Origin of the sequence: Vibrio sp. MarTm2, from assembly GCF_027587055.1 — a bacterium.
Lineage (GTDB): Bacteria > Pseudomonadota > Gammaproteobacteria > Enterobacterales > Vibrionaceae > Vibrio > Vibrio sinaloensis_D.
The window spans coordinates 1-57,671 of record NZ_JAPPTK010000007.1; the positions used below are offsets into that span (position 1 = coordinate 1).

Genomic DNA, 57,671 nt, shown 5'->3' on the forward strand with positions numbered 1-57,671 from the left:
TGATCAATACTGTGCCATCGGTGAGTCTATCTGAATCTCAACTAGCCGATGGCTCAGCGCCAAACGGTAGTGCGGTGCAAGCGACGGGCACAATCCGTTATATCGAAGGCAGCGACAACCTAAGTCACTCCCGCCTTGAGCCAAATGAGTTCAATACTGACGGCTCGCTCAAGTCGAATGGGCTAGTGGTTGAGTTGCGAGAAGAGCCTGCAGATTCTGGGCAATATATCGGCTTTACCACGGCAGCGAACGGCGTTGAGACAACCGTCTTTACGCTCAACTTCGATGGTACTAACAAAGGCGATTATACTTTTACGCTGATTGAAGCGATCGACCATGCCAATGCCGAGGGCAACAATGACTTCAGCTTTGCGCTGCCCGTGTATATGGTCGACAGCGATGGTGATAACTCCGCCAAAGCAAACTTGGATATCACCATCACCGACGATGTCCAGTTAATGCAAAACGGCAGTTGGACCATCACTGAACCGAATCAAGGCGAAAACCCAACCACCGCGACCATCGATGTGATGCCTACACACAGTGCCGATGGTGCCACCATCACCGAATTTAAATTTGGTGATAACCCAGCGCAGCAGCTTGATCAAAGCATCACTGGTGAGCAGAAATTTGATTACCCAGAAGGCTTGCTCTATATCACCCTCGATGGTGAGATGCGCTTTGAGCCTAATCGCGATTTAGACCACTCTGCAGGCGATATTGTGAAAAGCATCGTCGTGACGTTGGGCGATTTCGACAAAGACAGTGTCAGCGCAACGGTCACTTTAACCATTCAAGATGGCGACGATCCGGTGATCAATACAGTGCCAGCGGTGAGTCTATCAGAGTCTCAATTAGCCGATGGCTCCGCGCCAAGCGGCAGTGCGGTACAAGCCTCGGGCACCATTAGCTATACCGAAGGCAGCGACAACCTAAGCCACTTCCGCCTTGAACCAAGTGAGTTCAATACTGACGGCTCGCTCAAATCGAATGGGCTAGTGGTTGAGCTGCGAGAAGAGCCTACAGATTCAGGGCAATATATCGGCTTTACCACGGCGGCGAATGGCGCGGAGACCACCGTCTTTACAGTCAACTTCGATGGCACCAACAAAGGCGATTACACCTTTACGCTAATAGAAGCGCTCGATCATGCTCAATCTGGAGCGAAAGATGATGCTTTAAGCTTTAACTTGCCGGTTTATGCGGTTGATAGTGACAATGACGACTCAGTGATGAAACCTATGGTGGTAACGATTACGGATGATCTCCCTACCATAGACAGTACTGACGCTGGAAGCCGTTTCAGTGTCGATGAAAATGATCTCTCCGCTAGCTCGGTCGCGACCGGACAGTTTGAAGTCACGGCAGGTGCCGACGATATTGTCCACTTCGAGCTTGGGAATATCGACAACGCACTGTCAGGTCTTCATTCCGGCGGCGTCGAGTTAACACTCGAAAAATATGACGGTGCGGCGAATGCCACAAGTTATCAAGCGGTTGCAGGTAATACGGTCGTGTTTACCCTTGAACTAGGCGACGATGGTTCGTATCGCTTTGAGTTGTTACAACCGTTAGATCATGCGTCTGATTCCGACTCTCTGACTATTCCCTTTGATGTTGTTGCGATAGATGGAGATGGGGATGCGTCACCTGCGTACCCGTTGCCTATTTCAGTAGCAGACGACAAGCCGATCATTACAGGTACTCAAGGCGAAACGCGAGTTGATGAGGATGATCTGATTGGTATTGGGTCCGATCAAACAGAGGATACCCAAATCCACGGTCAGTTTGTAATTGACGAAGGCGCCGATGGTGTTACCGAGTACCAGCTAATTGCGCCTGCCGATAGCCTGGTTGGTTTGCAAAGTGGGGGCGAGAGCCTCGAGTGGAGAGCCGTTGTCGAGTCCGGGACGACGTTTACTTATATTGCGCAGACGTCTGGCAGTCAGCAAGCGGTGTTCTCCTTGACTTTTGATACCTCTGACAACAGTTACACCTTTAATTTATTGCAGTCGGTCGAGCATCCGGATGCCAATGAGCAGAATCAAGTACAAATCGATTTCAACATTCAGGCGCTGGATTTTGATGGTGACAAATCCAACCCAATTAGCCTACCTATTACTATTGTGGATGACGTCCCGACATTAACCCAGCAGGAGACCAGTCGTGTTGAGGGGCAAGGCTTCAATCGCTCGATGGTCAACATGTTTGACAGTGCGACCGACAAAGGCGCAGATGGCGCAGAGCTAACCCGTATTGAAGGGACAACGTCCAGTGGTTCGGACATTCTGTTCAAGCAGGGTGGCAGCTATGTGGATGGTGTCGACCTGAGTTCTGGAAGCCAACGCATTGTTGTGGCGCAGGAGTATCAAGACAGCAATGGCAATACGGCTGTGCGTGATTTGGGCGAATTAAGAATAAACTCTAACGGAGAAGTTGAGTTTAGAGCGTTCGATAACCTCGAACATGACGGTGATAACTTTGTGTTTACCGTAAATCTGACCGCCACCGACGGAGATAAAGATACCTCTGTGGCACCGCTTGAAATCACCATTGAAGATCGAAGAGCCTCTGCGATCCCTCTTAAAGTGGTCTCGTTTGAAGACTCAGGTAGGGCGCCGTCAATTGATTATAGCGCCTCGAACCCTACACCTTTGGATACAGCCAACTCACAAGACAATCAAGCAGGCATTCCGGGTGTTGGCGTTCCTACACAGGTTAAGTTGCAAGCCAACCTATACGATGCCGACAATAACGAATCGATTGGCGGCATGACAATCAAAGCGGGGCAACATCATGGTAAATTCTTCTATTTTGATGGGTCAGAGTATGTAGAGCTCACGGCTGATAATTCAGGCAAAATTTACTTTGCAGGCTCATTGATAGACCAGAGTTCGATTGTGAATGGTAATGGCGATCAGATAACCACAATCAACAACTTGTATTTTGTGCCAGACAGAAACTACTCCACGACTGACCGCGGTTTTCAAATTAAATATCAACTTGAGATCCACAATGATGGTGCGTTAGATCATCGACTCAACTCGCAGTTCACCATGGAAGTGGAAAGCGTGGCGGATATTGCGACATGGGACGATAGCAATAGCACGTATCATTACGTGTTAGATGAAGATTCATCCAATGCAACCCTGAATCTACAGGCGCTGACTCAAGACACGCTCAACCCAGAAACGATAACTTATCAATTAACCGTTTCGCAGGGTGATGGCCACTTCGAGTTACTTGACAAAAGCGGCTCACCATTAGTGCCAAACGCAGACGGGAATTTCATTGTTTCATCTGCTGATATCAATACGATTCAAGTCAACCCGAATGAGAACTTCTCCGGCACGATACAGATTGATGCGGTTGCCATTACAACCGAGTCAACCAATGCGGTGACCGACAAGGGGAGTGCCCAGTCTGATGTAAAAGCGCTCATTTTCGATGTTCGACCGGATGCGGATCTTGGCAGTTTTAGTGTCAATCGGATTGCTATTTTCGAAGACAATGCGGCGACCCAAAATACGGTTGACCCCGCGACAGACAAAGATCCGTTTACTTTGGACGAAGTGATTCAAATGTCGCCTTCAGGAGACACCGATGGCTCTGAAGTGCTGTTCGTTAGAATCTCAAACATTACAGAGGGCGCTACGCTTTCTTGGCAAGGCGCTGCGCCTAGTCAACTGACAACGGTAACGATCAATGGCGCCGTCTACCAAGAAGTCCCTTATGATCAGTTACATAACGTAGAAGTGATACCAGAGTTACACAGCAATGCGGACTTCAAGTTTGATGTGACAGGAGTAGTGAAAGATAGCGCAAGTCTGTCGACGACGACGTTGGTTGACGAAGCGATCATGGGCACGAAAACAGTCAATGTCAGTGTCAAAGGGGTGGCGGATGTACCTCAGGGCGTTGTTGCCGGAAGCCAGTGGAGCGAGTTTACGGATGGCGCAGTTTCAGGCGTAGAGACAACCATCAATGAGAGTCAAAATGGTGATAGCTTCGCGGTACTTGATTTCTCGATCATCTCTGGTGAGCGCGAAGACAAACCGCTGGACGGTTCAGAGTCGTTAACCGTACTGCTCTCAAATATTCCGCAAGGTGTTGTCATTGAGGACAGTGATGGAACGCAGATAGATCTCAACTTTGTCGGCTATGATGGCAGCGGTCAGCCGATCTATGAAGCCAATATAACGGGTTTAAATACCACGTCAGGCATTATTGTTCGACCTGTTGACTCATCAACGGAGAATATTCACATCAAAGGTACCGTCATCGTGACGGAAAATGATGGACACAGTCGCGAGTTTGAACAAGAGATTCGCATTAAGGTTGCACCCGTTATTGACGCCTCCGCAACCTATACCAATCGGTCTGTCGGCGATGAAGACACCCCCATCAACATCAATTGGCACCCTGAAGGGACAGATTACATTGATGATGACGAACACTTTACTTCCATTACCATTACTGGGATTCCAAATGGTGCCGCGGTCAATGTAAACAGCAGCGACGTTGTCGCGGTGTATGACGCGGCATCGGGGACGTTAACCATTACTCCAGGGGCAACCCAATCCGCACAGGCATTCACCCAAGATGCTTTGGTAAATAACTTTATTCAAATTACTCCGCCCAAAGACTCCAGTACGGATTTCAAATTGAATACCGTTGTGGAAGTGGAAGAGCGAGATCATGAATACACGAGCGACTCAATTGTCGGGGAAGGTGGTCGTGTAACCGCCACCATCACAGGCGAACTGACCGTTGTGGTGCGCCCAATCGTTGAGCCACAAGACAGCAACAATACCTTGATAGTGACGGATGAGTCTGGTGCCAGCGTTGTCAATGCAATTACGGCTAACGCGCAAGGGGTGATTCGTTTTACCACTAATGCTGATAACACCGCGACCGACGGAACAGGTGCCGAAGTGTGGGATGGCGAATATGTGGTGAAATATCAAGAAACCGATTTGTCGTCACAAGAAGTGGTCAGCGACGTTATTGTTACCCTCAGTCACCTTGATGGAAGTGCGCTAAGTGAGGATATTCTCGATCAACTGCTCGTGACAGGTGCCGCTTATGAGGGCAATGGGCGCTGGGTCATTACCAATGAGGATTCGTTCAGTATTCATGCGCCTCATGGTTTGGATCTGACGCCGAATAGCAGTTCTGATGACGATCCTCTGGCGTTCAACAGTATCAAGATGAACATTCAAACCTTAGTCATTGACCAAGGTGAAGATAGCAATGAAAACTCCAAATCTACGCTTCGCGAAACGACGTTAGATCTCTCCTTCCCTGAAGAGGTAGTCGCAGGCAATGAGGTCGCTGCTGTGGCCAGCATTACGCCAGATAGTGTGATTATCGCTACCGAAGACAATCAAGTCGACCTAGGTAAACAGCTGGATTCGGTGATCAGCTTTACCAACCAAGACGGCAGCGCCGACGAAGTGACCATCATCATAGGCAATACGGTAACCGTTGGCGGCGTGATTTATCCGATTTCGATATCCGGTGGCGAGGTCGATTTTGTCAACGGCCAGTTCGTGTTCCAAACGGGTATTTCAGCCTCTGGACAAGTGGAAAGTTTTGATGGTCTGATGCTTAACTTACCTGATGATTATTCAGGGGATTTCAGGTTGCCAATTACCGTCATTACCAAAGATACGACATCCGGTGATGAGAAAGTGGAAAACGGCAATGTGATCGTCAAAGTTGACCCGATTGCGGACGTGACCGGCAGTGAACCGGACATTAGCTTAACGGTGAAAGGCTCGTTAGATGATAATCAAGTGCCAATTGATCAGGACGGCAGCGCTGGGCAAGATCCGGTGGGCTATGAAGATAGCTACATTCAACTTGGGTTTGGCTACCAAATCGCAGACCAAGTGACGGGAATTGAAGGTGGCAATGAAGTGCTTTCCTCCATCACCCTAAGTTTGGCGGATCCTTCGGTCGGGGAGTTCTACCAGCTTGTTGATAATGGTGATGGGACGTTCTCGTATCAGACGCTTGGTTCTACAGTCACCTTCAGCCAAGCTGAGATTGCAGCGGGAGCACTCGATAACGTGCTCTTCAAGCCGCAAGCAAACTACCCAACAGGGAACGACGACAATACTGTCCAAGTCAATGTGACTGGCTCTGTAACGGATACCGCAACGTTTAACGAGCTTGCTCCAACGCAAACCGCGACAGGCAGTGGAAGCTTCACAACGAGTGTGAGCTTTGATGTTGTACCTGTGGTTGATCCGGTGCTTGTTACAGGTCCAGGTGTGGACCCTAGCCAAACGCTTGAAGTGACGGGGTTGGAAGACACAGAAATCTCATTGGCAAGTTCCGGAGACGTATCGATTTCGCTGACTGATCTCGATGGCTCTGAGCAATTTGTTTCCATCAAGTTCACTGATGTGCCGCAAGGTTTTCTTTTAACAGCCGATCCGTCAAGCGGTTACACAGTGAAAAACAATGGTGGGGGAGAATGGAGTGTTCAACTGCCTTCTGGCGCGGGAGACTCTCTCAACTTAGGAGCTCTATCTGTTCTTCCTCCTAAGCATTTTAGTGGCAGCGCGGAATTTGGTTTGACGGTATTTACCCAAGAATCGCTGCTGGGTGTGCCGACGCAAGCGGCGAATCTACCCAACTTTAAAATCAACGTGACGCCACAGGGAGACGTGATTGATGTTGATGCAACGAATGCCGTCAGTGGCGTTGAGGGAGAAAACATAGATATTGCGATCAATGCGTCTGTCGTGGATAAAGTGCTTTCGGCAACAGGCAATGGAGTCTACAGCGAAAACGCTCCAGAGACTGTCCGTGTTGAAATTCGCGATGTTCCAAGCGATGCAACTATCTATGATGCTGATGGCAATCTAGGTCAATATGATGCGGTGAACAATGTCTGGATTGTTAACGTTGCAGCGCAACAACTCGATAAAATTGTGTTTAATTCTGGTCAGCACAATAGTGATGTGGGCAACGCTTTTGGCATTGATGCGCCTCTCACAATCAGCGTTCAGTCAGTCGATAAAGATGCCTCTGGCAATGAATATCTTGGACCTGCGGTGAGCTTTGAGGTGGCATTGAGCATCGACCCAATTAATGACCGTCCTACCTTTGTCAATGTCACTGATTTAGAGACACAAGAAGACACGGCGATTGCGATTGATAATTTCCAAATCGCGGACATTGATGCTCAATATGATGACCCCAACGCGGTTTATACACTCACATTGAGTCTCGATAAAGGGGAGCTTGTTTTCGATCCGAATACCGCCACTCTCTTTGATTTAAGTTTGAACTATGACGCCAATCAGAATTTGGTCATTTCAGGTACTGTCGCCAACATCAATGCGGCGTTGTCTGCAGGCAACATATCGTTTAATCCTGCTCTCGACAGCAACGATCTTAATTCAGGTGGGGCGGTAACCGTGACAGCAAGTGTGGATGATGGCGGCAACAATGGCGCAATCATCTCGGGAGATGCGTCGACGTCATCAACCAATCAAACAACCTTCGAAATTCAGGTGACGGAGGTCAATGATGCGCCAAATGCTGCGGATGTTAATTTGGGTCCGATGTTGGAAGAAGGTCAGATTATCATCACCGCTCAGCAGTTGATCGACGCGTCAAGCGATCCAGAAAATCACACACTCACGGTGACGGACCTAACGGTGGCCGAGGGGCAAGGCAGCTTGACGCTCAATCCAGATGGTGTGTCTTGGACGTTTACCGCGGCGCAAGACTTCAATGGCGAGGTGAAACTTGACTACACCATCGAAGACAATGGCACGACGAATGGTGCGAATGACTTTAAGCAAGATGCTGCCAGCGTGCGCTTTGAGGTACAAGGAGTTAATGACAAACCCGAGTTGGACTTGAGCAGTGCCACGGCATTGATTGATGAAGCGGCAGGGCAGTTGATTAGTGGTATTTCCGTGTCGGATGTGGATTACGTGGGTACCAATAGCAACGATCTTATGTCGGTCGAGCTCCGTGTTGACTACGGTGCGCTCAGCGTTGTTTTGCCAACGGGGTCGGGGATTGTCGTCAACCCACCTACAGGCGCATCCATCACGCTAACGGGCACTATCACAGAACTAAATGCTCTGCTTGATAGCCCTGCAAGTGGCAGCGGTGTGTTACTTGATTCAAGTTTTTCCCCAACGGATACCATCAGTTTAACCGTCGTTGCGACTGATTCAGGTAACCCGTCTGGAATGGTGATGCAGGAGACGACTCAACATACGATCACCGTCTCGCCTGTCGCCAACTCGCCGACGTTAACCATCGACCCTCAGTACAATTATGTGAAAAACATCAGCGCGACCCAGACAGCAAGCTCCAATGGTATCGCATTAGTTGGGATCGTAGCCGCGTTGGTTGATAGCAACGAAACTCTGTTCTTGCAGGTATCTGGCGTACCAGCAGAGGCGACGCTAACCAGTGATGTTGGCACTGCGACGCTATCGTCTGGTGTTTGGACGGTGTCTGCCGACGCGATCAGCAGCCTGAAGTTAGAGGGCGCAGATGTGGGGAACCACACGCTCACCGTAACGGCGATATCGCAAGAGTCCAACGGGGATACCGCGAGCTCAACCTCGTTAGATTTAAACTTGGATGTGGTGATTGACGGCTCGACGATAGACCAGTCCACGCAAGCCCAAGATGTGCAACTTATTGGAGACGGTGGAAACACAGAGCTCCATTCCGGCAGCGGTGATGATTTGCTGCAAGGTGGCTCGGGTAATGACCATCTGATTGGAGGGTCTGGAGACGATCACCTTCAAGGAGGAAAAGGCGATGATATTCTCGAAGGTGGGCTTGGCTCAGACATCCTCACTGGCGGAGGGGGTATGGATACCTTCGTCTGGTTGGATATTGATGACGGCGCGACGGACACCATCACAGATTTTAGTATCGCAGAAGGGGATAAAATCGATCTTCGAGAAGTGCTTCCTGAGCTTAAACAAGCGTCGATAGACATGGATGTTTTGCTCGATCATATTGACGCCAAAGTGATAGATGGTGCAGATATCGAGCTGACACTTCATCCAGGAGGAGGGCAAGGGCAACAGACCATTTTAGTTCAGGATCTGGCACCGCAGTTGTCGCTTGATGGTATGAGCTCATTGGACATTGTCTCTTCGTTGCTTGATCACGATGTCATTATTCATCATCAATAATCGAAGGTAATGAATATCGGCCCGAACTAGGGCCGAATCAATAAAAACGAGTGAATGTCTTGATTGAGTAGACCAAGGTAACTAGACTGCATGCCATTAAATGGATGCACAACGACGTAATTGTCATTAATTATTTGTAAAATTAGTCAGATAGCACCCTTCATAGTCCAATAAAAATGAAGTTGAGCTTACTCTTATGCGGTTTCGTTTGGTCTCAAGACGTCGACTGATAAAAATAGAAAGAGAATTCAAATGTTTAATAGAGTTTATAGTCAGCTAAAACTCCTGTTCACAGAGTTTAGAGATGATCAGCGTGGAGTGACTGCGATCGAATACGTCCTCATCTTGAGTGTGGTCGCAATCATGATTATAAGCATCTTCGTTACAGACACTGAACTACAATCTTCGCTGATTAACCTGTTCAAACGCCTGACCGATACTATCGATTCAGCCTAAGAGCCGGACTTGATCTCCAAATCTATGGGCCAGTGAGGTTAACTCTTTGTTTGATAGGTCGATACAAACATCTGCGCAGCCGTGTCGACAGCAACTATGAGCTGATCTTGGGTGGCAGGCGGTTGATGAGCCAGCAACTGAGGCCAGAATACAATCGCCTTAATGCTACCAATGTACTGCTCCACCGCTAGTGGAATGTTGTCTACTTCGATGGCTTCAGCGGCGACCGCTTGTTTAATCCACTCATGCAAACCGTACGAATCGCCAATCGCCTCAAATTTATTCATTAAGAGCTTTGACGTCTCCGGACAACGAATGCATTCCGCCATCACTAGCCTTGCGGTTACTTGAAAATCTTCCGTGTTGATATAGCACATTTGCTTAAGTGTCATCGCCTTCAATTGTTCAAACACTGAAACAGACGGCTCATATCTGAGCTCACAACGGTCATCAAAGCGACATATCAATTTGTCTACGATGACTTCGAACAGCGCGTCTTTGTTCGGGTAGTACTTATACAAAGTGCGTTTAGACACGCCTGCATGCTTGGAAATGCCTTCCATACTCGCTTGCTCAAGCCCTTTTTGAGAAAAAACCTCTATCGCAGATTTGATGATATCTTCTTGTTTTATATCACTTCTTTTGAGCATGAATAGAACCTGTACCGATTTAAAGTTAACGGGCGAGTTAACGTTCAAGAATTTCTATGTCCAAAGTATACATCATCGTTTACTTTCTTGGGTAGTTGCAAATGGCTCTGCGAACATAAGGGAAATGAAGAGTACTGTTGATCACGTTTGCGTAGTGTGGAGAGTAGGCGCTCAAAAACGAGATATACGCAACTTTTTAGTGGGGAATTCAAGATAAAATGCTAGATAGCGTACAAGTAAAATTTCAAAACCCACTTATTAAGCAATTAATATAATTGATAATTTTAACTTGTTACTTGTGTTTTCTAGATGTTTGTTTGCTAGGGTAAATAACGCTTTTGTTTTTATAAAACCTCCTTATACTCGATCACAATAGTGCAACAATATTGAGTTCAAAGGAGTGCGTATGGAACAAGAACAAAGCCTGTTTCAGTGGGAGCGAGTAAAACGATTTAATCTTCCTGTCTGGACTGTACTAGTGGGCGTTCTTATCGCACGCACAAGCTACTTTATGGCCTGGCCGTTCTTGATTGTTTTTCTCTATCAAGATTACGGAGCATCGGCGGTGGAAGTGGGAGGAATGCTTGCACTCTCTGCGGTAACGGGGTCGCTCACCGGATTATATTCTGGCTACCTGTCAGACAAGTTCGGGCGCAAATGGATCATGGTCGCAGGGTGTTTGATTGCGTTCATCGCCTACACGGGGATTGGTTTAGCGACTCAAGTTTGGCACTTTTATGCCTTAATCCTATTGGCTGGATTTATGCGCCCTTTGATCGATGGTCCTGCCAAGGCGGTGATCGGCGATGCATTGAGTGATCTTAAAGATCGGGAACTAGCGCTCAACATTCGTTACTTTTTGTTAAATATTGGCGCTGCCGTCGGTCCACTTATTGGCGTGACACTCGCTTTGGCCCAGCCTCAGTTGCTGTTTATTGCTACCGGTGTCACTCACTTGCTCTACAGCGGTTGGATCTTGTTTGGCATTGAACGCAAAGGCAGTTTTACCAAGCCAGACCTCTCTTTACTGCCTAACTTTCGTCAAACGGTCAAAGTGATCAGCAGGGATCGCGTCTTTGTATTGCTTTTACTTGCTAACGTACTCTTGATGTTTGTCTACGCTCAATTGGAGTCTTCGGTTCCGCAAGTCATTGTCCGCAGTGGTATTGAAGATGCGGCAAAACTGATCGCGCTCTTGATGATGGTCAATGCTGTGACGATTGTATTGTTGCAGTTTCCGGTGCTCAAGGTTATGGAAAAACTGCCACTGTTTACTCGGACTCGAATCGGGATGAGTGCCATCGCGCTTGGTCAACTGGCATTCATTTTTACCCCTGAGCAATCGGCGATTGGATGGGCTGTTGCCTGTTTTATCGTTAGTTTGGGAGAAGTGATCACTTTCCCGACGCTTAACGTGCAAATCGACCGTTTGGCTCCCGCGCATTTACGCGGCTCCTATTTTGGTGCGACAGCTCTGTACTCACTGGGTTTTGCCATTGGACCAGCGTTGGGCGGCGCAATGGTCGAGTGGTTGGGGGCACAATGGCTATTTGGACTCTGCTTTGTTGTCAGCGTGACCATGATTTGGCTTTACTGGATTGCTCAGCACACTGACGATCAAGTGGAGCGCGAGGTCGCCGTCTCAAATAGTTGATCTCAAGATTGGGGGGTTGAAAAGGCTAGCGTTTTGCTAGCCTTTGTTTTATTTGCTAAACGGGTTCGCCTTGCATCTCGTTGCTTTGTGCGTCCAACTTAATGGTTTGAGTTGGGTAGGCGATATCCGCGCCATTTTGATGGACGATTGCCAATATCTTCAGTAATACGTCTTGCTTTACTTTGTGAAATCTCACCCAGTTGACGGTTTTAGTAAAGGTGTAGACCATAATATCCAGTGATGATGGTCCAAAGCCGTTGAAGTTGACGATCAACGTCTGTTTAGCGTCGATATCCGGATGGGTTTTCAGCATCTCTTTTATCTCTTCAACGATGGTTTCAACCTGAGTGCTGTCGTCATATCGGACACCAATCGTCTCATTGATGCGTCTGTTTTGCATGCGTGAAGGGTTTTCTACCACAATACTACTGAAGACGGAGTTAGGGACATATAGCGGCCGTTTGTCAAAGGTGCGGATGATGGTCATGCGCCAGCCGATACGTTCTACGGTACCCTCTATTTGTCTATCTGGGGAGCGAATCCAGTCGCCGACCTTGAACGGACGATCAAAGTAAATCATCATTCCGCCAAAGAAGTTGGACAGCAAGTCCTTAGCAGCCAGACCGACAATTAAACCACCGACACCACCGAAGGTGAGCAGACCGGAAAGGCTCAAACCGAAGGCTTGCATGACCGTCATCCCACCAATGACAATGAAGAACAAACGCGAAACTTTGGCTACCGCTTGTACGGTGGTCTCGTCTCGGTTCGTTTGGTCAAGTACATACTCTTCGATGTTGTTAATTAAGCGTATGGTAATCCAGACGAAGATAGCAATAACGAGCAGGAGCTTGACGGTGCTTAGCCAGTTGAGCTTATCACCCATATGATCTTGGAGTAGAAAGCCAAGTGAAACGGTCGCTGGCCAACACCAAATCAAAGTGCTGACGGGCGTTTTCAACGCAGCAAGCGTGAGATCATCCCAGTGAAAGCGAGTTTTTTCCGCTAGGATCTCCAATCGTCCATAAACGATTCTCCAGATAACCCAAGCAAAAAAGCTGGCAACAGTGATGAGTATGACGTTGGTATCCCATTGCTCTAACAAGCCGGCTATTGAAGGCGGTAAGTAGGAAAGTAGCTGATCCATATAAACGATTCTTATTATGGTGGAGGAGCGATTATAAGCAATCCTTTGTAGTGATACTAGGTCGGGTGATGGAGTTACGGGTGGTTGTTTCTGGATTGAAACGTCAAGGTGAAGAAACGGTTGGCTTGAACAATAAGCCTAAATAGAGAGCGATCCTATTTGTTACTAAAATGCTCTGATAGTGCAGCGCGTCTTTTGCTTGCGCCACCACCACCCTCCATATCGACAGTGTCTTCATAACCTGCTTTGACGAAGCGTTGGATCGGTATGCTTGGCTGAAGACGACGCAACTGCGGGGAATTAAACGTTCCTGCAATCTGATAGATGGTGGTACCACTACCTGTTTCGATAAAGACTTGCTCTCCATCAAACTCAAAGCTGGTGGCTATAAGGCGATTATTACGGAATACGCCCTGTTCATTCAGAGTAAGCGTCTCGGTGCTGTAAGAAGGGGCTCCGACTTCTATCCAAGTACCGTATACGTGTTTGGGGTGAATATAGTCGTTGTAGCTAAAATAGAGTAGCGATGAAAAGCCAGCTGCCAAAGATAGGAATATGGCAACAAACAACAACTTGATAATTTTGGCTTGGATCATAACTACCTTTGAAGCAATGGATGTGAACTGCCATTCCTAGTGGAACTCGTCAACCAAAGTCAGCTTGAAAGAAATGAATATTTAAATCAATTACCTGACCAAGAAATTTGATATTTACCCCAAATCCATTGAGTGCTCAACGTCGCTAACTCAATGAGAAAACAGAGTAAACTGTCACTGGTTATTGTAAGACTAGCAGTCAACGGCAATGAGATCTTCTTCAACAGTATGAAATCTGTATAGGCACGCTTTGATTTAGACACATACGCTGTCGACATTGGTTAGATTTCAGCATTTTAGATTGCTGTGACCGACAATATCGATTACAACGTGACAACAATAATTTGATTAAACAGGTTCATGAGGGACATATGATTACAGTAAACAGCTATTTCGATGATGGTGTAAAGTCGTTGGGCTACACGCAGGGCGAAGAGAACTCGAGTGTTGGAGTCATGCTTGCTGGTGAATACACCTTTGGTACAGCAGCGCCAGAAAAAATGACGGTTGTAAAAGGTGAAATGGCGGTAAAGAGAAATGGTGAAAGCGAATGGGTTACCTACAAGTCGGGAGAGTCTTTCGATGTGCTTGGAGACTCTTCATTTGACGTCAAAATATTGGTAACGACTGCTTACCTATGTGAATACCTATAAACTCAATCATCCCAATATGTAAAACGTCGCGAGCTTTGCGACGTTCTACATTTTGGGTTTTCCTTTGCTTTATGCTCTAAATCATCTTCGTTTGTTCTGAGTAACGATTCGATTTTGCCGAACTAACTTTCAGTTATTATCAAAGTTATCAAGATAAACCTAAGCTACACTTGTACTACGAGGAGTTGCAACTAGGAGGTGAACATGGCTGTTGTCCCCAAGCATAAAGATTCTCACCAACGGTATGACCCGAGCCAAGATTTGACTCAGGACCAGTTGCATCGTTTCGGGAAAGTCGCGTCTTCAGCTCAAAAGAGACGAGAAAAGCTATCGACTCGACAATCTGTGTTGGCAGACGCTAAGGACGCTGCATTCAAGCCAATAATTCAACCTAAGAAGAACAAACCTAATACAGTAAGATATGCCGTTTGGATGATTGTGGTTATGGCAGTCAGCTTATGGTTAATGTATATGTCGGGCTAAACTCTTTTTTGAGTAATAGGTGTTACATTATCTTGCTTCTTTGGTTGTTCCCCCCGATCTTTTCGATAGTAGTGAAACTTATTCTTACCACTGTGTTTGGCGGAGTACATCGCTTTGTCTGCGCAGCGGGTGAGCTCGGCTAAGGTGTCAGCATCTTCAGGAAACAGCGCAACTCCGAGGCTCACGTTGACTTTGCCGATTTCTTCTTTTCCCTGATAGCAGTCCTCAAATAGGTTCAGGATGCGATTGAGTATGCCTTCAAGATCTGCACGACTTTTGACTCCGTAGAGCAGGAGAACAAATTCATCTCCGGCAAATCGAGCGATGGAATAATCATGCTTGTCGGTTTTCCTGTCTTTGTTTCGGATATTATTCTTCAGTCTGCGCGAAAAGTGCTGCAATACGCGATCGCCGACATCGTGGCCGTAGCAGTCATTAATCGCTTTGAAGTCATCAATATCTAAAAATATCATCGCGGTGAGCGTGTTGCTGTGCCGCTCTTCTTCCAGTTTCTCGATCGCCCAGCTTTCAAAGCTCCAACGATTGGCAAGTCCAGTCAGTTGATCAAAGTAGGCGAGATCTTCAATACCTTCGCGATATAAAGATTGAATATAGGCTACCGCTTTATCGTAAAAATAGGCCGAGGTATTGCAAAGTAAGCAGAGTGCAAACAAGCTGATCACAAATCGGTCGGCTGACAGTGATTCTAATGTGATGGCTCCACCGGACAGTGTAATAATGGCGACCAACAAGCAGAATGAGGTGCTCAATATTGAGCCGATTTTGAATTCATTGGCAAATATGACAGCTGCGAGAATTGGATACAGCCAAACAAGCGTTCCTGGTCCGTGTTCACCATAGAGCAATAAGGTGGTGCCTTGAAGAAGTAAGACCCCGCTGAGTATCAAGTCATTAAAGCGCGCTTGCTGATGTCGTCCAAACCATAGGTTAAGGAGCAGGATGAGCGTACACCCCAAGTTAAAAATGGCAAAGAGTAAGGACCCGTTAAGAAAATGTACCGTACTGTAGACTAGCAATATCGCGGTGGAGACGACCGAACATATCTGCACCACCTTATACTTTCTCGAAGAGCGCAAGTCCGCCATTTCTTCTAAATGCCGACCGACAAAATTACCCATTCACCGCAAGTCCTATTTTTGGTATTGCTTGCATAAATTCTAGAAGTAAAATGTGATTTTGCTTCAGTATTGATAGTTGTCTGATTAACGAATACTCTCAATTAATATGAGTGTAGTTTAGTATTTTTATTCAAGGGGCTCGGTGGAGGTAAAATTGGCGCTTAGGTAACACATTGTATATTAGTAGGATTTTTAGCTTGTGCTAATTTGTTGACGTTTATAAGTCGCTGAATTGAAATCGAAAAATACCGCTATTTACAACTCTATATAATAAAATGGTCTAACGGTACTCTTCGTTTTGTGCATTCCCTCAACAGTTCAGAGTGCGCTACTTCTTCTCTAAACCGTATGGAAGACGAGAAAAAAACCGTGGATGCTGTTCTATTGTCGGGGCTTTGTTAACGCTTTGCCAATCTAGTAGCATGATTGCTAAAACGTTTCTGTGTTCACCGTAAGCCAAATCAAAATCCCCTGAAACAGACGGAATCATCCCCTTGTCTTTATCAATCGACTTGCGTATTGCGTCGCGGGTCTTTGCCACAACAGGGTCGTCTTCTAGACCTGCCAGCAAAAAGCTGATGCCTACTTCGGCGATGATATCCTCTTTCGCTCTGAGCAGAATTGTATCGATATTGGCGCGAAAATAATCATAAATCCATTGGTAGTGTTTTTCGCTAACAAGACGTTGGTAATACTGCGAATCGGCGAAGATTATATGCGTCAAACCGTAAAGCTTGTTGCCATACTGCTGTTTGGACAACTTTTTGTCTTCGTTGTCTGGATAAGTGGCTTTAAAGGATTCAATAAAAGCTTGGGTGACATCTTGCTCGCCCAGTTGCTTTAGCCAAAAGACTTGGTTTGCGAGTTGAGCCGCCCACGCTCGGATCATTTCTGGATCTGTGGCGTATTTGTTGAAGTCGTAGCGGCGAATCACTTGGCGCAGCTTCGCGTCTTCTTTGTGCTTTAAGCCATATTCATTGGCTCGCGCCATCGAGCCTAGCAAGTCCACACCTAAGTAGAGGTATTCAGGCATGTGTTTTGTCACGGTGTAGCGACGCACGCTGCGTTCGTCTGTCTCGTCTTGATAGCCGGCAATGCGCTTCTCTGAGTAGAGCAAGATTTGCTCCGGTGTGCTCACCTCTGCCGCAAAACGATTAAGCCGACTCGCAACACGCGCCATGTCACTCCAAACCGCAGCGGCGTATTTGTCATCTAGCGTTTGTCGGTACATACGCAGCCCGTAATGTCCTTCTTTGAACGCTGGTAAAGTGTACAGCTGGCTTTCGTATGTCTGCTTGATGATGTCCGCTGACTCTTCGTTTAAGTCGGTAGCGTAAACTGTAGGCAGTAGAGCGAGCCCTAAGCAAAGGGCGAGTATTCGTTGGCGCATAAAAATACCATTACCTATCGAAGCCTATCTCGTTGAGTAGGCGAACCATTCCTTGGTGGGGAAGTGATTGAGTTTGAATTGGCGATAAAATATCAATTATTGCTTTGCTGGATGTAAAGGGCTTGTCAGATAGCTGCAAAATATTGACTGAATATGAGATGAAAAAATATCCAAATCAATGCGCCTTTTTGTATAATTGATAGAAATGACAAAAATACAGCACCGTAGAAGTGCTAGAAAATCAACTACGCTGTCGAAAAAGGCTTTGAGCGCTTTTTAGTTTTGGGGAAGAAATGCAGGATCGCATAAACAGGCGTTGGTCTGTCTACATATTTATTATCTTGATCAGTAGCTTCGCAATTGGATTGGTCGAAGTCATGGATCGCAGTCAGAAAAATTTTTTGCGAGATAGCTTGCTGGGGCGAGCTAAAGAAGAACTCTCGATTATTCGTTCCGAACTGGAAGCGGCGATTGTGTCTGATATTTTTGCTGCAAACAGTATATCGGTGTTGCTTGCTGCAAACCCTGAATTTGAATTTAATGGCTGGGGGCTTATCGCCTCAAGTATTATGCGCAAAAGTAGCCATATCAAAATCATCGGCCTTGCGCCTAACGATGTCATCAAATACATCTACCCCATTCAAGGAAATGAGGCTGCTTTGGGCTTAGACTATAAGACCGTTCCAAGCCAGTGGCGCACTGTTCGCAAAGCGAATGAGATCCAAGATATTTTCATTGCTGGTCCCGTCAATTTAGTTCAAGGCGGTAAAGGTTTGATTGCCCGTGTACCCATTTATGAAGATCCGCCATACAACAGCCGCTATTGGGGCGTGTGCAGTGTCGTGCTCGATTTAAACTCTCTGTTCCACGATGTGGGTATCGAAAAGTTTGAGCACAAATACAATATTGCGATGCGTGGGCTAGACAGTACAGGTGCAGAAGGTGAGCACTTTTATGGGGATGCTAATGTCTACAAGACAGCATTTGCCACGGAGAATGTCTATTTTCCTTATGGTAGCTGGCATATTGCCGCAAGCACAAAGCAAGACCTCTTAAGCAAGAGTGAATGGTATCGTGTCCATGCGGTCAGGCTTATCGGCTATCCGCTGTTAGTGCTACTGGCGTTGGCATTTGTGTTGGTTTATCGGTTGTATTCTGTTGCGAAAAAACGCTCCCTTCAAGACGCTCTTACTCGTTTGCCAAACCGACGTTATTTTTTGTACACCATAGAAAATCAGTTCGACGCTGCTAAAAAACGCGGGGCTGAAGAAGGCTTTGCCATTCTAAACATCGATCTTGATAAATTTAAGGCAATCAATGACAGTTACGGTCATGTTGCTGGCGATAAAGTACTCATTGCAACGGCAGAAAGAATTAAGGGAGTACTGCGATCCTCGGATGTTGTTGCCCGCATTGGCGGAGACGAGTTTTTAGTGCTGTTGCCACGAGTGACCAAGTCTGAAGACATTGAGCACATTAACCTCGAGCTTCAGCGAGCAATTTGTCACAGTCCAGTGATTTACGATCAGCAACTCATCAATATTCACGTCAGTGTTGGTTACGCATTGTACCATCCGGATTTTACGACCATAGAAGATATGCTGAAGCTGGCGGACGAGAGAATGTATTTAGAGAAGCGGCGCCAGTCACAAAGAAATGATGTTAACTCATTGAGCTAGTGGGCAAATACTCTCAAACCATGCTATAGACAATATAAAGAGTCGGTTGTGAGGTCAGTATGCGCAGTTTAGCTCAGTGGTTAGCGGATTACGGCGAGAGCCATCAGCATCCAATCAATCAGAAAATTCATCAAGTCGCGGTACCCGGTATTTTCCTTTCGGTCGTCGGTTTGGTTTGGTCTATTCCGCCAATTAACTTGCTTGGCACAACCGTTAACTGGGTCTGGGTCGCAGCGATGCCGATCTGGGTATTCTACTTTCGGCTTTCGTTGAGTGTCTTTCTTATGATGCTCGGATTCACGTTAGCCTGCATCTCATTGATTTGGTCCCTCGACTTGATGCAGCTTCCCGTCTTCCTTATCTCTTTGACTGGCTTTGCGAGTTTGTGGTTACTGCAGTTTATTGGGCACAAAATAGAAGGGAAAAGACCTTCATTTCTTGACGATCTGGTTTACCTATTGATTGGTCCTATTTGGGTATTTAGGAAGAAGTAACGCAAGTAGTTAACCAGGACTTTGCATTTTGCAAAGATTGTAATTTTTGCATTATGCGAAAGTTATCATTTCGAGACTACTTTATGAGCCTTGTTTTTAAGAAACAGTTTATTAAGTGAACAAAATCAACGATTTTTATTGATAGAAAAAGTTGGCACGTATCATGCTTTGAATGTAATGACCCTTATTAAGCCGAGGGTCACCTAGCCAACTGACGTTGTTAGTGAACCGAAATTTGTTCACAATCAAATACAGCCAATCACGATTATTGTGATTGGCTTTTTTTTTCTTTTTGGGCTAGGCGTCTTGGCATCCGCTATAGCAGCTTGGTTTTCTTGGGCAAACTGCACCACGGGAACAAATCACTCGCGCATCCGTTTCAATTCCACGTTCTATCCAATTGATGTTGAGAATCTTCGCGATGGTCGTGAACTCCTTTTGAATATGTCTTGGAATGGGCGCAGAACCACCTTGGCTGACACACAAGGATTTGAGCTCTTCCGCAATGTTTCTCGAGTCTCCGCCTTGTGCATCGATCGCCGGATTTAAATCAATGCCAGCACAGAGAACGCGATTGTTGCCTGCAGGGTCAGTCATGTTAATGGACTCGCAGCAGTAAATTCTTGGCTCGTCGCCCACATTCAAAATGGAGATCTGCGCTGAACTGCCACTGCGAGGCTCAGAAAGACGTCTAAACACCGCCCAGTGTTGGCATGGGTCGTTAACTTGTCGCATGTTGCCCCAAGGGAGCGGGATACCATTTCCCCGATAGACTGCTTTGAGTTTGTTCTGCCCATACGCATCAAAGTAGTGCCAGTGCGGATAAGGGGAGACAACGGTCATGCGCCTCATCGCAACCGATGGGGAGACGCCTGCCTTAGCATGAACATCGATCTCGTAGCCATTTCGATCAAGCAACTGACGAAATGGCACCTTAGGACAGAGCAATGCACCAGCAAAGAAGCTGGACTCAAAATCTCGCCAGGCTTGGAGTATGTCTTGTGAGTTCAACTCAGACGTTGGATTCACTTGCTGAGTATTGTCTTCCCAGCTATTGGCGTGACCGACAGAGAGAACGCTCTTCAACCCTTCTTTGTTGTGTAACACACAGTGACCTAGATAGACCGCCAGGTCATATTTAAGGCGCGTAGGGTACTGCTTGAGTATTTCATTCAAGTAGATAAAGCCGGGTGGCTCGAAAAAGGAGGTAACGACTTGTTTAGCACTAACGCCAAGTTCGTCGACAATGTCTTGTGGCGGGCGAGACGTCCAACGGATGGTAAGCCCCATGCTGCGTGCGATATCCATTAAGTCTTCTGCAGAGAGGTTAAGGCGCTTCAGCCCAATCTCTTCGGCTGCGCGTTCCAGATCAGGAAAGTGATTCTGGTTGTTTTCCTGATGCGCTCGAATAAGCAAATGCGCGAACTGGCGTCCGGTGATTCCCGTTTGCGAGAGCATCTCAGGGATTGCGATTTGAAGAATATCGTTAGAGAACAGGAAACTTGGCTCAAGCGCCATGCCACTGATCCCACCACGATTCCCCTTGTCGGGAGTGATGTCCGTTTGCTCAGGCTCATCATCTAAAAACCAAGCGGGATCTTTTTGGAACACTTCCGCAATGACTTCTAGCATATCGATACTAGGGACTCGTTTGCCCCGCTCAATCATTGACAGGTAAGAAACCGAAGGAGCGTATTCTGGATTTACTCGAATGCAACGTGCAGAGAGATCTTCCATGGTTAAGTGGTTGCGTTTTCTAAGATTTCTGATCTTCGTCCCTAAAAAATGGGACTGACGTATAAGACTTTTCGACAGCATAATTTTGTAAAATTCACATTGTAAAATTTTTGTTGTGAAATTGTAGTCAAAAAATCACTAGTATAGAAAGTAAGCAAAGTCACAAAACTTAAAACAACTGAACGCAAGTTTGAAATCTTTGCTCTAGGACATAAAAGTTGTGAAATATCCGCGAGGGAAACGCTATGAACATGCTTACAATCGATAAAACAGACATCCAAAAACAAGACAAGCCATTTATCGCTGAAGCAGTCTTCGCGGTAGAGAAAACAAACTCGAAGCAATCATCTGAGAAGCAAACAAAAGCAAAACAGCTACTGGATCGTATGTTTCCATTAGAGAACGGCTCTCACCAAGAAGTAACGGCATACATGGTTGATTACCGCCACCTTGTAGCGTATTTCAAGGATGGGTCTCACAGTGGTTTGAAAAGCAACAAGCACTTTGTCGCTTACAGCGGTGAAAAGGAGACGCCAACGTCGATTTTATTCCGCGATGGTAACGGCAGCCACGTTGAGCTGACATTTGGTCGCCATAAAGGGACTGGTTGCGTTGAGCTGATTGAAATTGATGATATCCAACTGGAAACATGCACCATGTTCCCTCAAGAAAGCTCTGAAATTTCCGCAATGCGTCACTGGATCAGCTTGGTTCGAGGCGATGAGAAGGGTAAACCTAAAGCGTGCACAGAATCAAAAGCCTACACAGCAAAAAGCGGTGAGGACTACGACTTGGAATGCTGTTACACCATGAATAAATAGCGCTAAACAGTAGAAACAAAAAAGGATACGCATGCGTATCCTTTTTTTTGATTTCTGTTATCGAGTTAGAAATGCAATTGAATGACCGATGTCACTACTGCGCCTGGGCGTCGAACACCGTCGATTTCAACTTTAATTTCGCGCTCAATCTCTAACCCTTTGCGAATAGGCGTTACCTTTGACAAAGTGCTCACTGCGCGAATGCGGTTGTCTGATTTTACTGGGTAAGGAAAACGAACTTGGTTGAGACCGATGTTGACCACCATCTTCGCGGTTGGAAATAGGTTTTGGTCAGGGTCGACGCTGTCCGTCAGTTTTGGCAATAGCGCCAAAGTCAAAAAACCGTGTGCAATCGTTGTCTTGAAAGGCGACTCAGCCGCCGCACGTTCAGGATCGGTATGGATCCACTGCATGTCTTCGGTAACGGCACCAAATTGATTAATTCGCTCTTGCGAGACATCTAGCCAATCACCCACATGAATGACTTCACCAATTTTTTCTTGAAGCTCTTGATACAAGGCTTGGGCTTCTGGCTTGAGTTCGATGGTTTTAGGCTGCTCAGTCGTAATTGGAGCAGGAGACTCAACTTCGTCATTAACAGCAGGTTGTTGAAGATCGCGTAGACGTGTAAAAAGGTGGCGATTGTTTGCCTTCGTCAAAAACTCTCCCCAGTACTCACGCACAGTTGGAGACATCCACTGCATGAATTCTGAATGATGTTTTGAGTGGGATTCACCACGATGTTTAAACAGGTCAGCGACTTTCATAAAAACCTCTGAAATATACAATTTGGTTCGATTAACTCAGTAAGTTTGAATTACTTCACAATATTGTGCAATGACTTTCGAGCGTACATCTGTTGCTTGAAAGTGCTTAAATTCAATAAATTCATTAAATTATAAATAAAACACTATTTTATTAGAATCTAAAGATTAGAGTTTTTGTACAACAAAAATCATACACAACAGCGTTATTCCATCTGACTAGAGTTTAGTCGGGTGTGTGAAAACTCACCACTTGAACACGTTGCCTCAAATTATTGCTTTACAAGAGTTGTGCCAAAACCTACTATACATTCCGCAACGGAGAGATGGCTGAGTGGTTGAAAGCACCGGTCTTGAAAACCGGCATACGTTAATAGCGTATCTAGGGTTCAAATCCCTATCTCTCCGCCACATTCAAGAGAAGCCCGCTAATTAGTTAGCGGGCTTTTTCGTTTCTATTTCACTTTCGTTTCTACTTCACTTTCTTTTCTCAATTTCTCTTCTCCTACATAATGTCATATTTCGATTAATATAGAATTTCGTACCATTTACACAAAGCCTCGCCTGTTTACAAGTAAGCAACTGTAAGCAGTTAAATTAATTGAAGTTTCATTCCTGATATTAAACGCATGCAATTACGCTTCATTTTTCCAATGTATAGTCATGAGGCTATCTATAACGGAGGGTAATAATGAAGCTAAAAATAATGGCTCTGCTGTTTCTATCGAGTGGTGCTTTGGCGGCTGAAAATCAGTTGTCCAATATTTCTATCGTCGCGGGCGAGTCGCTGTTGATATCGTCAGAATTCTACGGCTACACACTAAATCAAGGTGATTCTCGCTATGCCGATGTCGTTGATCTTGATGGTTTAGATTGGGCGTTTTGGTACGGTGAACATCGTTTTGCTGCCAAGCAAAGTGTCGATCTGATCAGTGATGTTCAGATGATGGGTGAATACGAATTAAAGAACGAAAAGCCAGCCCATGGTAACGAGTACTATTGGGAAGGCGGAAGCTCTAAAGACTACCTCGATGAGTCGAATCATGCCATTTATGCCAAGCCGGGTGGTGGTTTTTCTTTTCAGGTTAAGCCAGGTAAATCAGGTGACTTTAGGCTTGATTTGTATACTCACAACTGGTTGTCCGCCTCAGAGTTTACTGCTTGCCTAAACGAAGAGTGCATCACTATTGATAACTTCTATCCGACCAGCATCGCGACGACCCAAAATAGTGTGCAGTTCACTACCGAATCTGATGCAGACATTTTAACGATTCAACTTGCATTTAAGCCTGATCAATTTAGTTGGTCACAAAACGACGGCTATTTGAGCTTGGAAGCGATCAACCTAAGTGAGGGCAAATAAATGAACAAGTTACTTATTGCTACCGCAGTGTTGGCGTCATTTTCTGCCAAAGCAGGCTTAGGTCGTGCTGACCGCTCCGTTCAGCAGCATAAAGAGTTTGCTTTGCAGAGCAAGTTTGACTTCGCTTGTCACATGAACGCGGGCAGCGCGACTCTTATCGATCCATTCTGGGTTATTACAGCGGATCATGTGAGTGGCGCAAAATCTGAAAACTATCAAAACCGAGTTACGTGCTCATCGTTCGAAAAAGATGAGGATGGTGTGTTCCATCAGGTAAAAAGCGTCAGTGCGATTACCGATCCGAATGGGGAGTATGGGGAATACGAGTTTACGTCTCCTGATGGTAGAGACTTCGCGCTTGTTCGATTGGATACACCGATCACTGGGATTAAGCCTGCCAAGTTGCCCGTTGAAGGTATGTTTGATCCAAAAGAGCACTATAAAGTTAATCAGATTGGCTACGGAAACTATAACGGTCGAAATGGCGGGACAAAATACGTTTACCTTGATCGCCACAACCGTTGGGTGACGCCATTGGTTTTTGACGACGCCTATACCCCGCAAACCGATCTGCAGTGGCATTCGATTCTTGGGGATTCAGGGTCTGGTATCACGGTTGAAAAGGATGGAGAGTTTTACATTTTGGGCGAGATTGGGATACAGATAGGCGCACGCTACTGGTTTGATACGTTTGAAAACACGCTCACTCGCCTTGATTTCATCAAACAAACGATGCAGACGCATGGCTTCAGCTATGTAGAGGAAGTAAAACTTGATGAAGTGAAATGGACGCCAGCATCGCCAGAAAATAGCGAGGACTATCATGCGTACTTCAGCTACTGGAAAGCAGAGAGCTTTGATTTCAATGGAACTGGTTGGTATGACAATGGTGGAATCTATGCCACGGCTTATGCCACGCCGGGCGAACGTTATTCGATAGAGTTTGTGGTTCCCAAGCAAGCTGAGATTCCTGCCTTTGATTTGATTGTAGACGGCCGCATCGTCGCTGCGAATGTTGATGTGAACTCATTTGATAGTGATGCGATTAAGGTGACGGTTAACGAATTTGAGTTAAAGGGAGAGGCCATCAAAGTGGAGATGCAACCTATCGGTAACCTAGAAGGCAAAGGGCGCATAGCGCTGGACTACTTTGCGATTAAGTAAGCTACTGTAGGCCAATTAGATTAAGCTTAATAGCGTATTTCAAGTAGTTGGCCACATGGCTCACTCTTCTTTAAGGACGGTTTTTATAAACCGTCCTTTTTGGTTTTGGCAAATGGTGCTTTCAATAATGGTCGATTGTTGGCTACTTTAAAGGAGTACTCTCTTATTCATCCGTGTAAGCGGAAATCACAGTTAACTCATGACCTGGGAAAAGGGTTAGGCAAGCGTGCTTAATCAAGATTCATTAGGTCCACGAAATGGAATTTGTTGATGTCTTCAGAAACAATGGCGCTGACTCTGGCCAGTATTGGATTGTTGGGGTTGTGCTGTCAGTGGGTTGCTTGGCATTTTAAATTGCCAGCGATTCTATTCTTGTTAGTCACAGGGCTCATTGTTGGACCTATCTTAGGTGTGCTCCAACCTCAAGATACCTTGGGTGAGCTTTACTTCCCGTTTATCTCCCTTGCCGTCGCTGTGATCCTGTTTGAAGGCAGCCTGACACTGAACTTTAAGCAGATAAGAGGAATAAGCAAAAGCGTTTGGAGCATTGTGACCCTTGGGGCCATCATCTCTTGGGCAATGACATCAGCGGCTACCCACTATCTATTAGGGTTTGATTGGGCCCTCTCTTTACTGTTCGGTAGTTTGACCGTTGTGACGGGGCCTACGGTGATTGTGCCTTTGCTTCGCACCGTGCGACCCAGTAGCAAGTTGTCAAACATTCTGCGTTGGGAAGGGATACTGATTGATCCGTTGGGCGCTCTGTTTGTTGTTATGGTCTACGAGTTTATTGTCTCGCAAAGCCAAGTGAACAGTCTGATTGTGTTTGGACTCATACTGCTCATTGGTTTTGCGCTTGGTATTGCGGCAGGCGCTTTAGTCGCAGCAATCATAAGGCGGCATTGGCTACCTGAGTATCTGCAGCCTTTTGCCGTTCTTGTCATATTACTTGGGGTATTTACCGCCTCAAATTATTTAGAGCACGAATCAGGCTTATTGACGGTCACCGTGATGGGGGTGTGGTTGGCCAATGCCAAGGGCGTCAACATCAGTCATATTCTTCATTTTAAAGAGAACTTAACCATCCTGTTTATTTCTGGTTTGTTTATTTTGCTCGCAGCCAGTGTTGAGCTCAGTGATTTTGAACAGCTAGGTCTATCCGCGTTGGTGTTGTTTGCCTTTATCCAGCTTGTATCGCGTCCGGTATCCATCTTTCTCTCAACCCTCAAAAGTAGCCTAGAGCTTCAAGAGAAAGCCTTCCTCGCTTGGGTTGCTCCACGTGGTATTGTAGCCGCCGCGGTGTCCTCGTTGTTTGCCCTAAAATTAACGCACTTAGAAGTCTCACAGGCGAATCTGCTGGTGCCCCTTATCTTTATGGTGATCATTGGGACAGTCGTACTGCAAAGTGCGACAGCGCGTCCCGTTGCAAGGTTGCTTGGGGTTGCGGAACCGTCTCCGCGAGGCTTCCTCATTGTTGGCGCAAATGATGTGGCTCGAACAATTGGTACTGCAATAAAAAACTACGATTGCCGTGTACTGATGTCGGATACCAACTGGGATTACGTTAGTAAGGCGCGCATGGCGGGTTTTGAAAGTTACTATGGGAATCCAACTTCAAGCCATGCGGATGAGTATTTAGACTTGATCGGTATAGGGCAGGTGATATCCGTTACTCCCGACCAACACTTAAACTCTGTGGCGGGCGTGCACTTTTCTCATGAATTTGGCGCCAGAAAAGTGTTTAGCCTGCAAGATAAAAAGAGCCAAGATTCATTAGACAAGCTTTCTCATAATGGAGAGCATTCTTATTCGTTGCTGCTTGGAGGATCCATTGGCTATAAACAAATCGCCAGCTTGATCGCTCAGGGGGCGGAGGTTAAGCACACTCGAATAAGCGATAGTTTCACCTTCGAGGATTACCAATTGCAATACCAATCAGCGACGGTGGTGCCTCTATTTGTCGTCAGTACCGCTCAGCATATCAATCTGATCACCCAGCCAGAGAGCTTTAAGCCTGAAAGTGGCGAGATCATGGTCGCGCTAGTGAAAAACGCACCTGAGTAAAAAAAGCAAAAAAACACTTTACCTAAACCTAACTTGAGGTTTTAGCATGGTCTCCGTTGGCTAAGAAATCAAAGGAGAAAACCATGATTCAACTAGAGCATGTGAACTTAGTAGTAAAAGATATCCCAGAAATGTTGAAGTTCTATCAAGCTGCGTTCCCGCATTGGTATGTTCGCGATGAAGGTCAGGGCGAGTGGAGTGGAAAGCCGAGAAACTGGTTACATTTTGGTGATGAGTATCAATACATTGCGCTGAGTGACCACGGGGAAGGGGAGAACCGTGATTTACCCGGCCATCAGGTTGGATTAGCGCATTTTGCCTATGTCACCAACAATATTGATGCCGTGATCGGCCGCCTACAAGACGCAGGTTTTTCTATCGCCAAACCTGGCGCTGAAGAACCGTACCGTAAGAACATCTACTTCGTTGACCCTGCGGGTTTTGAGGTAGAGTTTGTCGAATATCTTACCGACGATCCAAAGCTGCGCAATCTATCGAGTTAGTTGCAGGCAAGCGCAGAGACTATCCGGACCTCTCTGCGCGAAATCGGCTCAGTCATAAATGCAACCTTTGGATTCAGATGGTTTAGTCTCGGCTAGGTTGCTACAATCTTGCACCGATGTAACGATAACGTCTCTTTGAGAAACTGTTGGATTGAGATTATGGCTCGCCCGAAAATACACCGTAAAGTCTGCACGCGTGCAGCTTATGCTTTTTACAAACCTAATGGCGTTACGATGGACGAACTGCAAGTTGTCGAACTGCTGCCAGATGAGTTAGAAGCGCTGAGGCTCGCCGATCAAGAAGGGCTCAATCAGATTGATGCTGCGGTGCAGATGCAGGTGTCACGTCAAACGTTTGGCAATATTATCAAACGAGCGAGGCAAAAGGTTGCGAGCAGCATCATCCAAGGTCACGCTCTAAAGCTTCAATAGCAGGCGCTTAATCAGGCTCTTTAATTTGATAAAGCGTGCGCTTTGTTCCTTCGCAAGTGTCTTTGCAATTACACTCCCGAGCAATACTTAGTTTAGATAGACCGCCACAGCTGCCTTGAATCGGTCGGCGAGAGAACATGACCCCTATCGCCATGAGGCTGATAAAACTCACGAATATAAGTACAGTAAGCAGTAATGTCATCGTTTAATCCTCCGGATTGAGTGCCAGCCTGACTGCGGCAGTGCCAAAGAGGATGTGGCGTTGTTCCCGTTGCCACAGGCTTTTTTCTTTGGTGATACACGGCCGTAGTCCAAACTCTCCACTGTCATAAGCTCGGAAAAATGGATGTTGCGTATATCTTGCCTCGCTTTTGCAGCTAGCACCTTAACATGAGACTGAAACAGTCCCTTGAGCATATTTTGGCCAATGTTCCTCACCACAACAACGTCTACTTTGTAACCAGCTATAACCTGTTGCCACTTTTTCTTTACGCTACAACAAGAAGTATCGGGCGCGATAGACAGGTATTGAGTCTGATGAGTGGTTGAATCGATGATGGCGATTTGCTCGCAACGAGAGAAGTGGTTACTGATCAATGTGCTATTGCACGGCACGGCGTAAATCATGCTGTCTCCTAGCTTTTTCTGATTTAAACAGCATGACTATACGCTTGTTAATGGCATATGCCATTAACAAATTTGAACTCTTAGATATCGAAGATCGAGGGTTGTTTCGTAGAGGCGTATTTATTTGTATGAAATTAAACCGTTTTATATCTAGATCACTTTATACATTGGTAATGGTTTTATAAAGCATAACTAGCTGATATTGTTCGCATCCTTATTGCTAACTAGCACTAATGAGTGATAGGTAGGGTAAGAAATAAAATTAATAAAACAATGTTAAAAGGTTAGATATATTACGTAATATGAAATGGCTTATTGTCGTATTCAGCAGTTTTTACTTAATGGGTTGTGTTAGCCCGCTATCAGTTGATGAATCGGCACCTCAGGTAACGATTCCTAGTACAACCAAGTCAGTTTCTTTTGCGGTACTTGATCAACGACCATACGTTTTGGACGAAGACAAGCAGGCTGATTTCGAAGGCATTATTCGCAGTAGTATCGGTATCCCCTACAGCCATTCAACTGTGACGCGTGAACCAATGGCGACTTATTTGGGTAAACGACTAGAGCACGGTATGAAACAAAAGGGTGTAGAAGTGACACAGTACCCAACAACGATCAATACCCCGCTTAACGAGATAGCTTCTACGTTGAAGAGTGATGGAAAGCCATCTATTTTGTTTGTACTCAATGAATGGAAATATGATTTCCATCCGTTTTCTGATTCATCTTGGTATGATCTAGATGTTGTTGCGTCAGACAAGACAGGAACAAAAGTAGTTACCAAGAAATTTTCAGGAGAAAATGACATCCCAGATAGTGGTGCCATCATGAATGAAATGATGCTTATTTATAAAGCTCGTTTTGAGAAAATCTTCGCTGACCCAGAGGTCGGAGATGTACTGAAATAGTAGAAAGGCGAACCTAGGTTCGCCTTTTTTGATTCCGTAGAGCAGGTACCAATACCTAGACACAAATCGCGATTGTACCGGCCACCATAAGTGCAATCATCGCATACCAAAAGTACTGAGAAGTGGTATCCGCGACATTGCCTTTAATATAGTTAATCTCTTCGTTTGCGGTAATTACAAACTCATTGTAATCGATGTTTAGCTCCGCCTTATTGTTAGACAGCTCTTGCTGTAACGTGCTAAATGCCTGATCAACAAATGTTTTAATGTCATTGACGGTATCACTCGTGAAGTTAAGGTTGTTCCAGATCGCCATACGAGATTGGTATTCGCTTTCACCGACGAGGTTAAGAACGCGCAGATCATATTCACGCTTGATACGCTCTTTTCCGATGCGATTCTGGCTGATGCCTTTAAGTTTGTTCACAACGAGTACTCCAATAAAGTCATGTAGATAGTTGAGAGCGTTTACATGCGCTCAAAAGGTTAATAGAACGAGTTCTTTAAAAGGGGGCTATCTAGGGGGCGCATTGTTGGATCAACCAGATAGTTTGGTTGCATCGAATAGTCATCAATATTAAAGAGCGTAATAGGCCCACAGCGCTAGGGACGGGCGCAGTGTAGTGACTAGGTGTGAGAGCAGCAACTGATGGATTTTATCTAGACGACAAACGATTTTGTTTGAGAGCAAGAGGCCAGAGCGTAGGCCTCTTGATGTGATGTCTATTCGCTATTGGGGAGCGGTGTAATGTCACTTTCAGCGGCAAGATGGCGAACGTGTTGAATAATAGCATCCAGCCCTTGCGTTCTTCCCGGAGTAAGATGAGATTTTAACTCTAGCGAATCAAACCAGGCGTGAACGTCAAAGCGCTTCGCGTGCTCGACACTTTGCTGATCGTAGGCAATCGAAATCAACGACAATAACCCCTTAACGATGGAAGAGTCGCTGGTGGCGCGTAAAGTGAGAATTCCTTGCTTCGAGCAATGAATATCGACCCAAACCTGACTTTGGCAGCCTGCTACCAGGTAGTCATCTCGCTGCTTGTCTAACGGGTAGGCGGGTAAGCGTTCACCGAGTTCGATGAGATAAAGATATCGCTCTTCCCAATCGGCGCAGCGGCTAAAGTTTTTGAGTACTTTTTCTGGTGTCATAATAATCACCTTAACAACTGGCTGATTCGTTGCAGCGCCTGACACAAGTTGTCGATATCGTTTGGGCTGGTGTACAGTCCTATGGACGCGCGACAGACAGAACTTTGGCCGAGCTTTTTCACCAGCGGCATGGCGCAGTGGTGGCCAGTACGAATTGCGATACCGTATCTGTCTAGAAATGCACCCACGTCAAACGAGTGATGGCCTTTGAGGTTAAATGAGATCAAGCCGCTGCGATTTTTGCTCTCTCCATAGATTTCGATTCCAGCCACGTTGGCTAACGAGTTCTCCATATAGCGCATAAGCTTGGCTTCGTGTGCCGCGATTGCGTTCAGGCCGATGTTTTCAACATACTCAATCGCAGCCCCTAAACCTAATATACCCGCGATGTTGGGCGTTCCTGCTTCAAACTTCCAGGGCGCTTGCCCATAAGATGTGCCGATAGGAAGCGTCACTTGATCGATCATCGCGCCGCCCCCTTCCCATGGCACCATGCTAGTCAAGTGCTCGGTTTTGGCGTAGAGCACCCCAGTACCTGTTGGGCCGTAGAGTTTGTGGGCAGAGAAAGCATAAAAGTCGCAGTCTAACTCGCTGACATCCACTTGCTGATGCATAACCGCTTGAGCGCCATCTATCAGTACAGGCACGTTTGCTTGATGTGCCAGTTTGACTATATTCTTCACCGGATTTACCTGCCCCAGCACATTGGAAACATGGGTCAATGCGACTAAGCGCGTTTTGTTGTTGAGCAGTTTTTTAAGCTCTGCCACATCGAGTTGGCCTTGGTTGTTCACTTCCCAGACGCGAATCTTTACACCGCAAAGATCGGATAACAGTTGCCACGGGACAAGGTTGGCATGGTGCTCCATTTCAGTGACGATGATTTCGTCTTCTGGTTTTACTTTTGGTCGAAGGTAACTATTGGCCACTAAGTTGATGGCTTCAGTGGTGCCTTTAGTAAACACAATGTTGCTGGCTTCGGCGGCGTTGATGAAATCAACAACTTGAGTTCGCACCAGCTCCATATCTTCGGTCGCCTTGGCGCTGAGATAGTGAGCGCCACGATGAACGCTAGCGTAGTCGCGCTGATAAAATTGCGTCATTCTTTCAATTACTGAAGCAGGTGTCTGCGCGGTGGCGGCCGTATCAAGATAAACCAGCGGCTTACCATAGACTTGCGTACCTAGCGCTGGAAAGTCCTTTGCCCACGGGCTTGCAATGGGAGGTAAATCAGCAATGGTTAACCTCTTTGTGTAACGAGTCTGCGAGTTTGGTATTCACGTAACTTCGCAGGCTTGGATGGCGGATTTTGTCGGCAACCTCGCAAACGAACGCGGACAACAGCATCTGTTCGGCTTGTTGTCGGTTTATTCCTCTTGCACGCATATAGTCAATTTGATTGTTATCCAACTGCCCCGTGGTTGCGCCGTGGCTACATTTCACATCATCGGCGTAAATTTCTAACTGAGGTTTGCAGTTTACTTGTGCATGGTCACTGAGCAACAAGCTATGGGTGTCCATTTGGCCATCAGTTTTCAGGGCGACCGGATCAACGTAAATCATGCCATCGAAGACCGCGTTGCCTTTGTCTCGACCGATAATCTTATGCATTTGCTCGCTGCGGCAGTGTGGAGCATTGTGCTTAAGATACGTTCGGCTATCAAACGTCTGATCATCTCTCGGCATGGCGACGCTGTTCATCGCCAACTCGCCATTATCGCCGCTCAGTTCTGAACTGGTTTGATGACGAACCAACAGGCCTGATAACAGCACGGCCGTCGAATTCGCTTTGGCATTTCTTTGCAAGCGAATATCGTTGTGGCCAAAGTGATGTTGCTGGTTTGATTCTTCGATCAACTTGGTGTGCTGGTAGTTAGCACCTTCACCAATATAGCTTGTTAATCGTGACAACGTCACTCCGCCTCCTTGCTCAAATGAGATGTGATGCTCGATAACTTCGAGTTCCGATAGGGGAGCCATCTCAATATGATGGCGATAGCTACACACTTCGCCTTTTTGACCAGAGCTGATATGCAGTAGATAAATCGGCTTGGTGACTCGCGTATTGGGCTCGACTTCAATCAGCACGCCGCCTGATGCTGTCGCATCATTCAAGTAGGTAAACGCATCGGCTCGCACTGAGCGCGAGAGCTCATTGGTTTCGATTGCGGTTAGCACGTTGAGCGGAGTGACGCGCACTTTAGGAATCCAATCGGAACATCTTGCTGAAAAGTGACCATCAAAGAAAACGAGTCGATAGGCATCGATACCTAGGCTGAGCCCTTCATAAGAGATATTTTCCGCTGACTGCAAGGCCGCAGGTTGCAGTGGCAGCGAATAGAACTGTTCGAGAGGTGTGTACTTCCATCCTTCTGCTTTAGCGCTAGGTAAACCCACAGATTTGGCTTTAACAAATTGATTTTGTTGCCAGTCTTGGCCCTGTACTAGGTGCTGTAAGGCATCCACTGAAGGACAGTTACTCTTCACCAGTAATCCACCCATAGCCTTTCTCCTCTAGCTCGTGTGCCAGTGTGTGATCGCCTGATCGCACGATTTTTCCTTTGTACAAGACATGCACATAATCTGGTTTGATGTAATTCAGAATACGTTGGTAGTGAGTGACAAGGATGAAGGCTCGCTGACCATCTTGCAGAGCGTTAACGCCAGAAGAAACGGCTTTTAACGCATCTATGTCTAGACCAGAGTCCGTCTCATCAAGAATGCATAGATCGGGTGACAACACCGCCATCTGCAAAATGTCGTTGCGCTTTTTCTCGCCGCCGGAGAAACCTTCATTCACTGAACGATTGAGCAGGGCGGTTGGCATCTTGAGTAGATTTGCTTTCTCTTCCAATAGATCTTCAAAATCAAAGCGATCTAATGGCTCTTGGCCACGATAATTACGAATTTCATTTAATGCGGTATTGAGAAAAAGCCTGTTGCTGACGCCCGGAATTTCAACTGGGTATTGGAATGCAAGGAAGACACCTTCACCCGCCCGTTTTTCTGGATCCAGTTCGGTCAGGTCTTTGCCTTTAAATAGTATCTCGCCTGCATCAACTTCATAGTCATCTTTGCCCGCGAGTGTCGCAGAAAGGGTACTTTTACCCGAGCCATTCGGCCCCATGATCGCGTGAACTTCGCCTGGTTTTACCGTCAGGCTGATGCCTTTAAGTATTGTATTGTCTTCTACACTCACGTGTAGATCTTTAATTTCTAGCATTGATTTATCCCACGCTATGCTCAAGGCTGATTGAAAGCAGTTTTTGGGCTTCTACAGCAAACTCAAGTGGTAATTCTGAAAATACGTCTTTGCAAAACCCGTTTACAATCATAGAAATAGCATCATCTTCACTGATGCCGCGTTGTACGCAGTAAAACAGCTGGTCTTCACCAATCCGCGAGGTGGTTGCCTCATGCTCCACTTGTGCCGTTGGGTTTTTCACTTCGATGTAAGGGAAGGTATGTGCGCCACATTGAGTGCCGATCAACATGGAGTCGCATTGGGTGAAATTACGCGCCTCTTCGGCGTGGGGCAGTATCTTGACGAGGCCACGGTAACTGTTTTCACTCTTACCCGCGGAGATACCTTTGGAGATGATGGTAGAGCGCGTGTGCTTGCCGATATGAATCATCTTTGTTCCTGTATCGGCTTGTTGAACGCCATTAGTCAGCGCCACCGAGAAGAATTCTCCAACAGAATAGTCACCCTTGAGAATGACACTTGGGTATTTCCAGGTAATCGCAGAACCCGTTTCAGATTGAGTCCATGACATCTTGCTGTGGTCGCCTTCGCACACAGCTCTTTTGGTGACAAAGTTTAAGATGCCGCCTTGGCTATCCTCTTCGCCAGAGAACCAGTTTTGAACGGTCGAGTATTTTACTTCTGCACGATCATGAATAATGACTTCCACAACCGCGGCGTGCAGTTGGTAGCTATCGCGCATGGGGGCTGAGCAACCTTCGATGTAGCTGACATAAGACTCTTCGTCAGCGATCAATATGGTGCGTTCAAACTGGCCCGTCTTCGCTTGATTGATGCGGAAATAGGTCGACAACTCCCTAGGGCATCGAACACCTTTAGGGATGTAAACAAAGGTGCCGTCGGAGGCGACAGCTGCATTCAACGCGGCAAAAAAATTGTCTTCAGGCGGAACGACGGTACCTAGATACTGCTGTACCAGTTCGGGATGCTCTTGGATCGCTTCACTAAACGAACAAAAGATGATTCCCAACTCTTTCAGTTCATTCTTGTAGGTTGTGGTAACAGAAACGGAATCAAAAATGGCATCAACGGCCACCTCCGCACCTTCACGAACTGGCACACCGAGTTGCTCAAAAGCGGTTTCAACTTCTCTGGTCAAATATTCATTGGAACCATCAGCTGAGCAGCCTGTGTTACAACTTGCGCAGCTTGGTGCTGAGTAGTAGCTGTAGTCCTGATAATCCAGCTCGGGATATTCGGCTTTGAGCCAGTGCGGCTCCGCCATTTGCTGCCATTTTCTGAAGGCGTCTAACCTAAATTGCAACATCCATTCTGGCTCGCCACGTTTTGCTGAGATGGCACGAACAACGTCTTCGTTGATGCCTTTGGAGAGTGTGTCAGACGAAAGTTGGGTGTAAAAACCCTCTTTGTAATGACTGGTTTGGAATAGTTCTTCGACTTCGGGCTGTGTTTCAACTGCACACATGATCAAACTCCAAAGCTTTCGCCGCAACCGCAAAGGTTTTTCACATTGGGATTGTTGTAGACGAAATGACTGTTAAGGCCTTGGCGGACGAAATCCAACTCAGTACCGTCAAGCATTGGCATGGCGCTCAACGAGACATAGAAAGGGGTGTTGTGTGACTCAAATCGCAAATCATCCTCTGCGATAGTGTCGACTAGCGTGACTTCATAGGCAAACCCAGTGCAGCCAGAGGGGCGGACACTAAGGTGAAAATACTGTCCTTGTTTGGTTAGCCCCGCGACGCGTTTTGCCGCGCTCTCAGAGAGACGGACTCCTTGCCACTCCATATCGTGAATAGAGATTTGAGTTGAATCTGAACTTGGAATACTCATTTAAAATTCCTGTTGTTCGAAAGTGCATGAGAATGATATTGATTATCATTTATTTATCAACCATGAGTTTAGTGAGGATAATGCAGTTGGCTTCTATATATTGACAAATAGTTACCTAGCAATACTATATGTAGCTTCAATTGATAATAATTATCATTACATTTTTGATCTAAGAGGTATTTATTCATGGACATCGTCGTATATTCCAAGCCCCAATGCGTTCAGTGCACCGCGACAGTAAAAGCACTTAAAGCCAAAGGCATCGCACACAAAGTGATTGATCTGACGCTCGATAACTCGGCGATGCAATCTGTTCAGTCGATGGGTTATCGGCAAGCGCCCGTTGTTGTGGCGGGAGCGAAACATTGGTCCGGTTTTCGTCCAGATATGATCAGTCAACTCGCCTAATGATTGTTTATTACTCCAGTGCGTCGGGAAACACTCAGCGGTTCGTGGAAAGATTGGAGGTAGATTCAATTCGACTTCCGATCAACGCCGACGAGCCTATGCCGATTCTAGAGCAGCCTTATGTTTTAGTTTGTCCAACTTATGCGGATGGAGAAGGGCGCGGCGCGGTACCGAAATCAGTGATCAAAGTTCTCAACCATGCAGAAAACCGCGCGCACCTCAAAGGGGTGATCGCCTCGGGAAATCGTAACTTTGGTGAACTGTTCGCCCAAGCTGGAAACATTATTGCGCATAAATGCCAGGTCCCTGTGCTTTATCGCTTCGAACTTTCAGGAACCCAGCACGATGTTCAAGCCGTGCAGCAGGGACTCGAACAATTTTGGAAACACCATGGATAACCAATTTAACACCGAGCCGCTCGATTACCATGCGCTCAATGCCATGCTTAACTTGCTTGATGAAAAGGGGAGTATCCAGCTAGATGCTGACCGACAAGCCGCGCGCCAATTCTTCTTACAGCACGTTAATCAGAATACGGTTTTCTTCCACAATTTGGCGGAAAAACTCGATTACTTGGTAAACGAAGGATATTACGAAAAAGAAGTTTTAGAACAATATGGTAGAGAGTTTCTTCATCTGATTTGGGATCGAGCTTATCAAGTCAAATTCCGCTTTAGAACCTTTCTTGGTGCGTACAAGTTTTTTACCTCTTATGCACTGAAAACCCGCGATGGAAAGCGCTATTTAGAGCGCTTCGAAGACCGCGTTGTGATGACGGCATTAACCCTTGCGCGCGGTGACAAAGCGTTTGCGCTGGATCTTATGCAAGAGATCATTTCTCAACGTTTTCAGCCTGCCACGCCAACATTTATCAACTCGGGGAAGAAGAGTCGCGGAGAACTGATCTCGTGCTTTTTGCTGCGCATTGAAGACAACATGGAGAGTATCGGTCGAGCGATTAACTCATCGCTGCAGCTCTCTCGTCGAGGGGGTGGGGTTGCTCTTCTTTTAAGTAACCTGCGTGAACAAGGCGCGCCGATTAAAGGGATACTCAACCAAAGTTCGGGTGTTGTGCCTGTCATGAAGTTGCTTGAAGACAGCTTTTCTTATGCAAATCAGCTAGGTGCCCGTCAGGGGGCTGGCGCAGTGTATTTGAACGTGCATCATCCGGACATTATGCAGTTTCTTGATACCAAGCGGGAAAACGCCGATGAGAAAATCCGCATCAAAACCTTGAGCTTGGGTGTTGTGATTCCCGATATTACGTTAGAGCTCGCCAAGCAGAACAAAGACATGTATTTGTTCTCACCCCATGATGTGGAGCGGGTCTACGGTGTGCCTTTCTCTGAAATCAGCGTGAGCGAGAAGTATCACGAAATGGTCGATGACCCGCGTATTCGAAAGAGTAAGATTTCGGCGCGTGGATTGTTTCAAACCCTTGCAGAGATTCAGTTTGAGTCTGGTTATCCTTACCTTATGTTTGAGGATACGGTGAATGCAGCCAACCCAATAAAGGGAAGAATTAACATGTCAAATCTTTGCTCCGAGATTTTGCAGGTTAATGATGCCTCTCACTTTAATGACGACTTGAGCTATGCCCACCTTGGGCGTGATATCTCGTGCAACTTAGGGTCAGTCAACATTGCCAAAGCGCTAGATGGTGGTCATTTAGCCCATACTGTCGAGGTGTCGATTCGCGCACTCAACGCCGTGTCTGAAATGAGTGCAATAGACAGCGTACCGTCGATACGTAGAGGCAATGATGAAAGCCACGCCATTGGTTTAGGCCAGATGAACCTGCACGGATTTTTAGCTCGCGAGCAAATTCACTATGACAGCGATGAGGCCGTCGATTTTACTCGAGCTTACTTTGCCACGACTCTATTCCACTGCTTAACCGCTTCAAACAAATTAGCTCAGGAGAAGCAGCAAGTCTTTGTTGGTTTCGAACACTCCAAGTACGCCACTGGCGAGTTCTTCACCAAATACTTGCAGCAAGACTACTCGCCTCGTACGGAGATTGTAGCGGCACTGTTTGAACGGTTGGATATGCGGGTGCCGTCGATTGATGATTGGCAGCAGCTTCAGTCTAAGGTGATGGAGTCTGGCTTGTACAACCGCAACCTACAAGCGATTCCACCGACGGGCTCGATCAGTTACATCAATGACGCAACGGCTTCGATCCACCCCGTCACCGCAAAAGTCGAAATTCGTAAAGAGGGCAAGATAGGGCGGGTTTATTTCCCTGCGCCATACCTGAGTAATGACAATCTCGAGTACTTCAAAGATGCCTATGAGATTGGTCCTAAAGCCATTATTGACGTCTATGCAGCAGCGACAGAGCACGTCGACCAAGGTTTATCCCTAACACTGTTCTTTAGTGATGAAGTGACCACTCGTGATATCAACAAAGCCCAAATCTATGCATGGAAAAAGAAGATCAAAACGCTCTATTACATTCGCATGCGCCAAAAAGCCCTTGAAGGTACGCAAGTTGAAGGCTGCGTCTCTTGCTCGTTGTAAACAAGGAACCCCACTATGAGTCACCTACACATTGAACCTGTTCGAGCGATTAACTGGAACCGAATGCAAGATGACAAAGATCTTGAGATTTGGAACCGCTTAACGGTGAATTTTTGGTTGCCCGAGAAGGTGCCATTGTCCAATGACATTCAAACTTGGAAGCAACTGACGCAAGAAGAGCAAACCCTGACGATACGAGTTTTTACTGGTTTGACTCTGCTTGATACGATTCAAAATACCGTTGGCGCGCCTGCCTTAATGGCTGATGCTCGCACTCCCCATGAAGAAGCCGTGTTGACCAACATCGCTTTCATGGAAGCGGTACACGCTCGCAGTTATTCGTCTGTTTTCTCGACCTTGTGCACTACGCCACAAATTGATGAAGCGTTTCGCTGGGCTGAAGAGAATCCGCTGCTACAAAAGAAAGCTCAGTTAGTACTGGAAGATTACCTAGCGCAAGACGACCCGCTCAAGAAAAAAGTGGCCAGTGTTTTCCTTGAAAGCTTTTTGTTCTATTCCGGTTTTTACCTGCCAATGCACTGGTCTAGTCGAGCAAAGCTGACCAACACCGCAGACTTGATTCGACTGATCATTCGAGACGAAGCGATTCATGGCTACTACATTGGCTATAAGTTCCAGCTGGCGTTTAACGAACTGTCACAACAAGAGCAAGCTAAGGTTAAGGATGAGGCTTACTCGCTGATGTTCTCTTTGTATGAAATTGAAAGCCAATACACAGAATCGTTGTACGACCAAGTGGGTCTTACGGAGGACGTGAAGCACTTCCTACACTACAACGCGAATAAAGCGCTGATGAATCTTGGATTCGAACCTCTGTTTCCTGATGAGTTGTGTCAGGTTAACCCAGCCATTATGGCGGCGTTGTCGCCAAATGCCGATGAGAACCACGATTTCTTTTCGGGTTCTGGCTCGTCTTATGTCATTGGTAAAGCGGTTGCCACCGAAGATGAAGACTGGGATTTTTAGCCCAAGCCAACTTTTCGGCTAAAGCAAAGGGGAAGGGCACTCGGAGCAAGCTTTATCAGTTCCGAGTGTCGCTTTATTACTTAGTTAAATGGTAAACGATGCGTTGATGGTTAAAGGGAGAGTAAGAATAGGTTAGTGCCATTGCACCACGAAGGGCATTTACGTAGAATCGCCGCTCCTTGATTCAATCTGTATTTTAAGGAAATACCGATGAACGCCACACAAGCTGTAGCGGCGCATTCCGCGGAGCACATGACGTCTAGAAAGCGTGATGTTGCACTCCGCGAACTGATGTCGCTGGCAAAAATGGCCGCAGTGATTGCTGTGCCTGCTTTGCTTATTGCCCTGGCTTGGATTTAAACCAGAGCACACTGCACAAGGATGTGTGCTTTTTACTGCGCAAGCCCACCTTTTGTTAGCTGAGTTGGATTGAGTAAACGTTCTAATGTCGCTCTATCCAGATCGGTCTCTTCTTCTGCCACGTCAATTATGGCTCGGCCCTGTTTATAGGCTTTCTTCGCAATATCCGCCGCTTTGAGATAACCAATTACAGGGTTGAGCGCGGTGACCAAAATTGGATTACGTGACAGCGCAACTTGCAAGTTGTCTTCGCGCACGTTGAAGGTTGCGATGGCTTTGTCTGCTAGTGCAATCGCTGAGTTAGACAGCAGTTCAATACTCTCAATGACGTTGTGAGCAATAACCGGTAGCATGACATTGAGTTGGAAGTTGCCCGATTGGCCAGCAAGGGTAATGGTGGCATCGTTACCAATCACTTGCGCAGACGCCATAGCAGCCGCTTCTGGAATCACAGGGTTCACTTTACCTGGCATGATTGAAGAACCCGGTTGAAGGCCTTGCAATTCGATTTCGCCAAGACCAGCAAGAGGACCAGAATTCATCCAGCGGAGATCATTCGCGATTTTCATGGTGACGACGGCGGCTGTTTTCAGTTGTCCTGACAGCGCAACAATCGCATCTTGCGAGCTTAGGTTGTAGAAGAAGTTACTGCTGGCAGTGAACTGAATACGGGTCGCTTGCGATAGGTTGTCAGCAAATGCAGCAGCGAATCTAGGATCGGCATTGATGCCTGTCCCTACCGCTGTCCCGCCTTGAGCCAACGCTTTAACCGCCGTCAAGCTGTGAACAATGCCGGTGCGAGCTTGCTCGATTTGGTATTGCCAACCACCCAGCTCTTGATCGAATGTAACTGGCATCGCATCCATTAAGTGAGTACGTCCTGTTTTAACCACTTGTCCCACTTCTTCTCGTTTTGCTTTAAGTGCGTTAATCAGATGATCAAGAGCAGGAAGAAGCTGTTTCTCAATTGAAATTGCGCTGCTGACTTGGATGGCGGTTGGTACAACGTCGTTACTACTTTGGCCCATGTTCACGTGGTCATTAGGGCTCACGTCTGCACCAAGAACATCGCTTGCTAACGTAGCAATCACTTCATTCGCATTCATGTTTGAACTGGTGCCTGAGCCAGTTTGGAAAACATCGATTGGAAAGTGTTCTAAGTGCTCTCCGTCGATGATTGGCTGAGCGGCGTCCGCAATAGCATTGGCAATATCACCTTCAAGTAAACCAAGTTGTGCATTAGTGAGTGCTGCGGTTTGCTTTACATAAGCGAGCGCTTGGATGAAAGCGACCGGCATCTTGTGGCGACTAAAATGGAAATTGTCGACGGCACGTTGAGTTTGAGCTTGGTACAGAGCATTTTCAGGTACTTGAACCTCTCCCATGCTGTCTTTTTCGACACGAAATGTAGGCGAGCTTGAAGGTTGAGTCATGTTTATTCCTTACGTTATCAGTCTAAAGGCGCTTGAATGCGCTGTAATTGTTGTTGTAATTGAAGAAATCGAATATCACCGTCATCCCAGTGGTAGTAAAACCGCTTGAGACAGAGTAGTGGCGTGTGAATGGAGTCGAGGCAGACACGACGAAATATTCGGCTGCGAATTGGGTCTTGGATGGCGTCCAACAAGTCAAAATAGAGCCGTCTTAGGAAGAGCTCACACAGTAGCGTGTTTTCGTTAGTCGCTCCGGGTTCATAAAACGACGACAGGTTCATTGCGCTGTGGATGTAGTCTTGAATAACGTCGGGTTCAAAACCACCAGACGTGAGTTTATTGTTAAAGCGGTCCTGTGCTTTAAAGAAACACAAATACAAGGGTTGCTGGCAATGCATGATTCGCCTCGACTTTTTAATCTTAATGATAATTATTATCAAATAAGATCTTTTTATCAACCCTGCTTTCGGTATGGAAAAAGAAAACTGGCTAGCGAAGGGGGGAAGCTAGCCATTAGAAACATGCTGCTGTTTATCCAAAAGTGCAGACTGCATTTCAATGATTTCTTCAGGAAGTACAGGGCGAGCAAAATAGTAGCCCTGAATTTGTTCACATCCCATCGCGTACAGCTTGTCGAGCGCTTGTCGGTCTTCAACCCCTTCCGCGACTAAGCTCACTTGAAGTCTGTTCGCTAGCTGGATGATCAGCCAAACCACACTTTCAGAGGTCTCGTTGGTTAACATATTGCGAATAAACGTCGCGTCGATCTTGATGCAGTCTATTGGGTAGCTGTGAATGTAGTTTAAACTCGAATAGCCAGTACCAAAGTCATCGAGAGCCACGGTAAAACCAAGCAATCTGAGTTTATCTAAGATAATTTTCACTTCCTTGGTACGTGAAAGGAGCACGGTTTCAGTGAGCTCGATGGTGAACTCTTCCGGTTTAAATCCGTAATGCTCAATGGTTTCTAGCAAGTGTTCTAAATACCGTTTGGCATTGGTTATTTCGTAGGCAGAGCAGTTCAGCGCGAGCTTTACTTTATGTCCCAATCCTTTTTCAAGTTTCTGTTTAGCGGCGCAGGCCAATTCTACAATTCGCTCACCAAGCTCAATGATCAGTCCTGATTGCTCCGCAGCTTCGATAAATTCCAAGGGAGAAATAGCACCAAGCGCTTGGCTATTCCAACGAGCAAGCACTTCGAAGTAGTTCCATTGTTCAGAGTGCCGACTGACAATTGGCTGAGTCACCACGTAGATCTCGTTTTCTCTGGTCGTGGGGTCCAATTCGTTTCTTAACGCATCAATGATCATTGCTCTTCGATAGTATTGCGCGCTCAAATGGGTGTCATAGCATTGAATAGATAGGTGTCGAGACTGCTTACCTTCTTTCAACGCGAGACTGGCATTTAACATGATTTGATCCGCATTTAAGCTATGAGCACTGTAGCGCGCTAAGCCGATGCTGACTTTCACTCGAATGGTGTGCGCTGGGTCTTGATACCCTTGTTCAAGTCTATCGATGATGCGATTGCACACTTCAAATGGGTCGCCAGACAGTGAAATAAACGCGAACTCATCCCCCGCGATACGAAAGGCCAGCTTTTTGTCGTGGACTGTTTCTTCAATCGTCTTGGCGACGAACTTGATTATCTGGTCGCCAATGTAATTGCCATACAGATCATTGATTGACTTGAAGTTATCGATATCGATATAGGCGAGTGTAAATGGAGTTGTCCCGATTTCGGTTAACCGTTCCAGCTTATCAGCCAAAAAGCTTCGATTGAGTAGGCCAGTCAAATTGTCGTGAGAAACCTCGAAACTCAGTTGGTTGACCAAGCTGTCTGAGCGAGCTGAAAGCCATTTAGCACGTAGGCTGTGAACCACAACATGGGAGAACAGTTTGTGGTGATAAATCATCTCTTCGACATCGTGTAACTCTCGGGTGAAACTGGAGAGAAGCACACCCAACACTTCGCCCGTTTCTGAACGAAGTGGTACGCCTAAATAGGACTTGATGCCATTTTCTTTGAGGTACACATCGTGAGGGAAGCGTTTTACAACTTCGTTTTCATACAGGACATGGTCAAGATCTGTGTTGGTGACCGTTGCACAGGGTGTTGCCGCTAACGCATAGGCGAAAGGGGGCTGCAACTGATTCTCGCACGCGAAAGACAAGGTGGTTGCTTTGGTTTTGAAGCGATCAACCTCTATCAAGCATGTGCAGAAACTTGAATAATTCTGATGCAACACGAGGGTTACATTGTTGAGCAGTTCCGCGCCATCTAAACTCAATGTTTTGTTGATTACATCCAAATCAATAGACGAAGCGAGCATTGTATTCCTAGCCATAATAGAACCCATATTGAGTGATTTGAATCACATGTTGTTAGTATTGGTTCACATTAAATATGGTATAGGTCGCATATTATCGCAAGTGAGATTGTCTATTTATCCCTTCGACTTTAGTCCGATCGTTCTTTAGCTAGGCGCTCTTTTAAATAGTCCAAAAACAGTTTGGTGCGCGTGTGCTGGTAGTCCAATTTAGGGTAATAGGCGTACACGGTCGCTTCATCTGCCGTGATGTTCGGTAAGATGCGTCGAAGCGTACCGTTATTGAGATCGTCTTTGATCATCACATCGTTTGTGACCAAGATACCCATGCTGTTTTTCGCCGCATAGAACATTGCCTCTGGGTTGGTTGTTGCAAAATTGCCAGACAGCATGATGCGTTTTCCCTGCGTTAGCGTGATCTCTCTTTGCGGTCTCTCCCCCCATATCAGGGCATTGTGTGAGGTCAATTCTTCGATTGTTTTCGGTTCTCCGTGAGTCTCTATATAGCTTGGTGAGGCATAAAAGCCCGCTTTATGCTCGAAGAGTGGTGTGGCTTTGAAGCTAAGTGAGTTGAGTTGCTCCAACTCGCGACTGATAAAAAGATCCAAACTCAGCTCTGGCAGTTGCCCTGGTGTCGTGGTGATCAGCTGAATGCGAATATCGGGATACATGCGAAGAAAATCATTCAAGTATTGGACGAGAAATTTCGATCCTACCGCTAGCGTGGCACCAATTTTTAGTAACCCTGCAGGACTTTGGCTCACCGAGCGAGTCTCATCGACAATGGATTGCCACTCCTCGAGTTGCATTTTGGCTCGTTCGTAAAAAAGAGCCCCGGCCTCGGTCTGTGTTACTGTCCGTGTGGTGCGCTTTAAGAGTTGTACGCCAATTCGTTCTTCTAACCAGTGGACTCGTTTGGAAATAGCAGAGCTGGTGGTGTTCATTTTCCGTGCTGCGCCATTGAAGCTCCCTTCATCAACCACACGAATATAACTGTGAACGCTTTGAATCCAATCCATACTATTGCCTTATTGATTCTTGTTTGGAACTAATCAGTTTCCAACGAAGTGTATTATCTTTATCCAGTACCTAATTTACACTGAAATGAAATCGGTGCAACTAAGGGGGGAGAATGAGGAAAACACCTATTTTGTTGGCAATGATGATCATTGCGACGGGTCAAGTTGGTGTCAGTATTTATCTGCCGTCTTTACCCCTAATTAGCCAAGACTTGGCTGCCAGCCATGCCGATGTTCAATTGTTAGTGACCCTTTTCTTAGTCGGATTTGGCGCTTCCCAGCTGTTTTATGGACCTTTGTCTGATTCCATCGGGCGACGCCCTGTGTTTTTGTTGGGCCAGGGCGTGTATTTGCTGGGGACGGTGATCTGCGTTGCATTTTCGAGTGACCTTTCAACCTTGATTCTCGGGCGTTTACTGCAAGGTCTAGGTGCGGGAAGCGCATCTGTTCTTGGGCGGAGTGTGCTTAGAGATAGCTACGACGGCCCACAATTGACCAAGGCGCTCTCTTACATCTCGGTGACGGCTTCAATCATGCCTATTGTTGCGCCAGTGTTTGGCGGGTGGATGGCTTTTTATCTTGGGTGGCAGTCGGTGTTTTTGTTTGTGCTGATCTACTTGGCGGCGATTTTTACCTTGGGTTATTTCGTCCTGCCAGAGACAAACAACAGCGGCAAGCATCGATTCAACATAGTCGAGGTGGTAAAAAACTATGGGCGTTTGCTTGGCAACCGGCAAGTTATCTCGAGCGCCAGTTATAACTGGATCAGTTACTTAACTAGCCTTGTGTCGCTCTCGGTGATGCCATTCTTGCTGCAACATCAAATCGGACTGACGGCGGCAGAGTATGGCTCTGTAATGATCATCCCTTCTGCGGGGTTGATGTTGGGTAGCTTAACTCTCAATCTCCTCAACCGTTATCTATCTACTGCACAGCTTTTAGTCTTATCCATTTCGATTATGGGGTCGGCTGGTGTTTGGTTGTTGGTCACTCAAACCACGCTGTTTAATCTGATTTGGGCGTTCACTTGGCTGACGATTGCACAGGGAATGTCATTTCCTTTGTCGATCAGCATGCTGTTGGAGCCGCATAAAAAACAAGCCGGAGCGGTGTCCGCTTTATCGGGTTCTATTCAAATGTGTCTAGCAGGATTATTTGGTGGCTACCTTGTTGAGCATTGGGTTCAAGGCCAAACTTCGTTGGGGTGGGGATACATTATCGCCGCAACCATCATGGCGAGCGTGACCTACATGACGTTTCGTCGACCTATTATTAAGCAAGAGTTTGCTTGAATGGGCACAAACGACTGTTACAATGCGCGCAGCAAAATTAAATGCACCAAATAGGTAGAAAGCATGGAACACAAAGAGTTTGAACAGTTGGTGAAAGCCCTGTGCGAAAAAGAGAATTTGCCCCAAGCGCTAGAAGTACTAAAAGCGTCAGACGACCCTGAAGTGGCGGAAGCGGCACAATCTTTGGTTGGTCAGTTTGCCTTGGCGGAAGTGGAAGGTGAGAAGCGAATTTACCATGTTACCATCCAAGAAAATGAGCAAGGTGAAGAGCAAGAGTTTATCGAGCATGTGATGAACGAAGGCGATAATGTCATTGTGTTCGTTGCTTGGTTCTTTGATGTCATGTTTGAAGTGAAACGCAAAGAGACCTACCAAGCGGCAGGCAAAACGTATCACCAACCAAAACGCGCAAAATAATGTGATTTAGATCTTGTTTTTGTTTTAATTGTGATTAAAATCACGCTCCTTACTGTCGAGGAGATACACATGAATCACGAATTAGGCAATGCATATCTAGGTCAAATGATCGCAAAGCAAGCAATGCACGAAGCATTGTACGGAAAGCCTAAGGCGAAGAAAGCCTCTTTCATCAAACGCATGATGAAGAAAATGAGCAAGTAAACGCTTTGAGTGAAATGGAATTTAAAAAAGCCGGAAATCATCGCTGATTTCCGGCTTTTGCTTTTCTGGGCATCGTTGAGAGTTATCCGACTGAGCTTTGATTCTCGTCCAGAGTCACCACGTTATCAGGTACATTGCTCAAGCCTTTTTCATCCAACCAAACGGCAAGGTTATCTGAGCCTCCCATATAGTGACCATCCATCCAGATTTGTGGCACAGTTACAGGGGTTTTCTCACCGATAATGGCTTTGACCTCTGGAATCATTCGGTACAAAGCGGCACTCTCTTTCACGACATCGTGATATTGGTACTCAATGCCAGCATCGTCGAGCATTTTCTTCGCTTTGACACAGTAAGGGCAAGTCGCTTTGCCATAGACAATGTTACCTTTCAGGGTATCGCGCGTTGTCCATTCTTTGATCACAGATTGCACTAATACACCGCGGTTTAGCGCTTCGCCTTGGCTGATGACTTTGCCTTCAACCATCAGAATCGGGGCATGCCAAGCACCAACTTTCAATGGTTCCCACCAATGAGAGAGCCAATCTTTGACTTCGAGCTCTATTGGTACGTCAGCAAGTTCGTTTTCAAACGTATCTTTGAGGATGTCTTTTGTTAGAGTACATTCACCGCAAGGAATCTTGACACTGAATGGTCCCCAACTGCCTCCCCAGCGATACAGTGTAATTTTAATTGGCTTTGTCATTGAACTCTCTCCCGTAAACCTTTACCTAATAGAAAGGAACTAGGCGGATTTAATTTCAGCTTGGCGCGATTTTTTTGATTCCCACTGGGTGATGAATGCCACTGACGCGATAATGATTGCAGCTCCCAGCCACAGCCTTCCTGGTGGTACCCAGCCAAACACCATCCATCCAGCAAGTACGTTCAGAGGCAGTTTTGCGTGGTCAAAAGGTTGCACAAAAGAGGCGTCAGCAACGGAATATGCTTTAACAATAGCCCATTGCGCTAAGGCCGTCATGGCGCCAGCGGCAAGAAGCACCAACCAGATCGTTCCACCCGTCGGCATTTGCCAATCGGGTAGTGCCAACAAGATATTAAAGGGCGTGATCAGAACCAGTAGGTATACCACCATGGTCGAAGGAGAGTCATCTGACGAAAGCTTCTTCACCATCAATGAATAACATGCCCAGAAGAAGGCGGCGCCAACGGGCAGCAAGGATGCCCAGTTAAAGTTATCTGCCCATGGCTCTAGAATGATCATCGCGCCAACAAATCCGGTGAGGGTGGCAAACCAGCGAGCGAGTCCCACTTTTTCTTTTAAGATTAGCCCAGAGCCGACCGTCGCAAACAGAGGCGATGTCATGAGCAGTGCAATGCCTTGCCAAATCGGTACCGGATAAGCTAACGCCCAAAGCCAAAGCTGAATACCGATAACAGAGAGAAACACACGAAACACATGCAGACCAAGGTGTTGTGTTTTCAGCGATTGTCTAATGCCAAGCGTTTTTAGATAAGGAAGAATGACCACTAAAGCGATGGCATATTGTATTAGTGCCACCGTTGTGGACGAGAGGCCAAAGTTGATACTGGCGACTTGCGCAAGGCTATTGACGATGGCGAAAGCAAGACCGGCTGTCAGCATCCAGCTTGCGCCTTGAATAGGGTGGTGGGCTCTAGAATTCATAATCTTGTAAAGATGAAAAAGGGTTGCTGAATCATACGTGTTTATCCCTCTTGCGTCACCACTCTATCTCGTTGTTGATGTTCAAATTTATCGAGGGTTAATCCCTTATTTTACTGGGGTTTACGCCGATTCATCGTGACTACAGAGAAAACGACTAGCGTCATTCCAATCGCGTGCCAGAGCGTAAAGGTCTCGCCAAGGAGAAACACAGCGGCGATGGCCGTAATCGCTGGACCTATATTGCTCGTTAAACTCAGTTGTGTAGGGGAGAGTCGCGCCATGGCTGCGGCAATAAGATAAGAAGGCAGAACGGTACAAAAAATACCGAGTAGCACACCAATAACAATCAGCTCTTGGCTCCATTGTGTTATATGAGCACCACTGCTGAGCAGATGAAGTAAGATGGCGCACCCAGCACTGCCCATCCCTATACTGGTAAATAGCGCACTACCAAGATGGGAGATGAGTGGTTTACTCCAAACCAAATAGAACGCAAACACCAGTGCGGAGGCCATAGCCAACAGGCTGCCTTTAACAATGGATTTGCCAAGTAGCTGAAAGTCATGGATAAAAATAAAGGCGATGCCTAAGTAACCAATCAGCGCCGATAACATGACCTGCTTGGTCGGAACTTGCTTGTAGAGCGCCCAGCTGATCAGAACCACAAATGTCGGGAACAAAAATATCAGCAGACGCTCAAGTTGAGCCGAGATAAAAGCCAGTGATGCAATATCAAGATAGCTGGCACAGTAGTAACCCAGGATTCCAATAACCACCGCTTTTAGCCCATGGTTCCTGACTTTGTTTCGATTGTCTGCGCGACGACAAAGGTAAAAAAACATCGCGATATAGAGAGGCAGAGAGCTAAACGCACGCAGCGCCATTATCGAGGTTGCATCGCCGCCGGCTTGATAGGCAATTTTTATTAAAACGGGTTTCAGTGAAAAGAGAATACACCCTGCCAGAGCCAGCAAGATGCCGATTTGCGTTGTAGATGCTACGGTTGAGGGTATGGGTTGAGAGTCTTCGGTCATAGTCTCGTATCCTTGAAAGTGAAGATAAGGCGACGAGAGAGTGGGCGACTGGCTACGTTCTCTCGTAGCCAGGCATACAGTTACCTACCAGCTACGGGCATTAAGCAGAAGGAGCCAAAGGTAGGTAAACGTGCAGTGCATAATCATAATCCTGTTTGATGACTTTTTAGCCTAACGTGATAGTAAGTGCTATGCAACCTCTTTATCTGCCGACTGCTGTTCCAATTGAACCAGGGCTCTTTGATACATCCACCATGCGCAGCCACCTGCAAGGAAATTACCCACTAATGAGCCCCAAAATAGTCCTTCAATCCCCGCTAATTGAGCACCAACCCAAAGACATGGCAAGAAGAACGCAAACAACCGCAGCGCTGAAATCGTCAACGCAGTGTAGGATTTTCCAAGTGCGTTTGCGACAGACACCATCAACATACAGATACCTAAGGCGCCCAAGCTGAATGGGACGATTAGCAGGTGATAATGGAGAATATCGCTCACGTTGGTTTCGCTGGTCATCAGAGTTGAAAGTGGCTCAGCGCCTAGCCACGTAATCAAGGCAATAAGCAGCTGAAACCCTAGGACATAACGACAAGCGATGCTCACCAATTGGCGAATGTCATCTAACTTATTGGCGCCAAGCAGTCGTCCTATCATTGGAGGCATTGACATGGTTAGAGCCAACACGGATACGATGGCGAAAAACTCATATCGAGATCCGAGCGCCCAAGCAGCGACAGCCGCCGTGCCAAAACTGGCAAGCAGTTTCGTAGCTAACATGGAAGATAAAGGAGGCAGCAGTTGGCTGATCATGGCAGGTCCCATAATGTTGGCAATCGAACGAACACTTTGGCTGACATCAAGGTCAGCCCATTGGTAACAAAGCCACTTTTTTCGGCTAACTTTGGGTGCAACGACAAGAATCCCGATACCAAATGCCAAGATAGTTGCAATAGCAGCGCCATTGATACCCAGATCAAAGGTAAAAATGAAAATCGGGTCCAATACGAGGTTGAGTAAACTCGTAACCATCATCATGGTGCCTGGTAGCATGGTGTTACCATTCGCACGACATATACTGTAAAAGAAGTATAAAAGGGCGCCTGTCCACGCACTAACAAGCCAAACAATCCAGTAGCTATCAATGATCGGGAGTACCGATTCAGGCGCGCTAAGTAGCGCCAAGATAGGGCCACGCAGCAGATAAATGAACAGCGAGATGAGGGCGACGCCGACACTGCCCATCACAATGATCAAGCCTCCTAGCTGCTGCGCATAACGTTCTTGTTTTGCGCCCAGAGCTCTGGAAATGACTGCCGTTGTTGCGATACCTAAACCGACTTGTATACCAATAATGATCATCTGTATTGGCAGCGTAAAACCTTGTGCGGCCAGCGGTAGAACGCCCAACTGACCAATAAAAGCACTGTCAATCAGTTGGAAGCTCATTAGCGACAAGACACCAAATAACATTGGCCAAGTCATATTAAAAAGTTGTCGTGCCAAAGAAGGCGATGTATTTAGCGTGTTTGAAGCCATAATCTCTCTATTTTAGTGAAGGCGGTTCTTTAGAAAGCAAAGCCGAGGCATGACCTCGGCACTTGGAAAACTGTTCTTGCGGGTTAGTCGTCAAGATCGTCTGCGTACCCTTTTGGCGGAGGTGTCCAGCCTCGTTCGTCTGCTGCATGTTTGTCGGATCGATCTCGCGTCATTTCAAGTTTGATCTGCTCTTCAAGGTGCATAAACAGTTTACGGTAATTATTGTCAAACCGCTCTCCGCTCGAATCTTCTTCCCAAGCTTGATACAAACTGTCTGACTTGCGATTTTCGACCCGCTGATAAGCCGCTTTTTGCTGCTCAACAAAGAATGGATGGTGCCCGAGGCCACGCATCGCATGCGCGCCCAGTTCTAATGCTGAGTGGTAGGTTTCAAGTTCGATCACATCCGCGCCCGCTTGGCGAAGAAGGTAACCATGACCACGGTCAAAGGCACGAGCAAGAACTTTGACATGCGGGTAGGTGTGTTTGACGTACTTAGTGAGTTCAACGCTGCTTTCGCGATTATCGATAGCGATGACCAACATTTCTGCTTCTTCAATCCCCGCCGTGTGAAGCATATCCGGTCGGGTGGCGTCACCAAAATAGGCTTCAGTGTTGATTTGGCGAACGACATCAATCTGGTCAGCCTGATGGTCAAGAACCACGGTTTTTATTCCATTAGACACAAGCAGTCGATTCACAATCTGACCGAAGCGACCAATTCCTGCAATGATCACGCTGCCATGTTCTTCTATTCTATCAGCGACCTGATCATTGGACTGATGCTGGTAGCGAGGAAGAATGACTTTATCAAAGAAGATGAATAAGCCTGGTGTTAAAAACATCGATAGGGCGACGACGAGAGAGAGTGTTTGCGCAAGCTCAACAGGAATAACGTGATTTTGCACCGTGAAGCTCAGCAATACGAAACCAAATTCACCAGCTTGGGCAAGGCTCAGTGTAAACAACCATCGATTGCTGCTCTTGATACGAAAAGCAAAGGCTAATACGAAAAGAATCAGCGCTTTGAGCAGCATGACCCCAAGCGTTAGACCAACGATAACAAAGAACTGGTTGAACAGGATGGCAAAGTTGATGCCCGCCCCGACGGTGATAAAAAACAGGCCGAGCAATAAGCCTTTAAATGGGTCGATGTTCGACTCCAATTCATGGCGAAACTCACTGTTTGCCAATACGACACCAGCCAAAAACGCGCCTAATGCAGGAGATAGCCCAACCAAACTCATCAACGCGGCAATGCCAACGACCAACATCAACGCCGTGGCAGTGAAGATCTCCCGTAGGCCAGAGCTGGCGACAAATCGGAACAGTGGACGGCTCAAATAGTGCCCTCCAACCACTAAACTTGCTATCGAGACCACAATCACGATCGCGTAGGCCCAACTAGGTAATCCGGCGACTAGGCTCAGTTCCTCATGGTGTGCCGCAGCCGCTGCAGCGCCAGACTGCGCTTTTTCGACCAATTCGGGCAAAGCAAGCAAGGGAATAAACGCCAGCATTGGGATAACAGCAATGTCTTGAAATAGCAAAACCGAAAAGGCATTTTGGCCGCCCTCTGTTTTACTGAGCCCTTTTTCGTTAAAGGTTTGCAGTACGATCGCAGTTGATGAAAGCGCAAAAATCAGGCCGATGGCTAAGGCAATTGTCCACGGTTGATTAAAGTAGTGAGCTATCGCCATGATCAGAGCCGCAGTACCGACAACTTGCAGACCGCCAAGGCCCAGAAGTCGATTTCGCATTGACCAGAGCATTTTCGGCTCTAGCTCTAAACCGACCAGAAATAGCATCATGACAACGCCAAATTCGGCAAAGTGTTGAATGGTGGTGGTTTCTTCGCCAACCAAACCGATTATTGGGCCAATGACTACCCCGGCAATCAAATAGCCGAGTACCGAACCAAGGCCGAGTCGCTTTGCAATGGGGACAGCAATAACGGCTGCGACAAGGTAGATAAATGCTTGGAGAAAGTAACCCGTCATGCCTTGTCCTCAGTTTTGATATTCGCTAAACAATGAGTCAGTTTTTCTGCTTTTGTTGCCTGTTTAAAATCTAAGCGCCCATCCACAAGCGCTTGAAGAAGCGTTTTCCACTCTTCAACGTGCTGTTTTATTCGCCCTTCTTCTTTTGCTGTTCTTGCGCCAAACAGGGCGAAAGGTGCGAGGTATCTCATCCCCGTGAGTGATGCCATTTGCTCAAGCGGGTAGAGCAGTTTTCGAATCGTAAAATGGTTATAGCCATCACTTTGATAGGCGTCTTCTTTGCCGCCAGCGGTGAGGGCGCAGAAAAACTTCTTGCCGTGGAGGGCATTACCTTCGCTGCCGTACGCGAAACCATACTCCAGCACAAGATCTTGCCACTCCTTCAAGATGGATGGCGTGGAATACCAATAAAGCGGAAATTGGAAAATGATGATGTCGTGATCGCGCAACCGTTGTTGTTCGAGGTCTATATTGATGTTGTAAGTTGGGTACTCGTAATAGAGATCGACCGCGGTGACACCTTCGATCGCCTTTGCCGCGCGGAACAAAGGTTGATTCACTTCTGAACGTCTCGGTGACGGATGAGCATAGAGAACAAGGACGTTGTTGGTTGGCATAGCAAACAAAGACTCACGGTTTTATAGAATGAGGTTATTGTTGCACAGAGATACCGTTTTAACCATTTGTAACCTTTACTAAATGACAGAAACAGTTTCAAAAATTCGTGGACAATCCATGTGTGAGTTTGTCGGAGGGAGCCTCGTGCTAACGACTGCCGCGGCTGATGGCGTCAATGATGTCGTCGAGGTACTCAACCACTAACGAGGCGTGGTCTGTAAATTGCGCTCTTTGTCCATGAGTCACCAAGCATGAGGGCATATTGGCGTTATAAGCCGCTTGTAAATCATACAGATAGTCGCCGACATAGAGAATTTGATGCGCTCGGAGTGACCATTCTTTGGCAAGAGCGAGTAAGGAGTCAGGAGCGGGTTTTGGCGGATAGTGTTCCCGACTGATGATGCGTGAAATATCCAACTGGTTGTGAGTGACTTTTTGTTTGGCAGCTTGCTCGCAGTTGCGAGTGATGATGGCGGTTTGCAGTTGATTGGCGTTGATGAAGTCGAGCAGTTTCATGCAACCCGGCATCGGCGTTGAGTGCTGAGCATCGTCAAGTTCGTGTTGGAGAATCATTGCATTGGCTTGTTCGGTTTCAACAGGGCAGTTCAGCGTGTCGACAAATGAGAGCAAATCACTGTCTAAAGGGCAGCCGATTTGCTCTCTTAACCATTTAAAGTCCATGTTTGAACTCACTAAGGTATTGTCTAGGTCGAATACAATTGCTTTGATGGAGGTAGTATCAAGTTGAATTGCGGGCATAGACTGTACCTTATGTTTAAATGGGTGTTAGGCGAACTCTTTCTCCAGATAAGTGACGATGTCTGAAGATTCGTACATCCACTCGACCTGGCCATCTTTTTCAATGCGAAGGCATGGCACTTTAATACGGCCGCCACCCGCTTCAAGAGCAGCGCGATGGGTTGGATCATTTTTAGCATCTCTGAGCTCAATATTCACTGACTGACGCTTCATTGCACGGCGAACTTTCACACAAAATGGACACGCTTCAAATTGATACAGGGCCATGGATTGCGCTTTGGTATCGGCCTCTTTTTGCGCATCTGGTGAACGTTTGACTCCTCTTGGGGAGAAAACAAAGTTGAGCAACAAAATAACGCGGCCCAAAAACCAACGAATAAATTTCATACTATTCCCTTTAGTGTAGCTGGAGGTTGACTTAATAGTGGATGGGTTAGGTAGCCCGTCCCATCCTTATGTGGCCTATTGTAACCAAGTTGTAATCAAGAGGATACTGGCTTAGTTGAGTTCTATTTGGTGTTTTTTAGTGACATTTATGCCTAAGCGTTTCGCTAAGCGAGTCAGGTTGGCTCGGTCGGTTTTAAGCTCCCGCGCTGCTTGAGCCCAGTTGAAATTGGCTTCGGTGAGGGCGGCCATGATGATGGTTCGTTGATAGGATTCCGTCGTTTCACGAAGCCCTTTCGACCAGTCAATATCATGAGTCAATGTGGCTGGAGCCGAGGACGCTTGGGCGGTTAACCCTGATACGGAATGCAGATCGCCAATATCTTCAAGAGTCACCGTGATAAGGTGACCACTTCGCACTCTTGCCCGTGCTTTAAGCGCCGCACGATTAATAACGTGTTCGAGCTCTCGAACGTTTCCTGGCCAATTATACTTGGCCAGAGCCAGTCGAGCTTCTTTTCCCAACTTGATTTGTACAATGCCAAGTTTTCGTCTTGCTTGCTCTAGGAAGTACCCTGCTAGCAGAATTATATCCCCGTCGCGTTCGCGAAGCGGCGGAACCTGAATCGGGTAAACGCTCAATCTATGGTAGAGGTCAGAGCGAAAGCGGCCGTCAGCGACTTCCTTTTTGAGGTCACGGTTAGTGGCGGCAAGCACCCGCACGTCAATGGTTTCAACCTTGTCTTGGCCAACGGGCTGAATTTCGTTGTTTTGCAGTGCTCGTAATATTTTGCTTTGCGCGGCAAGCGGAAGTTCACCAATTTCATCGAGAAAGAGCGTGCCGCCGTTAGCCAGAGCAAATTTGCCCATACGGGATTTATCGGCCCCAGTAAACGCCCCTTTTACATGACCAAACAGCTCGCTTTCGACCAAATTTTCTGGAATCGCAGCACAGTTTACATAGACCAAGGGTTGTTTTTTTCGTGCCGACAAGTGATGAAGGCTGCGGGCGACCAACTCTTTGCCTACGCCGGTTTCACCGTGAATCAGTATGTTGAAATTTGATGGAGCCACCACCTCAATATCCGACTTGAGCAATTGCATCGAATCACTGGCGCCAATGATCTCTCCGCCATCTCGCTCCCATGCCTCCTCATTGAGTTCTTCAAAACGTTGTTGAGTCTGCTTCGCTTGCTGCTCTAATTGGCTAACGGTGAGTGCGACCTTAAGGCTTGATGCAGCAAGGGCAGAGAGAGCGTCTAAACTACGAGTAGGAATCTGGTCAAATACATTCGGTGTCAGGCTATCTAGGGTGAGAATACCAATGAGCGTCTCCGCGTAAACCAGCGGCAGTCCCATGCAGGCATGCATTGGCAGGTCGCCTTCATAATCTAGTAGTAGGTTGTCAAAAGGATCGGGAAGTTCGCAGTCGGCGTCAAAACGGATGGCACTTTTGGACTCACAGATTTTTTTAAACCTTGGGTGCTCGTCTACTTTAAATCGACGCCCTAGTGTGTCTCGAGTCAGCCCCTGAATGGCTAAAGGAACGAGAGTATCACCTTGAAGTGAGAGTAGTGCGACGCAATCACATTGAATCGCCTTACGGATGGCATCGAGTAATTTGTTGAATCTATCGTGGTCATTGTCACCGGCAGCAAGGCTGATGGTCATATCGATCAACGTGGAAACAGAGATATCTTGCATAATGATCCAAGCACTTGTTTTAAATAGGATGTTTTGTACTCACTTGGCGTGAGTGATTCATGCATTGTAGAGTCAAATAGACATGAAATCAAAAGGTCATTTTGACCTAGTTTCTCTTGTTTTATTGCCATGAACCATAGCGCCATCGGTAAACAAGAAGTTGGCACCATTTGTGCTCTAAGCTGGGTAGTAAAGTTGTAAACATAACGTATAAATAAAACCCCATTGAGGAGAACTTCATGCTTAACAACCAGCATATTGACATTGTAAAGAGCACTATTCCATTACTTGAAAGTGCCGGTCCAGCGCTTACGGCCCACTTTTATCAGCGTATGTTTGCGCATAATCCTGAGCTCAAAGACATTTTCAATATGACGCACCAAAAAACAGGACGCCAAAGTGTCGCATTATTTGAGGCGGTAGCAGCGTATGCAAAGAACATTGAGAACCTTGCAGCTCTGACATCTGCGGTAGAGCGTATTGCTCACAAACATACCAGTTTCAATATTCAAGCCGAGCATTATCACATTGTCGGTCACCATTTGATTGAGACCCTACGTGAACTTGCGCCAGACGCATTTACGGCGGAAGTGGAGGAAGCCTGGACAGCGGCTTATTTGTTTTTAGCGCAGATTTTTATTGCTCGTGAAGGTGACTTGTATCAGCAGCGCAGCCAAGCCAAAGGCGGTTGGGAGAACGCGCGCGAATTCAAAGTTACGCAAAAAATCCGCGAGTCTGAGTTGGTCACCAGCTTTGTCCTTTCTCCCGTTGATGGTTGCGCAGTGCTAGATTATCAACCCGGACAATACTTGGGCATTGAGGTGAAGCCTGCAGGTTCAGAACATGTTGAGATCAGGCAGTATTCGTTATCGCACAAACCAAATGG

General features: G+C 46.7%; 52 protein-coding genes and 1 tRNA gene (1 of these 53 running past the window's edge). 24 read left to right on the forward strand and 29 right to left on the reverse strand.

Translation table 11 applies throughout. The annotated features are described in order from the left end of the window. Positions 1 to 9,188: T1SS-143 repeat domain-containing protein (locus OH458_RS14055; RefSeq protein ID WP_443088522.1), on the forward strand; the 9,188-nt coding region annotated here is incomplete at its 5' end. A 252-nt stretch (positions 9,189 to 9,440) separates the two neighbouring features. Beyond that, positions 9,441 to 9,644 (forward strand): Flp family type IVb pilin, encoded by a 204-nt coding sequence (locus tag OH458_RS14060; protein ID WP_038216883.1) that lies wholly within the window; start codon positions 9,441 to 9,443, stop codon positions 9,642 to 9,644. A 38-nt stretch (positions 9,645 to 9,682) separates the two neighbouring features. Here OH458_RS14060 and OH458_RS14065 read toward each other — a convergent pair whose 3' ends face one another. Next, entirely contained in the window at positions 9,683 to 10,294 is a 612-nt protein-coding gene (locus OH458_RS14065; protein WP_269978775.1) for a TetR/AcrR family transcriptional regulator, read from the reverse strand. A gap of 406 nt (positions 10,295 to 10,700) precedes the next feature. On the opposite strand from OH458_RS14065, the gene OH458_RS14070 reads away from it, so the two are divergent. Beyond that, positions 10,701 to 11,948, forward strand: coding sequence for an MDR family MFS transporter (locus tag OH458_RS14070; RefSeq protein WP_039624738.1), 1,248 nt, complete (start codon positions 10,701 to 10,703; stop codon positions 11,946 to 11,948). Positions 11,949 to 12,003: 55 nt separating this feature from the next. Here the strand turns inward: OH458_RS14070 and OH458_RS14075 are convergent, their stop codons facing one another. Then, positions 12,004 to 13,095, reverse strand: a complete 1,092-nt coding sequence (locus OH458_RS14075; protein ID WP_269978776.1) for a mechanosensitive ion channel family protein — start codon at positions 13,093 to 13,095, stop codon at positions 12,004 to 12,006. A 155-nt stretch (positions 13,096 to 13,250) separates the two neighbouring features. Beyond that, on the reverse strand, positions 13,251 to 13,691 hold the full coding sequence (locus OH458_RS14080; RefSeq protein ID WP_269978777.1) for a DUF2850 domain-containing protein: 441 nt from the start codon (positions 13,689 to 13,691) through the stop codon (positions 13,251 to 13,253). Positions 13,692 to 14,062: 371 nt separating this feature from the next. Here OH458_RS14080 and ppnP point away from each other — a divergent pair, with 371 nt between their 5' ends. Together ppnP and OH458_RS14090 are read left to right on the forward strand one after the other, a co-directional pair. Continuing rightward, positions 14,063 to 14,344 carry a pyrimidine/purine nucleoside phosphorylase gene (ppnP, locus tag OH458_RS14085; protein ID WP_269978778.1) on the forward strand — a complete coding sequence of 94 codons (282 nt, stop codon included), beginning with the start codon at positions 14,063 to 14,065 and terminating at the stop codon, positions 14,342 to 14,344. Positions 14,345 to 14,548: 204 nt separating this feature from the next. Next, complete coding sequence (locus tag OH458_RS14090; RefSeq protein WP_043886564.1) at positions 14,549 to 14,827, forward strand: hypothetical protein; 279 nt, start codon at positions 14,549 to 14,551, stop codon at positions 14,825 to 14,827. Here the strand turns inward: OH458_RS14090 and OH458_RS14095 are convergent. Together OH458_RS14095 and OH458_RS14100 are read right to left on the reverse strand one after the other, a co-directional pair. Further along, positions 14,824 to 15,966 carry a GGDEF domain-containing protein gene (locus OH458_RS14095; protein ID WP_269978779.1) on the reverse strand — a complete coding sequence of 381 codons (1,143 nt, stop codon included), beginning with the start codon at positions 15,964 to 15,966 and terminating at the stop codon, positions 14,824 to 14,826. The two genes, OH458_RS14090 and OH458_RS14095, sit on opposite strands and share 4 nt — an antisense overlap. 328 nt (positions 15,967 to 16,294) lie before the next feature. Further along, entirely contained in the window at positions 16,295 to 17,356 is a 1,062-nt protein-coding gene (locus tag OH458_RS14100) for a DUF3541 domain-containing protein (protein WP_269978780.1), read from the reverse strand. Positions 17,357 to 17,649: 293 nt separating this feature from the next. On the opposite strand from OH458_RS14100, the gene OH458_RS14105 reads away from it, so the two are divergent. Together OH458_RS14105 and OH458_RS14110 are read left to right on the forward strand one after the other, a co-directional pair. After that, positions 17,650 to 19,035 carry a diguanylate cyclase gene (locus OH458_RS14105; RefSeq protein ID WP_269978781.1) on the forward strand — a complete coding sequence of 462 codons (1,386 nt, stop codon included), beginning with the start codon at positions 17,650 to 17,652 and terminating at the stop codon, positions 19,033 to 19,035. 59 nt (positions 19,036 to 19,094) lie between these two features. Next, complete coding sequence (locus OH458_RS14110) at positions 19,095 to 19,529, forward strand: Mpo1 family 2-hydroxy fatty acid dioxygenase (protein ID WP_269978782.1); 435 nt, start codon at positions 19,095 to 19,097, stop codon at positions 19,527 to 19,529. 297 nt (positions 19,530 to 19,826) lie between these two features. Here the strand turns inward: OH458_RS14110 and OH458_RS14115 are convergent, their stop codons facing one another. Then, complete coding sequence (locus OH458_RS14115; protein WP_072016629.1) at positions 19,827 to 21,350, reverse strand: DUF3612 domain-containing protein; 1,524 nt, start codon at positions 21,348 to 21,350, stop codon at positions 19,827 to 19,829. A 161-nt stretch (positions 21,351 to 21,511) separates the two neighbouring features. Between OH458_RS14115 and OH458_RS14120 the strand changes: the two genes are divergently transcribed. Beyond that, positions 21,512 to 22,087: a malate synthase gene (locus OH458_RS14120; RefSeq protein ID WP_005470108.1), complete on the forward strand. Its 576-nt coding sequence runs from the start codon at positions 21,512 to 21,514 to the stop codon at positions 22,085 to 22,087. A 65-nt stretch (positions 22,088 to 22,152) separates the two neighbouring features. On the opposite strand, the gene OH458_RS14125 is transcribed toward OH458_RS14120, so the two are convergent. After that, positions 22,153 to 22,854: a MaoC family dehydratase gene (locus OH458_RS14125; RefSeq protein ID WP_269978783.1), complete on the reverse strand. Its 702-nt coding sequence runs from the start codon at positions 22,852 to 22,854 to the stop codon at positions 22,153 to 22,155. A gap of 317 nt (positions 22,855 to 23,171) precedes the next feature. Here OH458_RS14125 and OH458_RS14130 point away from each other — a divergent pair. The 6 genes from OH458_RS14130 (at position 23,172) to OH458_RS14155 (ending at position 28,377) form a co-directional block, all read left to right on the forward strand. Continuing rightward, a tRNA-Ser gene (locus OH458_RS14130) sits at positions 23,172 to 23,262 on the forward strand. Between the two features lie 280 nt (positions 23,263 to 23,542). Beyond that, positions 23,543 to 24,214, forward strand: a complete 672-nt coding sequence (locus tag OH458_RS14135) for a hypothetical protein (protein WP_269978784.1) — start codon at positions 23,543 to 23,545, stop codon at positions 24,212 to 24,214. Next, entirely contained in the window at positions 24,215 to 25,378 is a 1,164-nt protein-coding gene (locus tag OH458_RS14140; RefSeq protein WP_269978785.1) for a trypsin-like serine peptidase, read from the forward strand. A gap of 270 nt (positions 25,379 to 25,648) precedes the next feature. Continuing rightward, on the forward strand, positions 25,649 to 27,442 hold the full coding sequence (locus tag OH458_RS14145) for a cation:proton antiporter (RefSeq protein ID WP_269978786.1): 1,794 nt from the start codon (positions 25,649 to 25,651) through the stop codon (positions 27,440 to 27,442). An 83-nt stretch (positions 27,443 to 27,525) separates the two neighbouring features. Next, the gene (locus tag OH458_RS14150) at positions 27,526 to 27,945 is read left to right on the forward strand and encodes a VOC family protein (protein WP_005470294.1); all 420 of its coding nucleotides are present in this window, start codon (positions 27,526 to 27,528) and stop codon (positions 27,943 to 27,945) included. A gap of 159 nt (positions 27,946 to 28,104) precedes the next feature. Next, positions 28,105 to 28,377, forward strand: coding sequence for a DUF134 domain-containing protein (locus OH458_RS14155; protein WP_269978787.1), 273 nt, complete (start codon positions 28,105 to 28,107; stop codon positions 28,375 to 28,377). Positions 28,378 to 28,384: 7 nt separating this feature from the next. On the opposite strand, the gene nqrM is transcribed toward OH458_RS14155, so the two are convergent. Both nqrM and OH458_RS14165 read right to left on the reverse strand, forming a co-directional pair. Next, entirely contained in the window at positions 28,385 to 28,579 is a 195-nt protein-coding gene (gene nqrM, locus OH458_RS14160; protein WP_043886560.1) for a (Na+)-NQR maturation NqrM, read from the reverse strand. After that, positions 28,576 to 29,004, reverse strand: a complete 429-nt coding sequence (locus OH458_RS14165) for a NifB/NifX family molybdenum-iron cluster-binding protein (RefSeq protein WP_269978788.1) — start codon at positions 29,002 to 29,004, stop codon at positions 28,576 to 28,578. Before OH458_RS14165 ends, nqrM begins: the two co-directional genes overlap by 4 nt. Before the next feature lie 302 nt (positions 29,005 to 29,306). Between OH458_RS14165 and OH458_RS14170 the strand changes: the two genes are divergently transcribed. Beyond that, positions 29,307 to 29,915 carry a hypothetical protein gene (locus tag OH458_RS14170; RefSeq protein ID WP_269978789.1) on the forward strand — a complete coding sequence of 203 codons (609 nt, stop codon included), beginning with the start codon at positions 29,307 to 29,309 and terminating at the stop codon, positions 29,913 to 29,915. 55 nt (positions 29,916 to 29,970) lie between these two features. On the opposite strand, the gene OH458_RS14175 is transcribed toward OH458_RS14170, so the two are convergent. The 7 genes from OH458_RS14175 to OH458_RS14205 form a co-directional block, all read right to left on the reverse strand. Beyond that, positions 29,971 to 30,309, reverse strand: a complete 339-nt coding sequence (locus OH458_RS14175) for a thiamine-phosphate diphosphorylase (protein ID WP_269978896.1) — start codon at positions 30,307 to 30,309, stop codon at positions 29,971 to 29,973. A 329-nt stretch (positions 30,310 to 30,638) separates the two neighbouring features. Continuing rightward, positions 30,639 to 31,067: a SufE family protein gene (locus OH458_RS14180; RefSeq protein ID WP_269978790.1), complete on the reverse strand. Its 429-nt coding sequence runs from the start codon at positions 31,065 to 31,067 to the stop codon at positions 30,639 to 30,641. A gap of 5 nt (positions 31,068 to 31,072) precedes the next feature. Further along, a complete protein-coding gene (locus tag OH458_RS14185; RefSeq protein WP_269978897.1) occupies positions 31,073 to 32,305 on the reverse strand; it encodes an aminotransferase class V-fold PLP-dependent enzyme in 1,233 nt (410 codons plus the stop codon). Next, a complete protein-coding gene (gene sufD, locus OH458_RS14190; RefSeq protein ID WP_269978791.1) occupies positions 32,298 to 33,569 on the reverse strand; it encodes a Fe-S cluster assembly protein SufD in 1,272 nt (423 codons plus the stop codon). The genes OH458_RS14185 and sufD overlap by 8 nt, the downstream gene beginning before the upstream one ends. Then, positions 33,544 to 34,290: a Fe-S cluster assembly ATPase SufC gene (gene sufC, locus OH458_RS14195; protein WP_269978792.1), complete on the reverse strand. Its 747-nt coding sequence runs from the start codon at positions 34,288 to 34,290 to the stop codon at positions 33,544 to 33,546. Before sufC ends, sufD begins: the two co-directional genes overlap by 26 nt. 4 nt (positions 34,291 to 34,294) lie before the next feature. Further along, positions 34,295 to 35,758: a Fe-S cluster assembly protein SufB gene (gene sufB, locus OH458_RS14200; RefSeq protein WP_269978793.1), complete on the reverse strand. Its 1,464-nt coding sequence runs from the start codon at positions 35,756 to 35,758 to the stop codon at positions 34,295 to 34,297. 2 nt (positions 35,759 to 35,760) lie between these two features. Beyond that, the gene (locus OH458_RS14205; RefSeq protein WP_005469967.1) at positions 35,761 to 36,129 is read right to left on the reverse strand and encodes a HesB/IscA family protein; all 369 of its coding nucleotides are present in this window, start codon (positions 36,127 to 36,129) and stop codon (positions 35,761 to 35,763) included. Positions 36,130 to 36,315: 186 nt separating this feature from the next. Between OH458_RS14205 and nrdH the strand changes: the two genes are divergently transcribed. From nrdH to OH458_RS14230, 5 genes are all read left to right on the forward strand, one after another. Next, the gene (gene nrdH, locus OH458_RS14210; protein ID WP_038136237.1) at positions 36,316 to 36,537 is read left to right on the forward strand and encodes a glutaredoxin-like protein NrdH; all 222 of its coding nucleotides are present in this window, start codon (positions 36,316 to 36,318) and stop codon (positions 36,535 to 36,537) included. After that, positions 36,537 to 36,935, forward strand: a complete 399-nt coding sequence (gene nrdI, locus OH458_RS14215; protein WP_269978794.1) for a class Ib ribonucleoside-diphosphate reductase assembly flavoprotein NrdI — start codon at positions 36,537 to 36,539, stop codon at positions 36,933 to 36,935. The genes nrdH and nrdI overlap by 1 nt, the downstream gene beginning before the upstream one ends. Beyond that, entirely contained in the window at positions 36,928 to 39,060 is a 2,133-nt protein-coding gene (gene nrdE / locus OH458_RS14220; RefSeq protein ID WP_269978795.1) for a class 1b ribonucleoside-diphosphate reductase subunit alpha, read from the forward strand. The genes nrdI and nrdE overlap by 8 nt, the downstream gene beginning before the upstream one ends. Positions 39,061 to 39,075: 15 nt before the next feature. Then, on the forward strand, positions 39,076 to 40,047 hold the full coding sequence (gene nrdF, locus OH458_RS14225; protein ID WP_269978796.1) for a class 1b ribonucleoside-diphosphate reductase subunit beta: 972 nt from the start codon (positions 39,076 to 39,078) through the stop codon (positions 40,045 to 40,047). Between the two features lie 210 nt (positions 40,048 to 40,257). After that, complete coding sequence (locus tag OH458_RS14230) at positions 40,258 to 40,407, forward strand: hypothetical protein (protein WP_269978797.1); 150 nt, start codon at positions 40,258 to 40,260, stop codon at positions 40,405 to 40,407. Between the two features lie 32 nt (positions 40,408 to 40,439). Here OH458_RS14230 and OH458_RS14235 read toward each other — a convergent pair whose 3' ends face one another. The 4 genes from OH458_RS14235 to OH458_RS14250 all read right to left on the reverse strand — a co-directional run bounded on the left by OH458_RS14235 (position 40,440) and on the right by OH458_RS14250 (position 45,189). Further along, positions 40,440 to 41,840 carry a class II fumarate hydratase gene (locus tag OH458_RS14235; protein ID WP_269978798.1) on the reverse strand — a complete coding sequence of 467 codons (1,401 nt, stop codon included), beginning with the start codon at positions 41,838 to 41,840 and terminating at the stop codon, positions 40,440 to 40,442. Between the two features lie 17 nt (positions 41,841 to 41,857). Then, on the reverse strand, positions 41,858 to 42,238 hold the full coding sequence (locus OH458_RS14240; RefSeq protein WP_005470085.1) for a hypothetical protein: 381 nt from the start codon (positions 42,236 to 42,238) through the stop codon (positions 41,858 to 41,860). 108 nt (positions 42,239 to 42,346) lie between these two features. Further along, on the reverse strand, positions 42,347 to 44,188 hold the full coding sequence (locus OH458_RS14245; RefSeq protein WP_269978799.1) for a putative bifunctional diguanylate cyclase/phosphodiesterase: 1,842 nt from the start codon (positions 44,186 to 44,188) through the stop codon (positions 42,347 to 42,349). Between the two features lie 113 nt (positions 44,189 to 44,301). Further along, positions 44,302 to 45,189 (reverse strand): LysR family transcriptional regulator, encoded by an 888-nt coding sequence (locus OH458_RS14250; protein ID WP_005469978.1) that lies wholly within the window; start codon positions 45,187 to 45,189, stop codon positions 44,302 to 44,304. 113 nt (positions 45,190 to 45,302) lie between these two features. On the opposite strand from OH458_RS14250, the gene OH458_RS14255 reads away from it, so the two are divergent. The 3 genes from OH458_RS14255 to OH458_RS14265 all read left to right on the forward strand — a co-directional run bounded on the left by OH458_RS14255 (position 45,303) and on the right by OH458_RS14265 (position 47,102). After that, entirely contained in the window at positions 45,303 to 46,481 is a 1,179-nt protein-coding gene (locus OH458_RS14255; protein ID WP_269978800.1) for a multidrug effflux MFS transporter, read from the forward strand. A 63-nt stretch (positions 46,482 to 46,544) separates the two neighbouring features. Further along, positions 46,545 to 46,898: a hypothetical protein gene (locus tag OH458_RS14260; protein WP_038216806.1), complete on the forward strand. Its 354-nt coding sequence runs from the start codon at positions 46,545 to 46,547 to the stop codon at positions 46,896 to 46,898. Positions 46,899 to 46,967: 69 nt separating this feature from the next. Continuing rightward, positions 46,968 to 47,102: a hypothetical protein gene (locus tag OH458_RS14265; protein ID WP_005469995.1), complete on the forward strand. Its 135-nt coding sequence runs from the start codon at positions 46,968 to 46,970 to the stop codon at positions 47,100 to 47,102. Positions 47,103 to 47,184: 82 nt separating this feature from the next. Here the strand turns inward: OH458_RS14265 and OH458_RS14270 are convergent, their stop codons facing one another. The 9 genes from OH458_RS14270 to norR all read right to left on the reverse strand — a co-directional run bounded on the left by OH458_RS14270 (position 47,185) and on the right by norR (position 56,785). After that, positions 47,185 to 47,808, reverse strand: a complete 624-nt coding sequence (locus tag OH458_RS14270; RefSeq protein WP_269978801.1) for a glutaredoxin domain-containing protein — start codon at positions 47,806 to 47,808, stop codon at positions 47,185 to 47,187. A gap of 39 nt (positions 47,809 to 47,847) precedes the next feature. After that, a complete protein-coding gene (locus tag OH458_RS14275; RefSeq protein ID WP_038136254.1) occupies positions 47,848 to 48,750 on the reverse strand; it encodes a DMT family transporter in 903 nt (300 codons plus the stop codon). A 110-nt stretch (positions 48,751 to 48,860) separates the two neighbouring features. Then, the gene (locus OH458_RS14280; RefSeq protein ID WP_269978802.1) at positions 48,861 to 49,784 is read right to left on the reverse strand and encodes a DMT family transporter; all 924 of its coding nucleotides are present in this window, start codon (positions 49,782 to 49,784) and stop codon (positions 48,861 to 48,863) included. A 189-nt stretch (positions 49,785 to 49,973) separates the two neighbouring features. Then, positions 49,974 to 51,320, reverse strand: coding sequence for an MATE family efflux transporter (locus OH458_RS14285; protein ID WP_269978803.1), 1,347 nt, complete (start codon positions 51,318 to 51,320; stop codon positions 49,974 to 49,976). 83 nt (positions 51,321 to 51,403) lie between these two features. Next, a complete protein-coding gene (locus OH458_RS14290; RefSeq protein WP_269978804.1) occupies positions 51,404 to 53,320 on the reverse strand; it encodes a monovalent cation:proton antiporter-2 (CPA2) family protein in 1,917 nt (638 codons plus the stop codon). Then, on the reverse strand, positions 53,317 to 53,937 hold the full coding sequence (locus OH458_RS14295) for an NAD(P)H-dependent oxidoreductase (RefSeq protein ID WP_269978805.1): 621 nt from the start codon (positions 53,935 to 53,937) through the stop codon (positions 53,317 to 53,319). The genes OH458_RS14290 and OH458_RS14295 overlap by 4 nt, the downstream gene beginning before the upstream one ends. A gap of 148 nt (positions 53,938 to 54,085) precedes the next feature. Further along, complete coding sequence (locus OH458_RS14300) at positions 54,086 to 54,697, reverse strand: HAD family hydrolase (protein WP_269978806.1); 612 nt, start codon at positions 54,695 to 54,697, stop codon at positions 54,086 to 54,088. A 27-nt stretch (positions 54,698 to 54,724) separates the two neighbouring features. Then, the gene (locus OH458_RS14305) at positions 54,725 to 55,084 is read right to left on the reverse strand and encodes a glutaredoxin family protein (RefSeq protein WP_269978807.1); all 360 of its coding nucleotides are present in this window, start codon (positions 55,082 to 55,084) and stop codon (positions 54,725 to 54,727) included. 111 nt (positions 55,085 to 55,195) lie between these two features. Then, on the reverse strand, positions 55,196 to 56,785 hold the full coding sequence (norR, locus tag OH458_RS14310) for a nitric oxide reductase transcriptional regulator NorR (protein ID WP_269978808.1): 1,590 nt from the start codon (positions 56,783 to 56,785) through the stop codon (positions 55,196 to 55,198). A gap of 239 nt (positions 56,786 to 57,024) precedes the next feature. Between norR and hmpA the strand changes: the two genes are divergently transcribed. After that, positions 57,025 to 57,671 carry the 5' portion of an NO-inducible flavohemoprotein gene (gene hmpA / locus OH458_RS14315; RefSeq protein WP_269978809.1) on the forward strand. 526 nt of this gene lie beyond the right edge of the window, so 647 of the gene's 1,173 nt are visible here — the first part of the coding sequence; its start codon is at positions 57,025 to 57,027; its stop codon lies beyond the right edge, outside the window.

What these genes read in the sequence shown, in the direction of transcription:
- OH458_RS14165 (WP_269978788.1), bottom strand. Translation starts at nt 29,004, where the DNA reads ATGATTTACGCCGTGCCGTGCAATAGCACATTGATCAGTAACCACTTC.
- OH458_RS14090 (WP_043886564.1), top strand. Translation starts at nt 14,549, where the DNA reads ATGGCTGTTGTCCCCAAGCATAAAGATTCTCACCAACGGTATGACCCG.
- OH458_RS14100 (WP_269978780.1), bottom strand. Translation starts at nt 17,356, where the DNA reads ATGCGCCAACGAATACTCGCCCTTTGCTTAGGGCTCGCTCTACTGCCT.
- OH458_RS14295 (WP_269978805.1), bottom strand. Translation starts at nt 53,937, where the DNA reads ATGCCAACCAACAACGTCCTTGTTCTCTATGCTCATCCGTCACCGAGA.
- OH458_RS14060 (WP_038216883.1), top strand. Translation starts at nt 9,441, where the DNA reads ATGTTTAATAGAGTTTATAGTCAGCTAAAACTCCTGTTCACAGAGTTT.
- OH458_RS14140 (WP_269978785.1), top strand. Translation starts at nt 24,215, where the DNA reads ATGAACAAGTTACTTATTGCTACCGCAGTGTTGGCGTCATTTTCTGCC.
- OH458_RS14280 (WP_269978802.1), bottom strand. Translation starts at nt 49,784, where the DNA reads ATGACCGAAGACTCTCAACCCATACCCTCAACCGTAGCATCTACAACG.
- OH458_RS14075 (WP_269978776.1), bottom strand. Translation starts at nt 13,095, where the DNA reads ATGGATCAGCTACTTTCCTACTTACCGCCTTCAATAGCCGGCTTGTTA.
- OH458_RS14275 (WP_038136254.1), bottom strand. Translation starts at nt 48,750, where the DNA reads ATGAATTCTAGAGCCCACCACCCTATTCAAGGCGCAAGCTGGATGCTG.
- sufD (WP_269978791.1), bottom strand. Translation starts at nt 33,569, where the DNA reads ATGGGTGGATTACTGGTGAAGAGTAACTGTCCTTCAGTGGATGCCTTA.
- OH458_RS14105 (WP_269978781.1), top strand. Translation starts at nt 17,650, where the DNA reads ATGCAGGATCGCATAAACAGGCGTTGGTCTGTCTACATATTTATTATC.
- OH458_RS14245 (WP_269978799.1), bottom strand. Translation starts at nt 44,188, where the DNA reads ATGGCTAGGAATACAATGCTCGCTTCGTCTATTGATTTGGATGTAATC.
- norR (WP_269978808.1), bottom strand. Translation starts at nt 56,785, where the DNA reads ATGCAAGATATCTCTGTTTCCACGTTGATCGATATGACCATCAGCCTT.
- nrdE (WP_269978795.1), top strand. Translation starts at nt 36,928, where the DNA reads ATGGATAACCAATTTAACACCGAGCCGCTCGATTACCATGCGCTCAAT.
- OH458_RS14180 (WP_269978790.1), bottom strand. Translation starts at nt 31,067, where the DNA reads ATGACACCAGAAAAAGTACTCAAAAACTTTAGCCGCTGCGCCGATTGG.
- OH458_RS14205 (WP_005469967.1), bottom strand. Translation starts at nt 36,129, where the DNA reads ATGAGTATTCCAAGTTCAGATTCAACTCAAATCTCTATTCACGATATG.
- OH458_RS14270 (WP_269978801.1), bottom strand. Translation starts at nt 47,808, where the DNA reads ATGACAAAGCCAATTAAAATTACACTGTATCGCTGGGGAGGCAGTTGG.
- OH458_RS14235 (WP_269978798.1), bottom strand. Translation starts at nt 41,840, where the DNA reads ATGACTCAACCTTCAAGCTCGCCTACATTTCGTGTCGAAAAAGACAGC.
- OH458_RS14125 (WP_269978783.1), bottom strand. Translation starts at nt 22,854, where the DNA reads ATGAAAGTCGCTGACCTGTTTAAACATCGTGGTGAATCCCACTCAAAA.
- OH458_RS14240 (WP_005470085.1), bottom strand. Translation starts at nt 42,238, where the DNA reads ATGCATTGCCAGCAACCCTTGTATTTGTGTTTCTTTAAAGCACAGGAC.
- OH458_RS14070 (WP_039624738.1), top strand. Translation starts at nt 10,701, where the DNA reads ATGGAACAAGAACAAAGCCTGTTTCAGTGGGAGCGAGTAAAACGATTT.
- OH458_RS14255 (WP_269978800.1), top strand. Translation starts at nt 45,303, where the DNA reads ATGAGGAAAACACCTATTTTGTTGGCAATGATGATCATTGCGACGGGT.
- ppnP (WP_269978778.1), top strand. Translation starts at nt 14,063, where the DNA reads ATGATTACAGTAAACAGCTATTTCGATGATGGTGTAAAGTCGTTGGGC.
- OH458_RS14145 (WP_269978786.1), top strand. Translation starts at nt 25,649, where the DNA reads ATGTCTTCAGAAACAATGGCGCTGACTCTGGCCAGTATTGGATTGTTG.
- OH458_RS14290 (WP_269978804.1), bottom strand. Translation starts at nt 53,320, where the DNA reads ATGACGGGTTACTTTCTCCAAGCATTTATCTACCTTGTCGCAGCCGTT.
- nqrM (WP_043886560.1), bottom strand. Translation starts at nt 28,579, where the DNA reads ATGACATTACTGCTTACTGTACTTATATTCGTGAGTTTTATCAGCCTC.
- OH458_RS14300 (WP_269978806.1), bottom strand. Translation starts at nt 54,697, where the DNA reads ATGCCCGCAATTCAACTTGATACTACCTCCATCAAAGCAATTGTATTC.
- sufC (WP_269978792.1), bottom strand. Translation starts at nt 34,290, where the DNA reads ATGCTAGAAATTAAAGATCTACACGTGAGTGTAGAAGACAATACAATA.
- OH458_RS14120 (WP_005470108.1), top strand. Translation starts at nt 21,512, where the DNA reads ATGAACATGCTTACAATCGATAAAACAGACATCCAAAAACAAGACAAG.
- OH458_RS14155 (WP_269978787.1), top strand. Translation starts at nt 28,105, where the DNA reads ATGGCTCGCCCGAAAATACACCGTAAAGTCTGCACGCGTGCAGCTTAT.
- OH458_RS14250 (WP_005469978.1), bottom strand. Translation starts at nt 45,189, where the DNA reads ATGGATTGGATTCAAAGCGTTCACAGTTATATTCGTGTGGTTGATGAA.
- OH458_RS14170 (WP_269978789.1), top strand. Translation starts at nt 29,307, where the DNA reads ATGAAATGGCTTATTGTCGTATTCAGCAGTTTTTACTTAATGGGTTGT.
- OH458_RS14110 (WP_269978782.1), top strand. Translation starts at nt 19,095, where the DNA reads ATGCGCAGTTTAGCTCAGTGGTTAGCGGATTACGGCGAGAGCCATCAG.
- OH458_RS14305 (WP_269978807.1), bottom strand. Translation starts at nt 55,084, where the DNA reads ATGAAATTTATTCGTTGGTTTTTGGGCCGCGTTATTTTGTTGCTCAAC.
- OH458_RS14260 (WP_038216806.1), top strand. Translation starts at nt 46,545, where the DNA reads ATGGAACACAAAGAGTTTGAACAGTTGGTGAAAGCCCTGTGCGAAAAA.
- sufB (WP_269978793.1), bottom strand. Translation starts at nt 35,758, where the DNA reads ATGTGTGCAGTTGAAACACAGCCCGAAGTCGAAGAACTATTCCAAACC.
- OH458_RS14135 (WP_269978784.1), top strand. Translation starts at nt 23,543, where the DNA reads ATGAAGCTAAAAATAATGGCTCTGCTGTTTCTATCGAGTGGTGCTTTG.
- OH458_RS14095 (WP_269978779.1), bottom strand. Translation starts at nt 15,966, where the DNA reads ATGGGTAATTTTGTCGGTCGGCATTTAGAAGAAATGGCGGACTTGCGC.
- OH458_RS14230 (WP_269978797.1), top strand. Translation starts at nt 40,258, where the DNA reads ATGAACGCCACACAAGCTGTAGCGGCGCATTCCGCGGAGCACATGACG.
- OH458_RS14265 (WP_005469995.1), top strand. Translation starts at nt 46,968, where the DNA reads ATGAATCACGAATTAGGCAATGCATATCTAGGTCAAATGATCGCAAAG.
- nrdI (WP_269978794.1), top strand. Translation starts at nt 36,537, where the DNA reads ATGATTGTTTATTACTCCAGTGCGTCGGGAAACACTCAGCGGTTCGTG.
- OH458_RS14150 (WP_005470294.1), top strand. Translation starts at nt 27,526, where the DNA reads ATGATTCAACTAGAGCATGTGAACTTAGTAGTAAAAGATATCCCAGAA.
- OH458_RS14285 (WP_269978803.1), bottom strand. Translation starts at nt 51,320, where the DNA reads ATGGCTTCAAACACGCTAAATACATCGCCTTCTTTGGCACGACAACTT.
- nrdF (WP_269978796.1), top strand. Translation starts at nt 39,076, where the DNA reads ATGAGTCACCTACACATTGAACCTGTTCGAGCGATTAACTGGAACCGA.
- OH458_RS14080 (WP_269978777.1), bottom strand. Translation starts at nt 13,691, where the DNA reads ATGATCCAAGCCAAAATTATCAAGTTGTTGTTTGTTGCCATATTCCTA.
- nrdH (WP_038136237.1), top strand. Translation starts at nt 36,316, where the DNA reads ATGGACATCGTCGTATATTCCAAGCCCCAATGCGTTCAGTGCACCGCG.
- OH458_RS14065 (WP_269978775.1), bottom strand. Translation starts at nt 10,294, where the DNA reads ATGCTCAAAAGAAGTGATATAAAACAAGAAGATATCATCAAATCTGCG.